At 42.7% G+C, this 55,162-nt stretch carries 69 protein-coding genes and 1 tRNA gene (1 of these 70 running past the window's edge); 8 read left to right on the top strand and 62 right to left on the bottom strand.

The features are described from left to right. From PG418_RS05990 to PG418_RS05960, 7 genes are all read right to left on the bottom strand, one after another. A protein-coding gene (locus tag PG418_RS05990) for a heavy metal translocating P-type ATPase (protein WP_204576046.1) crosses the window boundary here: on the bottom strand, positions 1–1,537 show its 5' portion. Its footprint begins 344 nt before the window's first position; the window shows 1,537 of its 1,881 coding nt (coding positions 1–1,537); the start codon lies at positions 1,535–1,537; the stop codon falls past the left edge of the window. 33 nt (positions 1,538–1,570) lie between these two features. Beyond that, on the bottom strand, positions 1,571–1,789 hold the full coding sequence (locus tag PG418_RS05985; protein WP_055156100.1) for a cation transporter: 219 nt from the start codon (positions 1,787–1,789) through the stop codon (positions 1,571–1,573). Positions 1,790–2,043: 254 nt separating this feature from the next. Continuing rightward, positions 2,044–2,607: a TetR family transcriptional regulator gene (locus tag PG418_RS05980; protein WP_498837206.1), complete on the bottom strand. Its 564-nt coding sequence runs from the start codon at positions 2,605–2,607 to the stop codon at positions 2,044–2,046. An 88-nt stretch (positions 2,608–2,695) separates the two neighbouring features. Continuing rightward, the gene (locus PG418_RS05975; protein ID WP_498837205.1) at positions 2,696–4,105 is read right to left on the bottom strand and encodes a radical SAM/SPASM domain-containing protein; all 1,410 of its coding nucleotides are present in this window, start codon (positions 4,103–4,105) and stop codon (positions 2,696–2,698) included. Positions 4,106–4,125: 20 nt separating this feature from the next. Continuing rightward, positions 4,126–4,716 carry a manganese efflux pump MntP gene (locus PG418_RS05970; protein ID WP_055156099.1) on the bottom strand — a complete coding sequence of 197 codons (591 nt, stop codon included), beginning with the start codon at positions 4,714–4,716 and terminating at the stop codon, positions 4,126–4,128. Between the two features lie 255 nt (positions 4,717–4,971). Further along, on the bottom strand, positions 4,972–6,150 hold the full coding sequence (locus tag PG418_RS05965) for a phosphoribosylaminoimidazolecarboxamide formyltransferase (protein ID WP_498837204.1): 1,179 nt from the start codon (positions 6,148–6,150) through the stop codon (positions 4,972–4,974). A gap of 29 nt (positions 6,151–6,179) precedes the next feature. Continuing rightward, positions 6,180–6,893: an IMP cyclohydrolase gene (locus tag PG418_RS05960; RefSeq protein WP_008373293.1), complete on the bottom strand. Its 714-nt coding sequence runs from the start codon at positions 6,891–6,893 to the stop codon at positions 6,180–6,182. 213 nt (positions 6,894–7,106) lie between these two features. Between PG418_RS05960 and PG418_RS05955 the strand changes: the two genes are divergently transcribed. The 5 genes from PG418_RS05955 (at position 7,107) to PG418_RS05935 (ending at position 11,606) form a co-directional block, all read left to right on the top strand. Further along, positions 7,107–7,853, top strand: a complete 747-nt coding sequence (locus tag PG418_RS05955; protein WP_498837203.1) for an AzlC family ABC transporter permease — start codon at positions 7,107–7,109, stop codon at positions 7,851–7,853. Beyond that, positions 7,843–8,154, top strand: coding sequence for an AzlD domain-containing protein (locus tag PG418_RS05950; RefSeq protein ID WP_022220771.1), 312 nt, complete (start codon positions 7,843–7,845; stop codon positions 8,152–8,154). Before PG418_RS05955 ends, PG418_RS05950 begins: the two co-directional genes overlap by 11 nt. A 38-nt stretch (positions 8,155–8,192) precedes the next feature. After that, the gene (locus tag PG418_RS05945) at positions 8,193–9,455 is read left to right on the top strand and encodes a sensor histidine kinase (protein ID WP_252198797.1); all 1,263 of its coding nucleotides are present in this window, start codon (positions 8,193–8,195) and stop codon (positions 9,453–9,455) included. Then, entirely contained in the window at positions 9,456–10,313 is an 858-nt protein-coding gene (locus PG418_RS05940) for a response regulator (RefSeq protein ID WP_498837202.1), read from the top strand. It abuts the gene before it with no gap. Positions 10,314–10,541: 228 nt separating this feature from the next. After that, positions 10,542–11,606 carry a PTS sugar transporter subunit IIC gene (locus tag PG418_RS05935; protein WP_008373277.1) on the top strand — a complete coding sequence of 355 codons (1,065 nt, stop codon included), beginning with the start codon at positions 10,542–10,544 and terminating at the stop codon, positions 11,604–11,606. A 97-nt stretch (positions 11,607–11,703) separates the two neighbouring features. Here the strand turns inward: PG418_RS05935 and PG418_RS05930 are convergent, their stop codons facing one another. Further along, positions 11,704–12,165: an Lrp/AsnC family transcriptional regulator gene (locus PG418_RS05930; RefSeq protein WP_055247741.1), complete on the bottom strand. Its 462-nt coding sequence runs from the start codon at positions 12,163–12,165 to the stop codon at positions 11,704–11,706. Positions 12,166–12,573: 408 nt separating this feature from the next. On the opposite strand from PG418_RS05930, the gene PG418_RS05925 reads away from it, so the two are divergent. Continuing rightward, positions 12,574–12,777, top strand: a complete 204-nt coding sequence (locus PG418_RS05925; protein ID WP_008373270.1) for a cold-shock protein — start codon at positions 12,574–12,576, stop codon at positions 12,775–12,777. Between the two features lie 88 nt (positions 12,778–12,865). Here PG418_RS05925 and PG418_RS05920 read toward each other — a convergent pair whose 3' ends face one another. The 53 genes from PG418_RS05920 to PG418_RS05660 form a co-directional block, all read right to left on the bottom strand. After that, positions 12,866–13,867, bottom strand: coding sequence for a dipeptidase (locus PG418_RS05920; protein WP_498837201.1), 1,002 nt, complete (start codon positions 13,865–13,867; stop codon positions 12,866–12,868). Positions 13,868–13,870: 3 nt separating this feature from the next. After that, a complete protein-coding gene (locus PG418_RS05915) occupies positions 13,871–14,665 on the bottom strand; it encodes a class I SAM-dependent methyltransferase (RefSeq protein WP_173692565.1) in 795 nt (264 codons plus the stop codon). A 22-nt stretch (positions 14,666–14,687) separates the two neighbouring features. Beyond that, on the bottom strand, positions 14,688–15,920 hold the full coding sequence (locus PG418_RS05910; RefSeq protein WP_055247702.1) for an MFS transporter: 1,233 nt from the start codon (positions 15,918–15,920) through the stop codon (positions 14,688–14,690). Beyond that, entirely contained in the window at positions 15,874–16,740 is an 867-nt protein-coding gene (locus PG418_RS05905) for a zinc dependent phospholipase C family protein (RefSeq protein WP_175305773.1), read from the bottom strand. The genes PG418_RS05910 and PG418_RS05905 overlap by 47 nt, the downstream gene beginning before the upstream one ends. Before the next feature lie 326 nt (positions 16,741–17,066). Next, on the bottom strand, positions 17,067–18,623 hold the full coding sequence (locus PG418_RS05900; RefSeq protein WP_498837200.1) for an ABC-F family ATP-binding cassette domain-containing protein: 1,557 nt from the start codon (positions 18,621–18,623) through the stop codon (positions 17,067–17,069). A 282-nt stretch (positions 18,624–18,905) separates the two neighbouring features. Further along, complete coding sequence (locus PG418_RS05895) at positions 18,906–19,622, bottom strand: glucosaminidase domain-containing protein (protein WP_498837199.1); 717 nt, start codon at positions 19,620–19,622, stop codon at positions 18,906–18,908. A gap of 13 nt (positions 19,623–19,635) precedes the next feature. After that, the gene (locus PG418_RS05890; protein ID WP_498837198.1) at positions 19,636–20,418 is read right to left on the bottom strand and encodes an N-acetylmuramoyl-L-alanine amidase; all 783 of its coding nucleotides are present in this window, start codon (positions 20,416–20,418) and stop codon (positions 19,636–19,638) included. A gap of 4 nt (positions 20,419–20,422) precedes the next feature. Next, complete coding sequence (locus PG418_RS05885; RefSeq protein ID WP_118046752.1) at positions 20,423–20,839, bottom strand: hypothetical protein; 417 nt, start codon at positions 20,837–20,839, stop codon at positions 20,423–20,425. A gap of 12 nt (positions 20,840–20,851) precedes the next feature. Beyond that, on the bottom strand, positions 20,852–21,214 hold the full coding sequence (locus tag PG418_RS05880) for a hypothetical protein (RefSeq protein WP_117528044.1): 363 nt from the start codon (positions 21,212–21,214) through the stop codon (positions 20,852–20,854). Then, complete coding sequence (locus tag PG418_RS05875) at positions 21,195–21,446, bottom strand: hypothetical protein (protein WP_118046753.1); 252 nt, start codon at positions 21,444–21,446, stop codon at positions 21,195–21,197. The genes PG418_RS05880 and PG418_RS05875 overlap by 20 nt, the downstream gene beginning before the upstream one ends. Positions 21,447–21,460: 14 nt before the next feature. Next, on the bottom strand, positions 21,461–21,652 hold the full coding sequence (locus tag PG418_RS05870) for a hypothetical protein (protein WP_117528040.1): 192 nt from the start codon (positions 21,650–21,652) through the stop codon (positions 21,461–21,463). Beyond that, a complete protein-coding gene (locus PG418_RS05865; protein WP_158575758.1) occupies positions 21,645–21,791 on the bottom strand; it encodes a hypothetical protein in 147 nt (48 codons plus the stop codon). The genes PG418_RS05870 and PG418_RS05865 overlap by 8 nt, the downstream gene beginning before the upstream one ends. Next, complete coding sequence (locus PG418_RS05860) at positions 21,791–22,174, bottom strand: hypothetical protein (RefSeq protein WP_144368974.1); 384 nt, start codon at positions 22,172–22,174, stop codon at positions 21,791–21,793. The genes PG418_RS05865 and PG418_RS05860 overlap by 1 nt, the downstream gene beginning before the upstream one ends. Then, a complete protein-coding gene (locus PG418_RS05855; protein WP_498837197.1) occupies positions 22,071–23,342 on the bottom strand; it encodes an RNA-directed DNA polymerase in 1,272 nt (423 codons plus the stop codon). The genes PG418_RS05860 and PG418_RS05855 overlap by 104 nt, the downstream gene beginning before the upstream one ends. Before the next feature lie 509 nt (positions 23,343–23,851). Continuing rightward, entirely contained in the window at positions 23,852–26,044 is a 2,193-nt protein-coding gene (locus PG418_RS05850) for a BppU family phage baseplate upper protein (RefSeq protein ID WP_498837196.1), read from the bottom strand. Continuing rightward, positions 26,037–26,372 (bottom strand): hypothetical protein, encoded by a 336-nt coding sequence (locus PG418_RS05845; RefSeq protein ID WP_270475476.1) that lies wholly within the window; start codon positions 26,370–26,372, stop codon positions 26,037–26,039. The genes PG418_RS05850 and PG418_RS05845 overlap by 8 nt, the downstream gene beginning before the upstream one ends. After that, positions 26,369–26,512 (bottom strand): hypothetical protein, encoded by a 144-nt coding sequence (locus tag PG418_RS05840; RefSeq protein WP_498837195.1) that lies wholly within the window; start codon positions 26,510–26,512, stop codon positions 26,369–26,371. The genes PG418_RS05845 and PG418_RS05840 overlap by 4 nt, the downstream gene beginning before the upstream one ends. An 8-nt stretch (positions 26,513–26,520) precedes the next feature. Further along, complete coding sequence (locus tag PG418_RS05835; RefSeq protein ID WP_498837194.1) at positions 26,521–29,826, bottom strand: phage tail spike protein; 3,306 nt, start codon at positions 29,824–29,826, stop codon at positions 26,521–26,523. Continuing rightward, positions 29,827–30,537, bottom strand: a complete 711-nt coding sequence (locus PG418_RS05830; protein ID WP_118046760.1) for a distal tail protein Dit — start codon at positions 30,535–30,537, stop codon at positions 29,827–29,829. Beyond that, positions 30,537–34,265 (bottom strand): phage tail tape measure protein, encoded by a 3,729-nt coding sequence (locus PG418_RS05825; protein WP_498837193.1) that lies wholly within the window; start codon positions 34,263–34,265, stop codon positions 30,537–30,539. The genes PG418_RS05830 and PG418_RS05825 overlap by 1 nt, the downstream gene beginning before the upstream one ends. An 18-nt stretch (positions 34,266–34,283) precedes the next feature. Further along, entirely contained in the window at positions 34,284–34,724 is a 441-nt protein-coding gene (locus tag PG418_RS05820) for a hypothetical protein (protein WP_101874971.1), read from the bottom strand. 83 nt (positions 34,725–34,807) lie between these two features. Then, the gene (gene gpG / locus PG418_RS05815) at positions 34,808–35,428 is read right to left on the bottom strand and encodes a phage tail assembly chaperone G (RefSeq protein ID WP_118315643.1); all 621 of its coding nucleotides are present in this window, start codon (positions 35,426–35,428) and stop codon (positions 34,808–34,810) included. Positions 35,429–35,482: 54 nt separating this feature from the next. Then, positions 35,483–36,127 (bottom strand): major tail protein, encoded by a 645-nt coding sequence (locus PG418_RS05810; RefSeq protein ID WP_117528022.1) that lies wholly within the window; start codon positions 36,125–36,127, stop codon positions 35,483–35,485. 4 nt (positions 36,128–36,131) lie between these two features. Next, the gene (locus tag PG418_RS05805) at positions 36,132–36,548 is read right to left on the bottom strand and encodes a hypothetical protein (protein ID WP_117528020.1); all 417 of its coding nucleotides are present in this window, start codon (positions 36,546–36,548) and stop codon (positions 36,132–36,134) included. 1 nt (position 36,549) lies between these two features. Then, positions 36,550–37,005, bottom strand: coding sequence for an HK97-gp10 family putative phage morphogenesis protein (locus PG418_RS05800; RefSeq protein ID WP_118046763.1), 456 nt, complete (start codon positions 37,003–37,005; stop codon positions 36,550–36,552). Continuing rightward, a complete protein-coding gene (locus tag PG418_RS05795; protein WP_101874966.1) occupies positions 37,002–37,307 on the bottom strand; it encodes a phage head closure protein in 306 nt (101 codons plus the stop codon). Before PG418_RS05795 ends, PG418_RS05800 begins: the two co-directional genes overlap by 4 nt. Before the next feature lie 5 nt (positions 37,308–37,312). Then, positions 37,313–37,618, bottom strand: coding sequence for a head-tail connector protein (locus PG418_RS05790; RefSeq protein ID WP_180208250.1), 306 nt, complete (start codon positions 37,616–37,618; stop codon positions 37,313–37,315). Positions 37,619–37,627: 9 nt separating this feature from the next. After that, the gene (locus tag PG418_RS05785; protein WP_117528016.1) at positions 37,628–38,731 is read right to left on the bottom strand and encodes a phage major capsid protein; all 1,104 of its coding nucleotides are present in this window, start codon (positions 38,729–38,731) and stop codon (positions 37,628–37,630) included. A gap of 4 nt (positions 38,732–38,735) precedes the next feature. Then, positions 38,736–39,419, bottom strand: a complete 684-nt coding sequence (locus PG418_RS05780) for an HK97 family phage prohead protease (protein WP_498837192.1) — start codon at positions 39,417–39,419, stop codon at positions 38,736–38,738. Continuing rightward, complete coding sequence (locus tag PG418_RS05775; RefSeq protein ID WP_118046766.1) at positions 39,406–40,638, bottom strand: phage portal protein; 1,233 nt, start codon at positions 40,636–40,638, stop codon at positions 39,406–39,408. The genes PG418_RS05780 and PG418_RS05775 overlap by 14 nt, the downstream gene beginning before the upstream one ends. Further along, positions 40,638–40,817 (bottom strand): hypothetical protein, encoded by a 180-nt coding sequence (locus PG418_RS05770; protein ID WP_117528010.1) that lies wholly within the window; start codon positions 40,815–40,817, stop codon positions 40,638–40,640. The genes PG418_RS05775 and PG418_RS05770 overlap by 1 nt, the downstream gene beginning before the upstream one ends. A 12-nt stretch (positions 40,818–40,829) precedes the next feature. Then, positions 40,830–42,449 carry a terminase large subunit gene (locus tag PG418_RS05765; RefSeq protein ID WP_118315640.1) on the bottom strand — a complete coding sequence of 540 codons (1,620 nt, stop codon included), beginning with the start codon at positions 42,447–42,449 and terminating at the stop codon, positions 40,830–40,832. After that, on the bottom strand, positions 42,442–42,855 hold the full coding sequence (locus PG418_RS05760) for a phage terminase small subunit P27 family (RefSeq protein WP_118046769.1): 414 nt from the start codon (positions 42,853–42,855) through the stop codon (positions 42,442–42,444). Before PG418_RS05760 ends, PG418_RS05765 begins: the two co-directional genes overlap by 8 nt. A 96-nt stretch (positions 42,856–42,951) precedes the next feature. Continuing rightward, complete coding sequence (locus tag PG418_RS05755; RefSeq protein ID WP_118046771.1) at positions 42,952–43,416, bottom strand: DUF8602 domain-containing protein; 465 nt, start codon at positions 43,414–43,416, stop codon at positions 42,952–42,954. 167 nt (positions 43,417–43,583) lie between these two features. Then, positions 43,584–43,952, bottom strand: a complete 369-nt coding sequence (locus PG418_RS05750; RefSeq protein WP_118315639.1) for a hypothetical protein — start codon at positions 43,950–43,952, stop codon at positions 43,584–43,586. Next, positions 43,949–44,227, bottom strand: a complete 279-nt coding sequence (locus PG418_RS05745; RefSeq protein ID WP_498837191.1) for a hypothetical protein — start codon at positions 44,225–44,227, stop codon at positions 43,949–43,951. Before PG418_RS05745 ends, PG418_RS05750 begins: the two co-directional genes overlap by 4 nt. Beyond that, complete coding sequence (locus tag PG418_RS05740; protein WP_225084366.1) at positions 44,224–44,451, bottom strand: hypothetical protein; 228 nt, start codon at positions 44,449–44,451, stop codon at positions 44,224–44,226. Before PG418_RS05740 ends, PG418_RS05745 begins: the two co-directional genes overlap by 4 nt. Before the next feature lie 6 nt (positions 44,452–44,457). Next, on the bottom strand, positions 44,458–45,696 hold the full coding sequence (locus PG418_RS05735; protein ID WP_498837190.1) for a ParB/RepB/Spo0J family partition protein: 1,239 nt from the start codon (positions 45,694–45,696) through the stop codon (positions 44,458–44,460). 26 nt (positions 45,697–45,722) lie between these two features. Next, positions 45,723–46,031, bottom strand: a complete 309-nt coding sequence (locus PG418_RS05730; RefSeq protein WP_498837189.1) for a hypothetical protein — start codon at positions 46,029–46,031, stop codon at positions 45,723–45,725. A 2-nt stretch (positions 46,032–46,033) separates the two neighbouring features. Further along, a complete protein-coding gene (locus PG418_RS05725) occupies positions 46,034–46,798 on the bottom strand; it encodes a ParA family protein (protein ID WP_118046779.1) in 765 nt (254 codons plus the stop codon). Positions 46,799–46,818: 20 nt separating this feature from the next. Further along, a complete protein-coding gene (locus PG418_RS05720) occupies positions 46,819–47,139 on the bottom strand; it encodes a DUF3850 domain-containing protein (RefSeq protein WP_182440384.1) in 321 nt (106 codons plus the stop codon). Positions 47,140–47,284: 145 nt separating this feature from the next. Further along, complete coding sequence (locus tag PG418_RS05715; protein WP_498837188.1) at positions 47,285–47,830, bottom strand: VRR-NUC domain-containing protein; 546 nt, start codon at positions 47,828–47,830, stop codon at positions 47,285–47,287. After that, positions 47,827–48,090: a hypothetical protein gene (locus PG418_RS05710; protein ID WP_147364211.1), complete on the bottom strand. Its 264-nt coding sequence runs from the start codon at positions 48,088–48,090 to the stop codon at positions 47,827–47,829. The genes PG418_RS05715 and PG418_RS05710 overlap by 4 nt, the downstream gene beginning before the upstream one ends. Continuing rightward, positions 48,083–48,394: a hypothetical protein gene (locus PG418_RS05705; protein ID WP_498837187.1), complete on the bottom strand. Its 312-nt coding sequence runs from the start codon at positions 48,392–48,394 to the stop codon at positions 48,083–48,085. Before PG418_RS05705 ends, PG418_RS05710 begins: the two co-directional genes overlap by 8 nt. Beyond that, entirely contained in the window at positions 48,379–49,170 is a 792-nt protein-coding gene (locus PG418_RS05700) for a rolling circle replication-associated protein (protein ID WP_270475491.1), read from the bottom strand. Before PG418_RS05700 ends, PG418_RS05705 begins: the two co-directional genes overlap by 16 nt. A gap of 218 nt (positions 49,171–49,388) precedes the next feature. Beyond that, positions 49,389–50,114 (bottom strand): single-stranded DNA-binding protein, encoded by a 726-nt coding sequence (locus PG418_RS05695; RefSeq protein ID WP_195487942.1) that lies wholly within the window; start codon positions 50,112–50,114, stop codon positions 49,389–49,391. Continuing rightward, positions 50,107–50,553 (bottom strand): hypothetical protein, encoded by a 447-nt coding sequence (locus PG418_RS05690; RefSeq protein WP_118427225.1) that lies wholly within the window; start codon positions 50,551–50,553, stop codon positions 50,107–50,109. Before PG418_RS05690 ends, PG418_RS05695 begins: the two co-directional genes overlap by 8 nt. 7 nt (positions 50,554–50,560) lie before the next feature. Further along, positions 50,561–50,857 carry a hypothetical protein gene (locus PG418_RS05685; RefSeq protein ID WP_278417047.1) on the bottom strand — a complete coding sequence of 99 codons (297 nt, stop codon included), beginning with the start codon at positions 50,855–50,857 and terminating at the stop codon, positions 50,561–50,563. Continuing rightward, on the bottom strand, positions 50,854–51,021 hold the full coding sequence (locus PG418_RS05680) for a hypothetical protein (RefSeq protein WP_171029245.1): 168 nt from the start codon (positions 51,019–51,021) through the stop codon (positions 50,854–50,856). The genes PG418_RS05685 and PG418_RS05680 overlap by 4 nt, the downstream gene beginning before the upstream one ends. Beyond that, a complete protein-coding gene (locus tag PG418_RS05675; RefSeq protein WP_118315627.1) occupies positions 50,996–51,271 on the bottom strand; it encodes a hypothetical protein in 276 nt (91 codons plus the stop codon). Before PG418_RS05675 ends, PG418_RS05680 begins: the two co-directional genes overlap by 26 nt. A 627-nt stretch (positions 51,272–51,898) precedes the next feature. Then, positions 51,899–51,972 (bottom strand) — tRNA-Ile (locus PG418_RS05670). 69 nt (positions 51,973–52,041) lie between these two features. Then, the gene (locus PG418_RS05665) at positions 52,042–52,923 is read right to left on the bottom strand and encodes a phosphoadenosine phosphosulfate reductase family protein (RefSeq protein WP_498837186.1); all 882 of its coding nucleotides are present in this window, start codon (positions 52,921–52,923) and stop codon (positions 52,042–52,044) included. Next, positions 52,884–53,162 carry a hypothetical protein gene (locus PG418_RS05660; RefSeq protein ID WP_498837185.1) on the bottom strand — a complete coding sequence of 93 codons (279 nt, stop codon included), beginning with the start codon at positions 53,160–53,162 and terminating at the stop codon, positions 52,884–52,886. Before PG418_RS05660 ends, PG418_RS05665 begins: the two co-directional genes overlap by 40 nt. A 262-nt stretch (positions 53,163–53,424) precedes the next feature. Between PG418_RS05660 and PG418_RS05655 the strand changes: the two genes are divergently transcribed. Continuing rightward, on the top strand, positions 53,425–53,778 hold the full coding sequence (locus PG418_RS05655) for a helix-turn-helix domain-containing protein (protein WP_173879114.1): 354 nt from the start codon (positions 53,425–53,427) through the stop codon (positions 53,776–53,778). Positions 53,779–54,025: 247 nt separating this feature from the next. On the opposite strand, the gene PG418_RS05650 is transcribed toward PG418_RS05655, so the two are convergent. Next, the gene (locus PG418_RS05650) at positions 54,026–54,226 is read right to left on the bottom strand and encodes a helix-turn-helix domain-containing protein (RefSeq protein WP_054338080.1); all 201 of its coding nucleotides are present in this window, start codon (positions 54,224–54,226) and stop codon (positions 54,026–54,028) included. A gap of 69 nt (positions 54,227–54,295) precedes the next feature. Here PG418_RS05650 and PG418_RS05645 point away from each other — a divergent pair, with 69 nt between their 5' ends. Beyond that, complete coding sequence (locus PG418_RS05645) at positions 54,296–55,060, top strand: DUF4428 domain-containing protein (RefSeq protein WP_225084381.1); 765 nt, start codon at positions 54,296–54,298, stop codon at positions 55,058–55,060. The last annotated feature ends 102 nt before the right edge of the window (positions 55,061–55,162 follow it).

The raw sequence follows: 55,162 nt of genomic DNA, 5'->3' as shown, positions 1-55,162 counted from the left end.
TCTCACCGAGTTCTCCGAGAAGTGCTTCAACCTTATCTACCTTATCCCCCGGAAGGAGATCTGTGTAGACTTCATCGATTCCAAGGCTTTCTGCTACTGCTTCACCGACATCTTTTCTGTCACCGGTAAGCATAACTGTCTTTTTGACACCGCTTTGTTTGAGCTGCGCGATCGCACGTTTGGCTTCCGGTTTGACCGTATCAGAAATTACAATGGTCCCGAGGAATTCTTTTTCAGCCGCCAGATATACGACCGTACCAGGGACTGTGCATGACTCATATTCCACGCCTTTTTCTTCCATCAGCTTTGCATTTCCGGCATAGACAACTCTTCCGTCGATCTTTGCCTTGATTCCGTGTCCGGCGATTTCTTCAGCCTGTTCCACCCTGTCCATGGACAACTCACCAAGCTCCGCTTCTTCGTACGCTTTCTTGAGTGCTGCTGAGATTGGATGATCGGAATAGCCTTCCGCAAGGGCTGCCACTTCAAGAAGTCCTTCTTTTTCCCATCCGTTCGGAATAACTTCTGATACAACGAATTCACCTTTTGTCAGTGTACCAGTCTTATCAAATACAATCGTTTTCATCTCAGAGAGTGCTTCCAGATAATTGCTTCCCTTTACCAGAACGCCCTGTTTGGATGCTGCTCCGATTCCTCCAAAAAAACCAAGTGGAACAGAGATCACCAGTGCACATGGGCAGGAGATTACAAGGAAAATACATGCTCTCTGAATCCATTCTGCAAATCCACCGCCAAGAATGATTGGTGGAAGGAATGCAAGTACAACTGCCGCACAAACCACGATCGGCGTATAGTATTTTGCAAACTTTGTAATGAAGTTTTCTACATGTGCCTTTTTGCTGCTGGCATTTTCAACCAGTTCCAGAATCTTCGCAACTGTAGAATCATCAAACTCTTTCGTTGTGCGCACCTTAAGAAGTCCGCTTCCATTTACACAACCGCTGATAATCTCGGAACCTTCTGTTACTTCTCGCGGAACCGACTCTCCGGTCAGTGCAGAAGTATCTACAAAGGATGTTCCCGATACAACCACACCATCGAGAGGAACTCTCTCTCCTGCTTTGATGACGATCTCTGTACCAATCTCTACATCATCCGGATCAACCTGTTTGAGCTTTCCGTCTTCTTCAATATTCGCATATTCCGGACAGATATCCATCATTGCACTGATTGACTGGCGGGAACGGTTGACTGCATAACTCTGGAATAACTCCCCGATCTGATAGAACAACATAACCGCTACCGCTTCCGAATATTCCTTTACTCCAAGTGCACCAAACGTTGCTATACACATCAGAAAGTTCTCATCAAATACCTGACCATGACTGATATTGCGCACAGCCCGGTAAATGATGTCCCATCCCACGATCAGATAAGGTATCATAAATAACAAAAACTGCACCGGAATTTCGGACTGAAATTCCAGTTTTCCCATATGTTCCAGTACAAAAAGAGGAACATAAATAACTGCCGCTGCGATAATACGGTACAGCATTATTTTCTGTTTTTTCATCATAGAAGCCTCTCCCCTTTCATACCTTTTCCGGTTTTACAGCTGAATCTGGCAATCCGGCTCTACCTTCTTGCATACAGCAACGACTTCCTGCATGATCTCATCAAATCTTGCATCATCTGCATCAATCGTAAGCTTCTGCATCATAAAACTTACCGTTGCATCATTTACACCATCAATTTTTTTGATTGCATCTTCCATTTTTGCTGCACAGTTTGCGCAATCAAGGTCTACCATTTTAAATTTTTTCTTCATCTTTCTTTCCTCCTGAAAAATTTTCTCTCACTGAACATATGAGCAACTGTTCATATGTTCATAATAACTCTGTAATAGAAATCCGTCAAGCAGTTTAGATAACATTTTTTATTTTCTACAATTTCAAAAGAATATACCTCTCCAGAACGTATTCCCTTTTATTTATCAGAACGCTCTATCAGAATTTTCTGACAGAAAAACAAAAAGAAGAACCCGGATTTTCCCAGATTCTTCTCAAATTTATATTTTGTTCTTTACTTTTCAAGCAGCTCCAAAATAGGATGCGACATTAGGAACAGATAATACTCCATCGCTTCATCCGCCGACAGATGAATATCCCGGCTGGTCAGCCAGTATTTGAGTCCGGTTACAACGGTGATCGTATGGAACTCCAGAAAAATTTTTTTGTCTTTGATTCCCTGAAGCTTCTCAAGCTTGATCTTATGTCTGCCCACCATCTCTTCGATCAGCTGACAGATCTTCTTTTCAAGAATTTCCTCAAACCCATTCTGACCGGTCGCTTCAAATGCTTTCTGATAATAAACCCGGTCTTTCTCCATCTTTCGGAACAACAGATAAATGGCTTCTCTTTCCATCCCGTCTTCAGTCATCTCACGGATATGCTGAAAAACCTCCGTCTCCAGAAGCCATTCCATCACTTCATACTTATCCTGAAAGTAATTATAAAAAGTCGGTCTGATGACTCCCGCCTGATCTGTGATCATTTTAATCGTTATCTTATCAAAAGATCCTTTTATCAGTAGTTCCTTAAAGCTTTCCGCAAGCAGGATTTTTGTTAATTCTCTTTTTCTTTCCATATGTTGTCCTCTTTTTCCTGCCCATTTCTCTTGACGAATATTTTATCACAAACAAAACGTTTTTTCAAACCGCTTTTTTTCTGTTTTTTTACTGCTTTTCCACGCATTTTTTGTAATTTGTGTAACCCTTCTGCTGATGCGGATGCTCTTTCCATAGTTGATCTGCTGTTTTTTTCCACTCACAGGCATAAGCTTTGCACTTACTGCACAAATGTTCCGCACTTTCCGGTGACTGCAGATCGGTCGATTTTGCACCGGTCTCTTTGATCATTTCTTGAAGAATCTCCGGATTTTCAAGCATCGGGCAAGGACGCAAATGATTGCTATTAAAAGGCTGCCGGTCTCTGTATGCCATAAAGAGTGGCTGTTTCAGAGCTTCCAGCAGAGTGACTTCCCGAATATTTGCAGAAGAGTAGTGAATAAATACACATGGTTCTACATCTCCATTCGCATTGATATGGCAGTAGTTTCTTCCACCTGCGATACAGCCTCCGACAAATTCTCCGTCATTCTGGAAATCCATTGCATAAATCGGCTTTCCACCTGTTGCACCGCGGATTTCTCTTACCCGGTGATACATATATTCTCTCTGTTCCTTTGTCGGGAGCAGATCCGGTGCTGCATCATTTCCAACCGGCATATAATGGAAATACCAGGTGAAACGACATCCCTTTCCGATGATCATATCCAGGAATTCATCCGATGTAACCGTTTCAATGTTCTTTCTGGTATAACAGATTGACGTACCGAAGATCAGTCCATATTTCTTTAACCGATCCATAGCTGCCATAACCTTGTCGAATACACCCTCTCCACGGCGCATGTCATTGACCTCTTCAAATCCTTCCAGACTAATTGAAAGGGACAGGTTGCCGACTCTTCTCATCTCTTCGCAAAATTCATCATCCACCAGTGTTCCATTTGTAAATGCATGGAATTCGCAGTCATAATGCTTTTCACAAAGTCTGATAATATCTTTTTTTCTTACTAACGGTTCCCCGCCTGTATACATATAGAAATAAATCCCCAGTTCTTTTCCCTGCGTAATGATGCTGTCCATCTCTTCATATGTAAGATTCAGTTTATGCCCATATTCTGCCGCCCAGCATCCGGTACAATGAAGATTACATGCACTTGTCGGATCCATCAGGATCAGCCACGGAATATTGCACTGATGTACCTCTCTCATACTGCGGATTGTCTTCGTTCCATGGAACGCCGCTTCAAATCCAAGGTTTAATGCTGTCTGTTTAATAACATGCGGGTCAATTTCATCTAATGCACGATTCACATAACTCATCCACTTCGAATCCGGATCCTGTATCATCTTTCTTGCGCCTTCATAGGAGCTCTTCTGGAAATTGTCTCCCATGAAACGCTCGGTCAGATCAACAAGATCAAGCAGACCTTTTTCTCTGTCTTTATCCATTTTTCGCATTGCCAAATCAATTGCTCCGCCAAATGCTGCCCTTGCTGCTTTATGTGTCAATTCGCCCATACTCTTTTCCTCCTGCTATTTTAAAATAAAAAATGCGTAACCACCATATCTGCCCCGGCGATCAGGAATAATATCCCACCGATCCAGTAAGCTTTGCAGTTATATTCACAGCCCAATCTATATCCGACCTCCACACCAAGAAAGCACTGAATGATCGTAACCGGAAGCAATACCATTCCCTGTTCCAGGATCTCCACACTCCAGAATCCGATACCCATTCCGGCAAAATACGCATCTACGCTGGTAAGTACTGCCAGTTTTCTAAGCCGTTTCCAGTTTATTTCATCGTTTCTCCGCTCAAAGATCTGCTTATTATTTCTTGCTTTACAGATCATATAAATGCCAAGTCCGATAAATATCAGCACCGACAAAAGCTCCCATCCACTTGCTGCTGTTGAAATCGTCTCATTCATTTTTCTGTCCGGCTTCAGAATATCTGCAACAACATTTCCCAGGATCAGTGCAAAGAGCTGCATTCCTCCAAAAATCAGACTGGATAAAAGTGTGTCTTTTCCATGCTTCCTCGAAAATCCTGCTCCAACACAGATATGTACAACAAATACATCAAATGAAAGCCCGATTGAAATTAAAAGGATTTCAATAATACCCATAGATTCGCCTCCTCCTGCTGGCTGTTACATATATATTATGTAATCCCTTACTAAATAATAAATCTTCAGATTATCGGTTCTGTTTATTTTTTAACGACATTTTTCCACATTTGTCGCATATCTGTTTATTTTTTCAACAGATTATTCTTCCGGAATCTTTTTTATACAATAGAAAGCTCCATTTTCTGTTAAAAATAAAAAATTCCCGCAAAGGTAGATCTTCTACCTCTGCAGGAACTTTGCTTCTTTATTATCTTAGTGATGGAATAAACGGATTCCGGTAAATGCCATCGCCATGTTGTATTTGTTGCAGGTATCGATTACATTGTCATCACGGATTGATCCACCCGGTTCTGCAATATATGTAACACCGCTCTTATGTGCACGTTCGATGTTATCTCCAAACGGAAAGAATGCGTCTGATCCAAGTGCCACACCCGTCAGCTTATCAAGCCATGCTCTCTTTTCTTCTCTGGTAAATACTTCCGGTTTTTCAGTGAAAATATTTTCCCAGGTTCCGTCAGCCAGTACGTCCATATATTCTTCACCAATATACAGATCAATTGCATTATCCCGGTCTGCACGCTTGATTCCTTCTTTAAATGGAAGAGCAAGTACTTTCGGGCATTGTCTCAGCCACCAGTTATCTGCCTTCTGTCCTGCAAGACGGGTACAGTGGATACGGGACTGCTGTCCGGCTCCGATTCCGATTGCCTGTCCGTCTTTTACATAGCATACAGAATTTGACTGTGTATATTTTAAAGTAATCATGGAAATTGCAAGATCTCTCTTTGCGTAATCCGGAATTTCTTTGTTCTCAGTCACTATATTTGAGAAGAAATCATCATCGATCTTCAGTTCATTTCTTCCCTGCTCAAAGGTAATACCAAATACATCCTTGTGTTCTGTAGGTGCCGGAACATAATTCGGATCGATCTGGATCACATTGTAATTACCTTTCTTTTTCTGTGCAAGAATCTCCAGTGCTTCCGGTTCATATCCAGGTGCGATCACTCCATCCGACACTTCTCTCTTGATCAGTCTTGCCGTATCAACATCGCAGACATCAGAAAGCGCAATAAAATCACCGAATGAAGACATACGGTCTGCGCCTCTTGCACGTGCATAAGCACTTGCAAGCGGAGAAAGTTCTCCAAGATCATCTACCCAGTAAATTTTTGCAAGAGTTTCATCCAGTGGCAGTCCGACTGCAGCACCTGCCGGTGACACATGCTTAAAGGAAGTTGCTGCCGGAAGTCCGGTTGCTTTTTTTAATTCCGATACCAGCTGCCATCCGTTAAATGCATCCAGAAAGTTGATATATCCCGGACGGCCCATCAGAACTTTGATCGGGAGATCACTTCCGTCTTTCATATAGATACGTGACGGCTTCTGATTTGGGTTACATCCATATTTGAGTTCTAATTCATTCATGATTCCTGCTCCTTCTTCACCTTTGTATACTATTTATTCTTATTGATGATCTTGCTTTCGTATGTTCCTGTCTCAATATCAATATATCTTACAAACAGAGATACTTTATTATCTGCATTCAGACTGTTCCAGAGTGTGTCTGCAAATGTGTCCATATCATCCGGAATTGCAACAAGCTTTGGTTCTCCTTCAAAACTCGGAAGCGGATTTCCATCACACTTGTATGTGTGGATAAAATGTCCTTCTCCGGCTACCGGATTCTCATATGCAAAGGTGTAACGGTTGCATGCATCCGGATTTCCGTTATTGCTCTTCAAAATGGACATTGCATAGTTATATTTTCCGTTCTCAATGTGCATGATACCGGAAATACGTGGTGTGTAGTTTGGTCCATCCGGTTCAAATTCACGGCTTCTAAGGGACTGTTCAAACGTCATCTGTCTGTCCATACCTTCATAAATTGTATCAGTCTGATCTCCGTTTGTAACGATCGTCTTATTGCCGAGTACACGCACCGGTGCGTAGATAATTAAGCTTGGGTCTGTCAGCTTTGACTCGTCAAATGCCTGTGTGCGGATTCCCTCTCCCTCTTCTACAAAGACACGATTACGGCTGTTCTCACTTCTTCCCATGATAAAATAAGCTGTTACCGCTTTGCTTCCGTCGGCAGACTTTCCGATGATGATCCCTCTTCCGGGATAAGAATTGCTCTGCAGTTCTTTTTCAATAGATAACATTTCCATGCTTCAATCTCCTTTTATAACTTGTACTTATGTTTGCACATTCATTTATCACTATTTATTATAACTCATAATACCACTATATTTCCAGTCTTTCTGCAAAATTTTTTCAACTTCTTTTAAAACATCATTTTCAAGACCACTGTTCCATGGTAAAATGTTAGTAAAATAACAATTCAAATTTGGGGATTATTTACAAAAGAGAGGTTTTACTTCATGAGTAGAAACAGAAAAATGGATTTTGCAGCCGGGATACAGGATGGCATTCCCATCTGTCTCGGTTATATTGCGGTATCATTTACCTTTGGTATCATGGCAAAAAATGCAGGACTTTCCACTTGGGAAGCTGTTCTGATTTCCCTTACAAACCTGACCAGCGCCGGGCAATTTGCTGGTCTTTCACTGATTACGGCATCCGCATCCTATTTTGAAATGGCATTCACCCAGCTCATCATCAATCTCAGATATTCGCTGATGTCCTGTGCCCTTTCACAGAAAATTGATAACCACTATCCTTTTTTCCACCGTTTTCTTATCGCATACGGTGTAACGGATGAAGTCTTCGGCGTATCCGTATCCCGCCCCGGAAGGATTACTCCATGGTGTTCTTACGGTGTGATGGCACTTGCCGCACCTGGCTGGACACTTGGTACTTTCCTCGGAGTAGTATCAGGAAATATCCTGCCTGACCGGATCGTCAGCGCACTGAGCGTTGCATTATATGGAATGTTTATCGCAATCATTATTCCTCCGGCACGTGATAACAAGATCATCGGAACCATTGTCGTGATTTCCATGGCAGCAAGCTTCCTTTTCACAAAAGCTCCTGTGCTATGCCAGATTTCTTCTGGCTTCCGAATCATTATCCTTACGATTCTGATTGCCGGAATCGCAGCGTATTTCTTCCCTATAAAAGAAGAAACAAATCCAGAAGATAAGGAGGATTCTTCCGTTGAAGCATAATCTATATATGTATATCTTTGTCATGGCAGCCGTCACTTATCTGATCCGTATGCTGCCACTGACGCTGATCAGGAAAGAGATCAAAAATACTTTTATAAAATCTTTTTTATATTATGTACCTTATGTAACTCTAGCTGTTATGACCTTTCCGGCCATTCTGACAGCCACCGCCAATATCTGGTCTGCCGCCATTGGTTTTGCAATCGCACTGATCCTTGCATGGAACAGAAAAAGTCTGATCTGTGTTTCCCTGTTTTCATGTGCCGGCGTATTTCTGGTTGAATTATTAACCGGACTGTAGACTGTAAGAGAGATGATCTGAATAAAGGAGGCTTTCTTATGTGGACCAAAAGTTTTTCACGTTATACCCGCATTTTGCTGGTCAGTGCTGCTGTTATCATTGGCGCCCAGATCAGCATCTCACTTTTCGAAAGCGATTTTCGTGTTTCCATCGGAATTTTTGGCATTTTCATGTCTCTGATCCTTTTTGGAAAATATCCGATTCTTCCGGTTACGGTGATAAGTGCCCTCTGTGTTTTCTTTTCCCGTACGCTGATGCACTGGCTTCGCTTTGGCAGCTGGAATCCACAGAGCTATTTTCCAGAAATGTTTTTCTATCTGGTCTACGGAGTCCTTTTTTTCCTCTACTGCCGTAAAAATGACTATGAACTTTCGATGTATTCTCTGCCCTGGATGTTTCTTTTTGACTATCTGGCAAATATAACAGAACTGCTGACCCGTAGGGGTATGGACGCTTTTTCTTTTCAGTCCCAGGCAGGCGTCCTTCTGGTTGCGCTTCTGCGTACTGCACTTGCGGGTCTTTTCCTGTTCTGTCTCAGCCATTACAAGTTCAGTCTCCTGAGTGCTGAACATGCACGGAGATACCAGAACCTTCTTCTTTTGATTTCTGAGCTTAACGGCGAAGTTGTTCTGATGCAGAAAGGCACACATATGATAGAAGACACCATGAGCACCGCATACCGGCTTTACCACGATATGAGTGAACGGAATATAGACGAATCCCTCACCCGCACTGCACTTCAGATCGCACGGGATGTCCACGAGATCAAAAAAGACTACAATCTGATCGTAAGAGGACTTTCCTCTTCAATGGAATTAAATTCTGAAAATGACGGAATGAGCCTGGATGATATCCTCACCATTCTGAAAAGCAGCCTGGATGCATCACTTCCAAAAGGGAAACGACTTTTTTTTAATATACAACTGGAGGAAAATCTATATACACAGAACCATTATCTTCTGCTCTCAATCTTCCGCAATCTTTTCAACAATGCGATTGAAGCAGCAGACGGAAATCCGGTCGAGCTTTCTGTCCGTCAATCCTCCACGGATTCTTCTTATGTTATTGAAGTTGAAGATCATGGACCCGGAATTGATCCGGAGGATATGGAACAAATTTTTGAACCGGGTTTTTCCACAAAGATCAATTACGAAACCGGCGAGGTCAATCGGGGACTTGGACTTAGCCTGGTAAAGGATTTTATCGAACTCCGCCTGGGCGGAACCATCCGGGTAACTTCCGTTCCCGGAAAAACAGTTTTCACACTTACTATACCAAAAGAGAAATGGAGCGGTTTATAAATGAAATTCTATCTCATTGATGATGATAAAAATGTACTGCATATATTAAAACGTATTATACGGGACCGTGGACTTGGAGAGATTGCCGGGACTGCCGAAAACGGTGTGGATGCACTCACGGATCTTCCTCTTATAAATCCAGACATCGTAATTGTTGATCTTCTGATGCCCGAAATAGACGGAATCACTTTCGTGAAACGCGCCCGCTCTTATGCACCGAATCTTACTTTTATTATGCTTTCCCAGGTTGCATCCAAAGATATGATCGCAGATGCCTATTCTGCAGGCATTGAATTTTATATTCATAAGCCAATCAACAGTATCGAAGTAGAATCCATACTCCGGAAGGTCAGTGAATCCCTGACTGCCCGCCGGACATTGCAGCAGGTACAGACGATTTTCCAGACCCAGCAGAATTTTGTACAGCCACAGGGATTTATAAATGATACAGTTGAAAAACCTTATATTATCCGGTTAAAAGGAATTCTCCAAAAGCTTGGCATTACCGGTGAACGTGGCAGCAAGGATATCATTTCCCTTGTCGATTATCTGATCCAACATAACCAGAAAGTTGACAATGTCACTTTATGCGAACTTTGCAGCCGGTTCAGCGACAATCCAAAATCCATGGAACAAAGGATCCGTCGGACAGCCAACATGGGAATGGTCAACCTTGCCAACCTTGGTCTTGAAGATTACGCCAATGACACGTTTACAACCTACTCCAACTCCCTGTATAACTTTGAACAGGTCCGAAGGGAAATGGATTTCATCCGTGGAAAAAGTGTACGGCACGGCAATGTGAAAATTAAAAATTTCCTGAATGCACTGATTCAGGAATGCACCGAGAGAGCCTGATTTTCAGGTTCTCTCCTGCTTCTTATTTCATCTCTTTATATATTTTCTCTATAATTCATTATCGCTTATAGTTATCGTCATTATATACAATAAATCTATCCTGTATTTGTAGTTTTTTCCAAAAATAAATTTCATTTTGATACTTTTTGTATCTTTTTGTAACTTCCATTTTATTATGTTATCACGATAACTGATGCGAATAAGTATAAATTTTAAGGAGGATGTCATATGTTAACAATCGTAAAAGGTATTGGTTTACTGCTTCTCACTTTAGCCTGTTTCTCTGTATTCAGCCTGAAGTTTCCAAAAGGATCAGAAGCAATGTCCGGAATGGCTAATGCAGCCGTTGCTTCGTTCCTGGTAGAAGCTGTTCACCATTACATCACAGGTGATTTATTAGGAATTGCATTTTTCTCAGAACTCGGAACCGTATCCGGCAGCTTCGGGGGAATCGCTGCAGCTACTTTAGTTCCGATCAGTATGGGATGTAATCCGGTACTTGCAGTCGTTGCAGGTGTCGCAGTCGGAGGATACGGAATTCTTCCTGGTTTTGTAGCAGGTTATATTGTAGGTTTTGTAGCTCCGTTCCTGGAAAAGAAACTTCCAGAGGGTCTGAATCTGATCGTTGGTGCTCTTGCAATCGCACCGCTTGCAAGAATTATTGCCATCGCAGTTGATCCGGTCGTTAATTCAACACTGCTCAACATCGGACGTATGATTTCTGCAGCTGCTGAACAGTCTCCACTTATCATGGGATTCCTGCTCGGTGGTATTATGAAGATGATCTGCACCTCACCACTTAGTTCTATGGCTCTGACTGCTATGCTCGGACTTGATGGACTTGCAATGGGTATTGCAGCAATTGCATGTGTTGGTGGTTCTTTCACAAACGGTATCATTTTCGACCGTTTAAAACTTGGCGAGCGCAGTAATGTTATGGCGGTAATGCTTGAACCTCTTACACAGGCCGATATTATTACACAGAATCCGATTCCGATTTACGGATCAAACTTCTTTGGCGGCGGACTTGCCGGACTCGCAGCAGCTATGCTCGGTATTATCAATAACGCCCCTGGAACAGCATCTCCGATTCCTGGACTTTTAGCTCCATTCGGATTTAACCCACCACTTAAGGTTGTAGCTGCAATCGTACTTGCTGCGATCGGCGGATCTTTAGCTGGATTTGTTGGTTCTATCGTGTTTAAAGGTTTTGCAAAAACACCTGCAGATATCAAAGCATCTGAAAAAGCTACTGAAACAATTGTTCCGGAAGTTGCTATCGCTGCTGAATAATCAAAATGACTATTTCAAACTGCTTGTTTATATAGCCCTTAAAGAAGAAAAAGACTCGAAAACTTTTGTTTCCGGGTCTTTTTCAATTTACGGGAAATTATATTTCTCTCTCCAGTGTTTCTTCTATATCTGCATTGATTCCTCTGTGTTCAACCGAAGTTGAAAATACGATCAGTGTCTTTGTTCTTCCAAATCGCTGCAATTCTCCAATAAATTTATCCAGCTCTGTTGTGCTGGGAAACAGTACTTCCAACACCATAGAATATTCTCCGGTCACACAGTTGCATTCGATCACATTTGAACACTTTCTCACAAACGGATAAAACACATTTTTTTCCTCCGGCGAAACCTCCAGATTGATCAGTGCCTTGATATGATATCCAAGTGCTTCCGGATTCACCTGTGCCTGATAACCGAGAATATATCCTTCTTTTTCCATCTTTTCAATCCGCGCTGATACAGCCGGTGTAGACAGATACACCTTCTCTGCAATCTCTTTCAATGGACATTTGGCATTTCTCTGTAAAATATTCAAAATTGTACGATCCACTGCATCCAGTTCATGATTTTTCATCTGCACTACCTCTTTCTGACATCCCATTTATACTTTTGACCCCTTTGATACCAGATTGCTACGTGCTTTGCACTCCTGCAAGTCAAAAAAAAGATACTCTCTGCGTTCTTCTCCGCAGTAAAGTACCTCTTTGTACAAATATTTTCACTCTTTAAATATGTTAAAAATAATAGCATTCCTTTTTCTTCCTGTCAATAAAAAGACATTTATTTTTTCCTATTTTTCCTATTTTGATTTGACATTTGTCCTACCACGTGATATTCTGAAATTGTGTTTTAGATAAGATTTAGATTTCACATATTTTTGTAAATCATTAACATCTGTCTGATGACTTACAAAAATATGTGATTTTTATTTTTATCGGCATCATCAATTTTTTAGGAGGTACTACTAATGAACAAGGGTACAGTTAAGTGGTTCAACGCACAGAAAGGCTACGGATTCATCACAAACGAAAGCACCGGAGAAGATGTATTCGTACATTTTTCAGGAATCGCGGGAGAAGGATACAAATCTCTTGAAGAAGGACAGAACGTTACTTTCGATATCACAGAAGGAAACCGCGGACTTCAGGCTGTTAATGTAACAGTTGCGTAATCGCTGCAAAAGATGCTAGAGTAAAAAACCCGGCTTGTGTATTACTCCACAGCCGGGTTTTCTATGTTATAAATATGCTTTGCCGGAATTACCCAAGCAGTTCTCTATATATTCGCATTACATTCTTACAGAAGATTTTCTCAATCTCGCTCTCTGTAAATCCATTCTTTTTAAATACATCTTCCAGCTTTGTCATATCTACAGGGGATGCGATCTCCAGTTCTCCATTCATACCATCAAAGTCTGAACCAAGTCCTAAAGCCTCTATTCCCGCCATATCACGGATATATTTTGCATGTGCCACAATATCCTCCGCTCTGCTCACAACCGTCTCTCCGTCTTTCCAGTCGCGCAGGAAATATGCATAATAATTCAGCCCGATCACACCGCCTCTTTCCCCGATCGCTTTCAGAAGTTCATCATTCAGGTTTCTCGGATGACTGCACAAATGTCTCGCGTTGGAATGGCTCGCTACAAAAGGCTTCTTTGTGAACTTTAACACATCCCGGATTCCTGCATCGTTTAAATGTGCCACATCGATGATCATTCCCAGGTTCTCCATCTCTTCCAGAAATTCAATCCCATGCGCTGTAAGCCCATATCCGGCTTCTGAAAAGGCTTTTCCGGCAAATTCTCCGCCAGTCGCTTTTGCCGGATATCCAAGCTGATTCGGATAGTTCCAGGTCAGAGTCATCATCCTTGCCCCCATCCGGTAAAAGTCTCTTAAAAGGGCAGGATCGCCCTCGCAGATTTCTCCTTCTTCCAATGTCAGCAACGCTGACATCCTTCCATTCTTCCGGTTTTCTTCAATCTCGTCATACTTTGTGACCGGCCGGATCCAGTCTTTATTTTTCTCCATTTCCCGATAAAATACATCCGCCATTTTCATTGCATAACGGAATGGACTCCCTGCAAGCATCGGATCCTCCAGATCCAGAAAAATGGCAAAATTTTGAATCAGATAATCCCCCTTTTTCATCCGTTCAAGATCCACATTTAAATTATTTTTCCGAAGTGAAATCTCTTTTCCCTGTTCCCTTCCTCTCTGAATCGCTAAAATTGTATCACAATGCATATCTGCTACTTTCATTTTCTATTCCCCCATCTTTTTCTTTCTTATAATATCTACCGTATGTGATCCCGCACCAACCAGTTCCGGGCGTTCACACGTAGTCAGATGATAGTCAATAAACGTCTGGAAAGTCTTTTCATCCATCGTATTTAACACCTGACGCATATAATCGGATGGTCCATCCGCCGAAATAATCTGGATCCGTTCCATTCCTGCTGCTTCATTGTAGCTGTCAATATCCTCCAGACGCACATAATCATACAAATCTTCCGGTGAAGGACATACCCGGTAATTCGCATCCAGTTTGCCATTTTCCAGGCATTCCTGTATATGGTTCTCCCGGAATCCATACACCAGAACACTGTACTCATTCATTGTATAAGCCACCAGGATCGTGCCCTCATCTTTCAGAACACGCTTCGCCTCCATCAGCGCCTTTACCTTATCTTCCTTTGTATAAAGGTGATACATCGGTCCAAACAGGATGATCAGGTCAAATTCCTTATCCGGAAAACGTGACAGCTTCAGCGCATTTCCCTGATATGCTTTCACAGAGCTGTTCTTCTTTTTCAGAATTCCCAGATTGTATTTCACCAGCTCTACCGCCGTCACATCGTACCCTTCTTCGGCAAGCGCAACACTGTAGCGCCCGGTTCCGGCTCCTACATCCAGAATCTTTACCTGTCCATGCTCCCGCTTAGGAAGATATTTGTGAATGTACTTCATTGAGGTGATAAATTCTACCTGTCCGTGGCGGCTCTTAAGCCGCTTCTCTTCGTTAAATTTGTTATAATATTTTTCAAGCTCTGTCATCATAAATCAATTGTATCCTTTATTTTTATTCTAGCGCTGCCGCTCTCCGGAATAAAATAATTCCGATCACGAACAAGACAGCGATCATCCCCACACCAATATTGATATTGCCGGTAAGCTGCGAGATCAGGCTCACGATCGTTGTTCCCATAAAGGACGCGCCTTTTCCGCAAATATCCATTAAGCCGAAAAATTCACCTGACTGGTTCGCCGGTATAATTTTCGTAAAGTAAGATCTTGAAAGCGCCTGCACACCTCCCTGGAACATGCCTACCCAGACAGCAAGAACCCAGAACTGCCACTGGTAATGCAGAAAAATCGCAAAAATTGCCACTCCAAGGTATGCCACGATACATACTGTGATCAGCTTTTCTGCAGAATATTTCTTCGCAAGTCTTCCGAAAATAATCGCAAATGGGAAAGCTACAATCTGCGTAAGCAACAATGCAAGAAGAAGTCCTGTACTGCTAAGTCCAAGTGCTGATCCATATGCAGTTGCCATATCAATAATCGTATAAACCCCGTCAATATAAAAGAAAAACGCCAGAAGAAACAGAAAAACCTTCTTCTCCTTCTTTACATTTTTCAGAGTAATGCCGATTCTTTTGAAGCTTTCTGAAAAAGCATGCTGCTTCTTTTCTACATAATACTTCTGGTGATAAGTTTTCAGAAGTGGTAATGTCATAATTACCCACCATACCGTGATGATCACAAAGGAAACCATCATTGCTATCTCCATTGTAATCCCAATCTTCCCTGCATTTAACACAACCAGAAGACAGATTACAAACGGTACACAGCTTCCGATATATCCCCACGCATAGCCCTGGGAAGAGACTTCATCCATCCGGTCTTCCAATGTCACATCGACAAGCATGGAATCATAAAATACCAGCGTCACGGAATATCCGACCTTTGCAATGACAAAAACTACCAGAAAGGCCAGCCAGTACTTTGCAAATCCCAGTGCGACTGAAGCAATTGCCCCGATTCCAAGTGCAATTGTAAAAACTGGTTTTTTATAGCCTTTTGTATCTGCAACGGTTCCAAATACCGGTCCTGCAAGTGCTGTAAGTAAGGTTGCAATGGATACTGCATATCCCCAGTATGCCAGATACTGTACATCCGAAAGTCCCTGCTTTCCTGCGATATAGTTGAAATAAATCGGTAAAATGGTTGCTGCCAGAAGTGTAAATGCAGAATTTCCGACATCATAAAGTATCCAGTTTTTCTCCTGTTTTGTCAATTTTATTTTCATTTAACGTATCCTCCTTGCCAGGAAACTGAGAACCAAATGTATAGGCATATACAGAATCTAATGTGGCGTTTCCTTCCAGAAACGGTTTGTATTCGCAGATCAGTTTGTCTGCCAGTGGAACTGCTTTTTCATAAAGATGAAGCAGTTTTCTTATCTGTTCCCTGCAGGATTCATTCTCATGATACTTGATAATAAACCCATGAAAATCATAATAAAGCCCTGCCACTTTAAGTGCTGCATAAAGTGCCATCCGCTTTAATTTAGATGGACAGACAAGAATCCTGTCATAAAATACCATTCCATTCAGTGCTTTTTTGACTTCCTTTGCTGTAATTCCGCGATAAAAATCTTTTATAATTATCGCATTTTTCATAGAAGGAACAATATGTCCGGTCAGTCTCCTGCTCACTGGATTTTCTCCGTTCATAATCATCAGCTTACGATCCAGCTCGCCCTCCACTGCAATATGTGCAAGACCAGTCTCTTTTACTGCCTGTTCCACGTAACCATGACAGATTTCATCCAACGCGAAGTGGCAGAGCACTCCATATACATAAGCCAGATGCTTCTCATACTGGTCGTGTGTATGTAAAGCCTTCGCTGCATGAACGAAGAACTTTGCCCCGCTCTCGTTATGTATACGGCTTCCCAACTGATTGACCTTGTTCTTGCCAAGCGGTCTGTAATAAAAAAGAATATCCGGTCCATGAAGTCCAATATTAAAAAGCTCCGGATATTTATCAATAACTTTTCTCTCATATCCGCTTAATCTGCCCCTGATCTGCTGTCCAAAAATGTAATGTGCATAAGTTGACGGCATATTATCCCATCCTTTCTTTTCTGAAACACGTTTTATTATAGACGTTGCGCTTTGCAGGCTCTATCTTACTTCTGTAAAGCTTATATAACGGCTTTGTAAAAAAGAATGTGCCTTGGCACATTCTCGCGCCGAGCGCAGTCGCTTGCGACATTCTTCATCTTCGTGCGAGTGCGCATCTCCGGCACGTAGTGCCTTTTATTTCATAGGAAGTTCCTTCGGAATTTCCTATAAAATAAAAAGTAATGACTAAAATGATACGTTCTAAATAAATAGTAACACAAAAAGGCCTTTCAGGATAGTCCCGAAAGGTCTTCTGCACGACACTTTTAAAATACTTTCATCGTCCACTTGCTCATATCCCACACCTCATTTACCACATCCTGATAGAATTCCGGCTCATGGCAAATCAGAAGAATACTTCCTTTGTATTCCTGAAGCGCTTTTTTCAGAGAATCCTTTGCATCCACGTCTAGATGATTGGTCGGCTCATCCAGGATCAGCAGATTCGTGTCCTTGTTGACCAGCTTACAGAGTCTTACCTTTGCCTGTTCACCACCACTCAGTACCCTTACCTGGCTCTCAATATGCTTCGTAGTGAGTCCGCATTTTGCAAGGGCAGAACGCACCTCATACTGGGTAAATGACGGAAATTCCTGCCACAGCTCTTCAATACAGGTTGTCTTGTTTTCTCCTTTAACTTCCTGTTCAAAATAGCCGATCTGAAGATTTTCCCCAAGCTCACACTCGCCGGAAATTGCCGGGATCAGACCAAGTACACTCTTCAAAAATGTAGTCTTTCCGATACCATTTGTTCCGACAATCGCAATCTTGTGTCCTCTTTCCATCTGGAAATTCAGCGGCTTGGAAAGTGGTTCATCATAACCGATTACAAGATCTTTTGTTTCGAATAACATTTTCCCCGGAGTCCGTCCGTAACGGAACTTAAATTCCGGTTTCGGCTTTTCCACTGCCAGCTCAATTACATCCATTTTATCCAGCTTTTTCTGTCTGGACATCGCCATATTTCTTGTAGAAACACGGGCTTTATTTCTTGCCACAAAATCCTTCAGTTCACTGATTTCCTGCTGCTGTCTGCGGTATGCTGCCTCAAGCTGTGCTTTCTTAACTGCATAGACCTCCTGAAAATGATCATAGTCTCCCACATAACGATTCAGTTCCTGGTTCTCCATATGATAGATGATATTTACCACTTCATTCAGGAACGGAATATCATGGGAAATCAGAATGAATGCATTCTCATAATCCTGCAGATACCGCTTCAGCCACGTAATATGCTCTTCATCCAGATAGTTTGTCGGTTCATCCAGAAGCAGGATGTCCGGCTTCTCAAGCAGAAGCTTTGCCAGAAGAACCTTCGTTCTCTGACCTCCGCTTAGATCTGTAACATCACGGTCAAGTCCCAGATCCAGAAGTCCCAGTGCCCTTGCCACTTCCTCTACCTTTGCATCGATCGTGTAAAAATCATGCAGTGTCAACTCATCCTGGATCGTTCCAAGCTCTTCCATCAGAAGATTCATCTCATCCTCGTCTACTTCACCGAGTTTCTCACAGATCTCGTTCATTCGCTGCTCCTTCTGCAAAAGCGGATCAAACGCACTTTTCAGTGCGTCCTGGATCGTCATACCGCTCTGAAGGACTGCATGTTGGTCCAGATAGCCTGCTCGTACATTCTTCGCCCATTCCACCTTTCCCTCGTCCGGCGTAAGTTTCCCGGTAACGATACTCATAAAGGTAGATTTACCCTCTCCGTTTGCTCCTACAAGACCGATGTGCTCCCCTTTTAAAAGACGGAACGATACATCATCAAAAATGGCACGGTCACCAAAACCGTGTGTCAGATGTTCTACATTTAATATACTCATATTTTATTATTCTCCCTGATTCATTTCTTTACACATTGTCTTTTATTATATGTGGAAATTGGTGTTCTTTCAATATAAACAGACAAAAAACCCCAGAAACACAAGGTTTCTGAGGTTTGTATTTTTGAAAATGAACTCGAAAAAACTTCGTCTTTCCCGCAGCCACATTGCTCCAAATTAACGTTTTGATAACTCCGAACGCCTATTTTTCGGCTTTTTTGATGCATTTGTAAGTTACGCGGCAGTTACCGCTACTTTCTTTCCCGTTTCCTTAATACTACATCATGCACATACAATAAAGCAACTAATTCCGGCAGCTTTTAATTTTTTCTCTGTCTTCTCTGCGTTTTTGCGATCTGTATAAGCTCCCGCCTGTACTTTGTAAAGCCCGTTAATCATTCTTACAAATACGTCCTTATGCCCGGTCTTTTTGATTTTCTCCGCCATAAGGTCAGCTCCTTCTTTTCTCCTATATGCTCCCGCCTGGACTCTGTAATACTTCTTGTCCTCTGCTCCCAGGTCGTCGGTATTTGTATTCTTCGTATCGTAGTTGTACAGTTCGTATGTTTCGATAAGCTCAATAAGTTTCTTTGCGTATTCCGGGTCTGATGCATACCCAGCAGCAGCTACCGCGTTACAAGCTTCTTTGTAATCTGTTTCCCCGATTACCTTCGCATATCTCTTATACTTCTTTAAAAATGCGCTGTGGTCTTTTACGGAATCTTCCCAGGTGTCATAGGCTCTAAACTCTGCTTCTACCTGTACTTTCTTTCCATCTTCGTATTCCGTTGTTTTTCTTGTTAAAGTCTTACCCTTCCAGTCCTTTGTAGCCTTAATTCCAAAAAGTGCATTACCTGTCTTTGTCAGCTCTGATTTTCCCCAGGCGCTTTCTAAAATTGCCTGTGCTGTCGTTAAGCTTGCCGCTACTCCGCTGTTCTTCATATCGGCGGACGCAATAGCGCCCACCACTTCAATAAAATTCTTCTGTTCTGCGTTCATGTTCCTTATCCCCCTACACTGCCTGTAAGCTCGATACAGCTACCCAGCTTGTAATATCTTTAAGTCGTGCTTCCTGTACTCCGTTATTTACCTGGATTTTATCTACTGTATGTTTCTTTCCGCCGCGCTGAGCTGCCGGAACTGTTTTACCGCGTGCCGATGATAAGCCGCCGTATACCGCGCCGTCTTTAATTGTTACGGTACTTCCTACTGTAATACCTTTGCTTCCCTGGTTTCCGCTGTTCCCGCTTTTCTTAAGCCCGAACTGTTCCGCGATTGCTGTAGCCACTGCTGCCGCGATCTGGTCTTTTTTCGCTGTATAAATCTGCATATCGTCTTTGTCGTCGATAAAGCATACTTCCAGCAGTGCCGAAGACGTACCGCTTGCTTTTGCTCTCGCGATCACGCGCCAATTTGTCCGCTTTACGCCCCTGTTCTTAAGTCCCAGCGCTGCGATTTTCTCTACGATCTTCATTTCTACGCCTACGGTCTTCTCTGCTGTTGTTACATAGATTTCCGTACCTGTAGTCTTCCCATTCCCGGCAAGGTCATTTACACAAGAATTAAAATGTACTTCCAGTACATAGTCATAATCTCCAAATTTTACCTGGCAGCAACCTTTACCCAGGTCTTTAAAAGCGTTCCTGTTCGTCGGGTATAAGTCAACCTGTGCATAGTTCCCCAGTGTTTCCTTAATCTTCTGTACCATTACTACGGTTTCTGTTGCTTCTACTCCAAATTTTGAGCTTGCGCCCGGGTCGCCGTCCCCGTGTCCGCTGATAAGTAAAATCTTCATACAATTACGCCCCCGTTACAATCTTTCTCATAATATCGTTTTCCGTGTCCTCTTCCGTAACTGTTACTGTATTGTAAACGTAATCATACAAACTTGTATTACTTTCCAGCATTTTTCTAAAGTCTTCTAACGCCTGGTCTAATAATTTGTCGTACTGTTCTTCCGTGATAAAAAGCGTAACAATCGGGAATCTTTCTACCAGCCATTCCCATACCATAGATCGCTTAATGCGTCCTGTTTTGCTTTTTAATTCCTTTTCTGCTTCTGTTACCATGTAAAGCAGTGCTACTTTTACTTTTTCAAGCTGCTGCTTCGGTGTCAGCTTCATAAATCTAAGGATTGCATACACGGTAAGCAGCCCCAGGATAAGAAGGATAAAAAAGTATACCCAGTTTTCAAGAATCATTTTTACAGTTTCCATAGTTTCGTACCTCTAAAAATTTTGTATTTCTGTCGGTTCTAACGCTTCGTCTATAATTGTATCTGTTTTATCTTTCATCTTCTGTATGATTCTCTCTTTTGTTTCTTCCGCCTGGTTCTCTTCCCCCAGGTCGATAAGTTTTTTAATCATTCCAAGCTGTATCTTAATTCCATTTTCAAGCTGTACCGCTTTCAGATACCACACTACAGCGGCAGCGAATACGCCGCCAGCCGTCGGAATGATATAGGTAAACACATCTGTAGGCTTTTCGTTCCAGGCGAACACTAAAGCCACTAAGCAGGCGCATACAAATAGTACACCAGTCCCCATTACAACCTTTTTCTTAAATTCCCGTTTACTCTTTCCTCTGCTCATACGTCTGCCACTCTTCCAGGTCTTTTATACGGTTATTCTCTACTGATATTTTTTCAAGTATTTTACTTGAATCTGCTTCTAATTTGTATACCCTTTCTGCTACGTTGTTGTGTTTATCTAATTTCTTTTCGATATAGTCTAATCTTGTACGCATTACGCCGTAAATCACGCCGATAGACACGCCATAGACTACAAGCTGTATTAACAGCCCTATCCAAAATTCGTTACTCAAAAATACTAACCTTCCTATACAGAAGACATTTTTATTAAGTCTTCCTTTCCTTCTTCTATGTCTTGCATCATCGTTAGTATAATATTGTCTTCTTCCTCTATCGCCCGGTATTGTTCCAGCTCTAACAGAAGTCTTTTATTTACCTCTGTCAAATCTGTAATTACACTGGCTTGTACTTCAATCATTTGTAAAAGATAATCACTCATTTACTTTATCCCTTATCTGCTGTTTCTCTTCTTCCGTAAGGTTTTCGTAGCTCTCTAAAATCTCTTCCAGGTCTTCGCCACGCTGCACCTTAATTTTTACACCGCGTACAATAATTTTAAGTTTCGCACCCGTCAGCATTAAATAGCACCCCCTAATATATCCGCCATAGTTTCTACAAGCTCGTCCGTTGTTTCTACCAGTCCGTCGGTTGTCTCTTTGAGATCGTCGTACTTCTCTTCTGCTGTCTTCTCTCCCGCTTTCTCTGCTGCAATTCTCCGGGCTTCCTCAATCCATTTAGCCAGGCTTCCGTTAATACGGGCTTCCAGCTTTGCAGTTTCACGGGTGCAAAACTCAATCAGTGTAAAACGGTAGTGTTTCGGTTTTTCTTCCGTCTCTTCTACTGTCTCTACGTCTGTCTTAAGCTGTACGCGCACACGCCCTGCCTGTCTCCCAACGATAGCCGCCCCGGTCAGTACTTCCTCTTCTGTCTCTACGCCTTCTCTGATTCTTACCGCTTCCATTGCTTATTTTCTCCTTTGCGCTTTTTACGGTATCATCAAAATACTTTACTTTCAGTCCCCAGGAATCCGTATTTTTTATCCAGCCGTAATAGCTTATTACGCTTCTTGCATCGTGTCCGTTAAGTATCTGCTTCTTTCGTACCTTCCGTATTCTCCGTGTTATTCTTAAGCATATACTGGAACGTAAGGTAGTACAGTCCCGGTAGAATCTATAGCCTATAAAGTCTATTGGTCTGTTCCCTAACTTCCCTTTATCATTGGTTGCGTGTACCTGTAATTTACTCTTTATGTGTAAGCCTATTCGTGATAGTGCATCACGGATACAGGCTACATACTGTCGTAACTTCTTTTTATTACTACTAAATAATAACATATCGTCCATGTACCTAAAATAGTATTTTATCTTGAAAATATGTTTTATTACAAAGTCTACTGGTGTCAGCATGATATTAGCGAACCAGTGACCGAAGGGCGTACCTATTGGTATTCCTCTTTTCCCGGCTGCTGTCTCTTTTACCCAGTAAATATCTATACACATAAACAGTAATTCAAGTAACCTTTTGTCTTTAAACATTTTGATAAGTCGGAACTTCAAAAAGCAATGTAAAATATTGTCGTAGCATTTCTTAATATCCAGGGCTTCCCAGTACTTTGTATGTTTTACATTCTTATACGTCTTTCCTTTCCTGTTCTTCCTGGCTATCGCTCTTTCAATCTTCCTTTTGCAATACGTCCCGCCTTTTCCCTTTATACTTGCGCACGAATACATATACATCCTTCTTGTCAGAATAGGCTCAATGATCTGTAATACTGCCCGTTGTACAATCTTATCAATCATACAGGGCTTAGCGATCATTCGTTTTTTATGCCGCACACCGTCGTATATTTCTTTTCTTCTCAGCTTCCGTGGCTTATATCTGCCTTCTATCAGAAGTGCCTGTATTATTTTCGTGTATTTGTCGATATCCCCTAAATACTTTTCTTTCTGTTGCTTTGCATTTGTCTTTTCGTTTTTCTTTGATTTTGTTGCGTTTGGGCTACTGCATACTGCCTTAATCGCCTTTTTAATGTTTTCATATTCGTAGATTTTTTCGTAGATTCCACCAACTCTTTTAGGTAGTATCTCTTGTTTCTTTAACTTTGGTTTCTTATTTACTGGCTTATCCATATACTACCCTTTCTTAAATGCTTATTCGGAATACGCCCGAAGGCATACCGCCCTGTAAATAGCGGCTTCCGGGTCTTCCCCTAATAGTTCCTTGCCAGTCGCTTATTTTTACCAGTCCTTCGCCGTGTCGGTTACTCTGGTAAGGTCACAGCTTGCGCCGTGTTTAGATAGTGTGCAATAATTCATATTTTCCATTGTAAGCATTAAGAAGCACCCCGCCGATGTTCCAGTTCGCGTTACCGCTGCCGTTGTTCGCGTTCACGTAAGGCAAGCCCGCGTTAGCTCCGTTGTTCGCGTTACCGAAGACATACAAGACGTACCAGGCGGCTTACACACTAAATCCCTTTTATGTATTTTCTCTATCCTTTCATGTTCTATCTCCTTCCCGCCGTTTCTTTTGGGTAGTATATCATTTCATTTTGCAAATTCAATACTTTCCCCCTTTCCTTCCATTTTCCTGGAAATCTTTAGGTATTAGGGGGCTGCCCGCCCCCGTTACACCCCCGGTCTTACTGGCGCTTTTTAAGAAGCACCCCGCCGATGCTCCAGCTCGCGCTACCGCTGCCGTCGCCCGCGTTCACGCAAGGCAAGCCCGCGTCAGCCCCGCTGCCCGCGTTACCGAAGACATACAAGACGTACCAGGCGGCATTGTTATTACTCCATAAGTACGCCCCGTTTCCTTTTCCAACAGAAGAACCGCCCAGCTTTTCGCACCACATTTCTAACGGGTGTTCCGGGTCAAATCCTTCCAAAAGCTGCCAGCCGGACGTTGTAGGAAATGCAAAGCTTAATGCTTTATAATTCGGGTCTGTATCTCCTACATTATCTTTCGTCGCTGTGTTGTCGTAGCATACATATAGCGTCCCCTGGTATCGGTTCACATTATCTACAAAAGCATACTGCCCGTTATGCTCATGCCCTAAAAGTAACATAGCGTGCTTACCGTCATTCACTAAGCAGCCGTCCCTCATTCCCAGGCTATCGGTTGTTCCCGATATATTAGCGCAATGACTAATAATATTACCTACTGCAATATTTACCGGGTCGCCGTCAAAATAGATCGCTTTCCCTGTTACGCTTCCGTTGCTGTAGTCTTCCACTCTTGTAATTAGTCTCTGCTTCGCTACCTGTGCTCCGCCCAGGCTTGTCCCGATTTCCACAGCATTTCCTACCAGGTATTCGTTGGCTGCTGTCGCAAGTGCGATAACAATACGGTTTGTACTCTGTTCCGCTACTAAAGCCTTGTCCTGGTCTGTGTATCTCAAATAGTAATAGCCCTTGCATACTTTTTCTTGAGTATTAAGACTCGCGTATTTCACAAGAACCAGCATACTATACGCCCAGTAGCTTGTACTATCCATGCTGTAGTATCCTTCTCCGGCTGCTTTTGATCGCGCACGTACCGTAGCTCTATTTATTCTACAATCCGGGTGCTTTCCGCTCATGGATACGTGCTTACTTCCCATAAGCGAAGACGGGTAGCGTCCCCACTCCCACGGCTCTATATATACCGCTCCGTCAAATGCTCCGGCGGAAATCTGTACATATTCGTATGTATCGTCTCGCCAGCGTTTGAGATAATATCCCGGATACTCTGTAAGTACCATGTACTTCGTTGGGTCGTACCCCGGTTCTCCGATATACGCTATTGTTTCCCCTGTATCCAGGTCACAGCATTTAGATACAATCCCCGCCCACGGCATTACATAAGAAAAGTCGTCTTTCCCTACTTTTGTCCCTATGGTCGGGTTTGCTTCCATGCCTACGCTTGCGTCTGTACGTTCCCAGGTATCGCTTACGCTTTCCGTGTTCCATACTCTTTTAACCCCGTAGATCGGCGCGCCTACCTGGGTATGAATCCCAGCAGCTCTTAAGAGTGCGTTTGTTTCTTCCTTCGTGTATCCCTTAATATTTTGTGTGGCTTCTACTCCGGCAGCTTCTATTTGCGCGATTGCTTCCGCTTTTGTATCTGCAATCCCTTTTACTACGTCTTCTGCCTTCGTCTTTGCCGCTTCTGCTGCTTTTACTGAGTTTGCCGCTGCTGTTTTACTTTCTGCTGCCGCGCTTGCTGAATTTGCCGCTGCTGTTGCGGACTTTCCGGCGGCTGCCTTAGAATCTGCTGCCGCGCTCGCTGAATTTGCCGCTGCTGTTTTATTTTCTTCCGCTTTGCTCGCCGCTGTCTCTGCCCTGGAAGTATAACCCGGTATCTGTTTCATAGCTGATTCTGCTGTTTTAACTGCTTCATTAGCTGTATTTAATGCAGTATTCGCTACTTCCTTTGCAAGTCCCACCGTTCTTAATGCATCTGTAAGGCTTTCGTATTCGTTGCTGCTTTTAATATCGTCTTCGTTTACCGCCCCGTCGTCTACATTCAAATAGAATTTAGCTGTACTTAATACGCCGCCGTCAGTTCCGTACAGTACTACGTCTACAATAGCTGTACCCTTGCAAGTTGTCATTTGCCCGCTTATGTCAATTACGATTGTATTGTTATCTTTCGTAGCATTTTTAGTAACCTGTTTTCCATCTGCCTTTCTACAGCGAACTTCTACAGTATTTACCCCAGCAAGGCTATAGTCCTCTCCGTTGTCTTTAATTTCCGCAATTACCCGGCGTTCTGTATCGCCCATCTTTGCGAATACAACTTTATAGGAATCTCTTAAGCCTACATCTAACGTAAGTCGTGTGATCTGTTTATTCATTCTTCAACAGTTCCCCTTTGTATTGTTCAAATTCCATAGCTGCTACTGTAGCATTTCCCGCGCGTACATTTGCTAAGACACTTTCAAGAATCAGCACCGTAATACTTGAATGTAAGCCGTAATTTCTTTCCGCCATAATAACCGCTGTATTTATATCTTTTTTCGCTTTTTCAATAGTAACGCTAAGCGGCTCGGCTACTCTCTTAACTGCTTCTTCTTTTGTCTCTACGTGGTTTTCTTCCTCAACCTCTACTATTTTTCTCATGTTCTTAATTGCTTCTTCTTTTGTTTCTGTGTGTCTTTCTGTCTTTACTTCTTCTTTGCTCATACTACTTCTTTTTCCTCTTCTATTTTCATTTCGCCCGCTTCTGTATTGAAAAGTCTTACCGTGGTTTTTTCTATTACCGGGCTTTCTTCTTCTTTTGGCTTTTCCGCTTCATTAACCTTTAAGTATCTATCTTCTTCCATATTTTCTCCTAACTTCTCGGGGCGCTTGTTATGCCGCCATTTCTTACAGTTATTGATGAACTCCACCACGTAATAGTGCCATCACTATTCGCCTGTATCTTTGTTATTATCGGAATTTCCCCCGTCCAACTGCTATAGCCGTCGTATGACGTGTTTCTTAGATCGGCGTTATACAGATTCCAACCATGTGCGTACACATTACAACCAAAATGTAAGCCCTTTTCTGTATAAATGCTATTCGCTCTCGAATAGCATAAAATCGTATCGTAACTTGTCGCGCTGCTACTTTCTTCTTGCGCCCACGCCATATATTTCCCCTGGTATTCCAAATCAAACGTAAGCCCTTTATGCGCACTATTACTCTTCCACTCATTTGTACCTATTCGCCCTACAAAATAATCATCCCTATAGAATGAATTTCCCGACTGGTTAAATACTGCTCGTTTGCCTTTTGTTGTTACTTCTCCATTGTAAATAGCGATCTGTCCGGCTGAAATTTGCACATACTTAGAACTATTATTAAATGCAACTAGCACATTATTGTAATATTGCGTCACATAACTTCCCATATCCCCTTTTTCTACTTTGCTCGTTATGTTATTTGCATTTACTTTTATAGCACTTCTAAGTTCGTCTTCTATGCCTTCCGCTCTTTTTACCTCTGCTTCGATAGCGCCATTTGCTACTGTAAATTGTGCTTCTGCATGATCTTCGTATTTACCCAGTACTTCCACATCTTTAATATAAACCGTCGTGTTATCCACATAGTTATACACATAAAGGTACTTTGTCCCCGCTGCGCTTATAGTTATCTCCGTTTCGTACTGCTTAAATACTTCGTCGTCCAGCTCTCCGGCTTTTGTATAATAACTTGTTCCACCAAGCGAAACTCTAATTCTTGCTTTGCTTATGCTTCTTAAGTTCGCCCCAGCTTTGAACCTTACCGTATATGTTCCAGCTTTCAATTTCCAGCTTTGGCGCATGTAAATGTTAGACGTTCCCCTTGTAATACTTGCTACATTCCCTAAGTATTCATCGTTTATAGCTTTAATATTATTACTATCACTTAAGTCCCATCCGTCTAAGTTTCCACTTTCAAAAGTTCCATTTTCTACATAGTTATGTTTCAGTTCGTTTACTGCTTTTTTTGCATATGTTTTTACTGATTCTGCTGACTGATCTATAGCCGTATTCATGCTAACCTGTGTTACATATTTCTTAAGCTTTTCGTCCGTGTCGGCTTTTGCATCTGTCAAAGCCTTGTTTGCCTTTGTGTCCGCGTAGTTTTTCGCATTTGTTCCCACTGTATCAGCGTAGCTGTTCGCCCCTGTGCCTACCTTATCTGCATACCCTTTTGCGTTTGTTTCTGCTTCGCTTGCCAGGTTTCCCGCCGTTTCATCTACATACTGAAAACTGGTATAAGTTTTACTCGCTTCTGTCTTGATCTGTTCCGCCGTCTGACTTATTGCCGTATTCATTTCTGTAGTAGTAACATATTTCTTAAGCTTTTCGTCTGTATAACTCTTTGCTCCTGCTCCTACAGTATCCGCATACCCTTTTGCGTTTGTTTCTGCTACTCCGGCGGAATCATCTACATACTTATACGTTGTATACTTCTTGCTCGCTTCGGTCTTAATCTCTTCTGCTGTCTGGTTTATTGATGTCCCCATTTCGACCGTAGTAACATACTTCTTAAGTTTTTCTTCCGTATAGCTGTTCGCGTTGCTTTCTGCTTCATTTGCCAGGTTTCCCGCTGTTTCGTCTACATACTGAAAAGTAGTGTAGGTTTTCTTGAAATCGCTTTTAAGCCCGTCGATATCATTTTTATAGTTTCTCTCTACAGTGTTTACCGCTTCGCTTATATGGGATTCCACCGACTTTTTATAGTTGATGCTGATAGATTCCGCTTGTATGCTATCTGCTTTTATAAGCGCTCCGTCTAACTGCCCGACACATATATAATCAGCGTAAAATCCTCTGCCAGTTCCGAAGGTCTTCCAGTCCCAATCTTTCCCGTCCGCTGTACGTTCTGATGCAATACAGAAGCCCATTGTGCCGATAGACATAGCCCCGTAGGTCGGGCTTCCTTCTACCAGGTCTTCAAATATTACCGCCCTTACTTCTGAAGGTTGCGATATGTCTCGCTGGGCTTTTAATTGTGCCTTTACAGCGTCGATTTTACCGTATACTTCTTCCGCCTTAAGTGTCCCGTCTTCCCTGGTTACTTTCTGTATAATATCTGCCGCGCTGGTTGTCTTGTCAAAATAATTTTCTATAAAGTTCCCTAGCTCAACTTCTGCGTTTTCTTCCTCTATGCAGTCGTACACAAGCCTTATACATCTTGCCGTTACATTTATCTTAAGCTTTCTGTCCTTTGTTAATACGTCGTCGCCTATTCCTACTGTTGTTAATTTCTTGTAGTCTTTATAGTCTTCCGTATTCGCAACTTCTACCAGGTCTACTTTATAATTTACTTTCGGCTTATCAAGCCCGTTTTCATACTCTTTCGTGCACCGTCTTTTAAGTTCTTCCCTTAAAAGTTCCAGCGTACTAAATCCTTCTTCCCCTTCCTGGCAATCTTCCAGCAACTTAACATCTTCAAATTTAATAACTGCTGTCCTGGGGTTTGCATAGCTTCCAATGAGCGGGCTATCTATCCACGGTTCTTCCCCTTCCAGGGTGTGCCCGTTGTATGATACCGGGATAATTCGCGTTACTACATCGTCTATACTTATGTCCGCTTCTATCCCTGTCATATTCCGCCCAAACTCTGCGCACGCTCCATAGTCCCCGCCCAGGCGGTCATTTATGATAACGGTAAAATTATCATACATTCTTTCGCCGCCCCAGCGATTTATAAAGCTGTTTTCGTCGTCCCCGCCGATTGCTTCCATGATATTTTTACGGATATAGTAAGCCGTGGATCGCGTTTTAATATTTGTCTTCGCCTTGTACTTCGTACCGCTTAAGATTATATCTAACGCTTCTTGCCCGGTCTTGTCCGTCGGTCTTACATCTACCAGCATTTCTCCGGCAGAATCATAGAAAACATGTCTTGCATAAGCCGTTACTTCTGTCTCAGTCTTTGTATAATCATAGATTCTAAAAAGCTGCTTCTTTGAGTATGGCGTAGGTGCTGCTATCACATTATCAGTTACCAGGTATTCCCAACGCCCCAGGTCGTCTATAGGGTGTTCTAAGGTAAGCTCTGCCACTCCTTCTACAGTAAGTTCTACTTCGCACGTAGTCGGCGTTAAGGTCATATCTCCGTTACTTCCGTAGTCCTCATTACCTTTAACGTATACCTCTATCATTTATCTGCACCGCCAGTTAGGTTTTATCTTAACTGTAAATCCAGGGCTTACACTAAATGTATTTTCCCCTTCTTTTAAATACAGGTCTTCATAATACCCGGTAAGCCGTCTGTTTGCCGTTTCCTTCAACGCCGTGTAGCAAAGTTTCAGCCCGGTATCTATAACCAGCTTTCCGCCGATATTCGCCGTAACTTCCGTACCGTTTACAGTAAGTGTACATACGCCGTCCCCCGCGATCTCATACACTGGTTTGCACTCTTCAAAAGCATTATACAGTGTATCGCTTAAGTTCCTGGTTTCTGCTCCTTCTATCAGATACATATAGCCTTCACAAGTAAATGTTACCTGGAATTTCCCGATACGCTTCGCTAAGCGCTCGTTTGTCCCTATATCAATTTTCTTCACTTTGTAATAATAGCCCGGGTCGTCTGAAAACATAAGCATACCTGTACTTTCCTTAAGGAATCGCCGTTTTATGCTTCTGAAATCTTCCGCCCAGTCTTCCGGGTCGTCTGACAGGAAGTTATAAGTAATCTCAATGGGAATATCTTTTAATGTTCCTTTTTTTCTGTATAAATTCCCGTCCCTTCCCGGTACTTTTATCTCGTCGTACTCCTGTTCTGCTGTAGGGATATTAGGGCGGCTCACGGGCTTAACGCCCGCGTCTCTGTCCCTAATATTGTTGTATATCGTGTAATATACACCGTTCATTATGCCGCCCCTTTCGCTTTCTGCTTGCTCTTTTGGTCTTTCGTTACATTCTTAACTACTCGCTTTGTTGTCTTTCGTGCTATCTCTTTTCCGTCAAGCTCAGTAATATTTGTGATTTCTACAATTACTGTCTTTTCGGAATCGTCCGTAAATTCTGTAGTATCTACTCTGTTGTTCAGTGCTACTACTTTCGCACTCTGTTTAACCTCTGTTACTGGTGTTATCTTCGCCACTTTCTTTGTAAGTGTTCCCAGGCTCTTATCTATGTCTTCTTCAACATTACCAAGCTCGTTCGTAAATCCTACGCCCGCTCCTTGTGCCATGTACTTACCTACTTCGTCCTGGAATACCCGGGACGGCGAATGTATACCCAGTGCATTTTTTACACCGTCTACTATTCCGCTAAAGAAGCTCTGCACTTGCCGTCTAAACCAGCCAGCGGCATTACATATACCATTCCATACACCCGTTACGATATTGTAGCCTACGTTTGCCATTTGTGACGGTAAGGAAGCTACGCCATTGATCACAGCGCTTACTAACTGGCTCGCTGCATTTCTTCCCTGTTGCAGTAGTCCGCTTCCCCAGTTTGCTACAGATTGTATAGCGCCCTGTATTGCGTTCCAAACTCTGCCCGGCATCTGTGAAAGTGTTGAATATACATTACTTAAAATATTCGATGCTGCCGCGCTCGCCTGGCTTAACATCTGTTGCCCCCAGTTCGCCATATTTGTAATCGCGCTTACTATTGCGTTCCAAATCTTACCTGGAAGCTGTGATAAAAAGTTTACGACCGTCGTTATAGTATTCTGTATATAATTAGTTGCTTGTGTGTATACCTGCTGTCCCCAGTTCTGTACGTTCGTGATCGCGCTTACTATCGCGTCCCAAATCTTGCCCGGAAGCTCTACCAGGAATCCCACTACGGAAGTTATCGTATTCTGTATATACGTTGTTGCTTCCGTGTATATCTGCTGTCCCCAGTTCTGTACGTTCGTGATCGCGCTTACTATCGCGTCCCAAATCTTGCCCGGAAGCTCTACCAGGAATGTTATTACCGTGTTAATAAAATTCGGTATTTCTGTAGTCGCCCATGTTACCAGGTCAATACCGAACTGTACTACATTCCCGATTGCTTGACCGATTACATAGCCGATTTTATACGGCAATTCCTGGAAAAATGCTATTGCATTTGTTACAAATTCAGTAGCAGCCTGTACAACTGCTGCCTTCATATTTTCGCCCCAGGTCGTTACTGTCGTAACTGCTCCCAGTATTGCGTCCCAAATTTTCCCCGGTAATTCCTGGAAAAATGTTACAACGCTCGTTATCGCGTTACTTGCCGCCTGGGTCGCCGCTGTCTTTACATTTTCGCCCCAGGTTGTTATCTTCTCGACCGCTCCCAGTATTGCGTCCCAAATCTTGCCCGGTAACTCCCGGAAAAATGAAGCGATATTATCTACAATATTTCGGAAAGTTTCACAATGTTCGTACAGCAGTTTAGCCGCACCCGCGAACGGATTCGCCAGGAATAATAGAATATCTTGCCAGTTATCTTTTACAAAATCTACAACCTTGCTTAGTGCGTTTGGTATTGTTTCTGTAAAGAATTTTGCAATTTCTCCTACTACTTTTCCTACCGTATCTTTTACGATGTTCCAGGCATTTACTACCGCCGCTCTTGCATCTTCATTTGTGGCGACAAATCCGACTATAGCCGCTACCAGTGTAGCAACCAACGTTATAATTAACATCATCGGATTAGCAGCCATTGTTATATTAACAAGTTTCTGTATGGCATTTAGCGCCACTTCTGCCGCCGTAAGTCCCTGTATAGCTGTTACTACTCCGTTGATTATCGACGCTACCTTAAATACCGCAAATCCCGCACCTATGGCAGCTAATAAGCTGGCTATCGTGTCGCCGTGGTCTGCAATCCAGCCCAGCCCTTCCAGGATTTTAGGTAATACCGCTACAATAATTTCACTGGCTTTTTCTACCAGGTTTCCGAAACCTGTAGCAACCTTATCAAGCGCGCCGCTCAGCTCCCCGCTCGCTAAATCTGTCTGTAAATCTCCTATTACGTTCGTAATATTCGTTACTGCATTTTTAAGCGGTGTCTCGAACTTTTCATAAGCAGCAATTCCAAGCCCTTCCAGCCCGCTCTTTAATATCGTAATTTTACCCTGTAAGTTATCATTCATCGTTGCCGCCATTTGTTCGGCAGCGCCCGTAGAATTTTCTATGTATCCGCTTAACTCATTGAACCGCTCGCCGCTGTTCGCAAGTAAAGCATTTACGCTCTTAAGGTCAACTTTATTAAAGATTGTGTTTAATACTTCTGTCTGCTCTCCCTGGGTCATATTTCCCAGGATTCCGTTAAGGTCTTGGAAAGTCTCATTCAACGGGCGCATATTCCCGTTTGCGTCGAAGACTTCAAGCCCTAACTCTTGCATTTTTTTCTTTGCGGTATCCGTCGGCGCTGTAAGGCTTAAAATTACGTTTCGTAATGCTGTTCCGCCTTCTGCTCCCTTCGTTCCGCTATCCGCGAATATTCCTAATACGGTATTCGCTTCGGTAACTCCGCCCGCTAAGCTCTTAGCCGTTCCGCCTACGCTAAGCAGCGCTTCGCCCAACTGTTGCACACTGGTATTACTCTTTTGTGAGGTCTTCGCCATTTTGTCTACAAAACTTTCTGTAGTTCCGGCTTTGTCCCCTAGTGCGCTCATGCTGTCCGTTACCATGTCGGAAGCTGTCGCTAAATCCATTCCGCCCGCTGCTGCCAGGTTCAAAACTGTAGGTAATGTCTCTACTGCTTTGTCTGCATCATATCCGGCAAGTGCCATATAGTTAAGGGCTTCTGCTGCCTGGGTAGCGCTAAACTGTGTAGTATTTCCGGCTTCTTTCGCTGCATTTTCCAGCTTTGTATAAGCTTCACTTCCCCCGGCTATTTCCTGGGTAGTCATGCCCATAGTAGCCGCTACCTGGCTCATGCCACTCTCGAAGTCCATACCGACGCTTATCGCGCCCTTCGCAAGTTCCTTTATACCGTTGGCAAGCTCTTTTACTCCGTTGATGATCGCGGAAGAAATAAGATTAGCCTTAATAACGTCGCCCAGGCTTATAGTTTTATTCCCGGCTTCGTCCATGTTGCTTCCCGCCGTCTTTATTTCCTGTCCGAAAACAGTCCATTTCTTTTCGGCGTTCGTTAATTCTTCTTCTGTATTTTTTAATGCTGTATTCTGCTCAGTAAGTGCCGCTTTCGATTCATTCAGCTTAACCGTATTCTTCGCTATTGCGTCTTCCTGTTTCTTTACAGCATTTGTAGCCTTTGCGTGTGCTTCTTTTGCTTCTTCTAGCTGTGCATTTAGTTTTTGGCTTTCCTCGCTGTCTTTTCCAGTCGCCTTAACGCTATCTTCATGGGCTTTCGTAAGCTCTGCTACCTTCTGCTTTGCCTTGTCTTCCTTCTCTATCAGTTCTGTAAGCTTCTGCTTCTGAGCTGTTAAATTGGTCTGCTGTAGCTTAATTGCGTCCGTTTGCAGCTTAATCTTACTTGTAAGCTCTGTCTTCTTAGCCTTAAGTAAATCTGTCTGACTTCCTAATGCTTTCGCTTGTGCCGCTTCTACCTTATATTCGCTGGTAACAAGCTTCATTTGCGTAAGCATTGATTTCATTTGACTGGTAAACTCGCTTGTATTCGCCCCTACTCTGAGACTTGCACCAGCCATTTATTACGCTCCTTATGTCTACTTTTCCCGGTCATATTCGACTTGAAATACAACGTAGTCCAATAAGTCGCTTAAATCTGATTCTAAGCACTCCTTATAGCTGTTTCGCATACTCTTTATACATATCTGTAGGATAGCGTCCAGGTTGTCCCCGTATGATCTCCATATTTCTTCCTGCGTCGTCTCTTCGATATATCCATTTTCCTGGTCGTATTCATCGAACGCGCTACCCTGGTCTTCTTCCGGCACTCCGCCCAAAAGTGTACCAAGATACCGTATTTTTTCATTGACAGAAATATCTATGATTTCTACTATCGCTCCAAACGTATCTATAATGTCTGCTACGTCCAGCCGTTCTATTTCTTCATTCTCTACCCTGTCGTTAAATACAGCCTGTATCACGGCAGCGTATAGCTCTAATAAGTCGTCTTCATCATCAGTACAGCTAATTCTCTCCATAAGCTTTATAAATCTTCGGTAAGCGTATGTCGTGATTCTGTATAGCCTTTTTTCTCCTTCCTCACATTCCAGGCAGTAGTCTATTACACCTGTGAGCTCAAATTTTTTTTTGCGCCCGCGGCTTCGTCCTTAAGCTTCTTAAGGATATTCGCGTTAATCAGTCCGAAGTTAAAAATAATCTCTGAAACATCTTCTAAAGATTCGTTCGCTTCTTCAAAAGTAAACTGATTATCATACACCAGTACAATAGTGTTAATCATTTCATCCAGTTCCGCGTCTGTATAGGTCTGCTTCTCCGGGCGTGTCAGTCTTTCGTATACCTCGCGGAAGGCTTTATATTTCTTTCTTCCAATCTTTCCGCAATCGTATTCTTTGCCGCCGATTGTAATAATATTTGCTTTCCCGGTCTTTGCTGTCTTTTCCGCCTGTAAATTGCTCTTGTTCAGAATTTCCGCATTGATAAGTGAGAAATTAAGCAGAATATCCGGGATTTCGTCCAGCGCGTCGCTGGCTTCATCAAATGTAAACTGATTTCCGTATACCACTACGATAGATTCAATCATTTTATCTAAGTCTTCGTCTGTGAAAACCATAGAAGCAACTTCCTTCTTTAAAAAGCTGTCGAATGTCTCACAAAATGATCTGTATTTTTCTCTTGTAATTTTTCCACTTTCATATTCTTTATCGTTAATTGTTATTTTCATATTCGCACCTTCTTAGCGGTGTCAGAATATGACACCGCCCCTTTTTTTCTCTTTTTACGCTGCTACATCTGCTTTGTATTCCTGTACCGCCCCGAACCATTCCGCAATAGCTTTTTTAGCGTTTGCATGTTCTTCAAGTAATTGTGATTCGTCCACCTTAAGCGCATAGAAGCGTTTTGCTTTTCCGTCTACGGTATCCTCTTTCTTTCTTGCGTAGAAAGTAAATGTAATCTTCTGTGTCTGAGCGGTCTTCTTGTCCTTGATTGTCTCGTAGGACTCTTCCGGGTGTTCTGCTTTTCCGCAATAGTACCATACAAATTCGTACTTCCCGTTGTTCTGCTTTGCCCGGAATCCTAAAGCAACTTCCTTCGCTCTGTCGCTCTCTGATTTTACCAGGTAGCCGGATTTATACAGGGAATCAAACAGTAACGCATAGTCGCCCGGTGTCAGTCTGTTTACTTCCAACTCAATTTCTGCTTTTACAAATGTTTCTGTAGTATCCTCTACTTCGTCGTCACTGTATAAGTACTCTACCTCGAATGTCTCTTTAATAGTTGCCGTGATTGCTTTCGCCAGCCTGGTAGGTGTGTCTGCTGCATAGGTCGTAGCATCGTTTGTAGTAACTTCCGCTACACAGATATCCTTTAAGCCTACTACTCGGCTTCTCTCAATCGTCTGTTTATTTTCCTGGACTTTCATTACCTTAGTCTTCTCCTTCGGTATTTATCAAAAAATAAAATCGCGCTGCTTTATGGTATATTTTCGTATCCTGTTCATAATCATCATTTCCCGCAAAATATGTAAAGCCCGCCTTCTTAAGTAATTTCTTTATTTTCCGTTTCAAAAGAAAACAATCTTCTTCACTCCATATATCTACCTGTATATAGTATTCTTCTGCTTCGTTCTTATCGTCGCTATGGTTCGCGTCGGTATCCGTAATATAGTAAAAAGTAATATGGGTATCGTTTATATCCTGGTTATACCAGCCTTCTTCTACGTGTTTTCCCGTTATACCTATTACGTCTGCTATATACGCCGTTAAATCCAGGTCTTCGTTATTCGGATAATCCGCCATGATCTGCTTAAGCTGCTGCTTTTCTTCTTCACTCAGAAGTGCCATATTATCCCCCTAACTTTTCCTTTAAAACTTTCTCGTATTCTTCTTCTGCTATGCTCTTTAGTGCGCGATATGTCGGGCGCGCTGCTTCCAGCATGAATTTTTTAGGCTTATGCATCGTCGTACCCCATTCATGGAACTTCATGTAGAAAAATGGCGAAGTATCGCTTTTTTCCCAGCCTATGACTTCTCCATAGTTCCCGCTTTGTGTCGTTCCCTTCTCCGGGACATTATCCGCCGCGTGCTGCCCCGTCCTGCTGCCGCGCCGCCCGGATTTCATAGGGTTTTTACTGTATGCTTTCTTCCTTATCTGCCCTTCCGATTCTTCTAAGCCGACTTTCCCGGCTTTCTTTACAATCTTTTTATTTAGGTCTTTCAGTTCCGACGCTGTAGCAAGCCTTTCTATTTCCCGCTGCACTTCGTCCAGTCCCAAAAAATCCATAGTAATATTAAAACTCATACTACTTCTTGCCCTTTAAGTACCACTTTCCGGCGGTCGTATTTGCCGTAATCGGCATTGATAAGCTTAAATATACGTTCGCCCCATACTACCCGGTATTCCTTTGTATTTAAGGCTTCCAGGGCTTTGCAGTATCGCGTTTCAAAGTTCATTACATTTTCTAACTTTGCTTCCAGGGCGGTATACAGTTCTTTCCCGTACAGGCTCTTTACTTCACACCAGCATTTTAAGTAGTCGTCCCACTTTTCTACTGGTCGCCCTTTTTCTACGGTCTTTTGCCGCTTCTGTATCATTACATACATTTTACCTACCCCACATTCGCTAGCTTATCCAGGATAGTTTGTGTTATCTTATCCTGTTTCGTGTTATTGCTTACTGTAGTTCCTCTTACGTCGTACATATCGCTTATTACTTTCTTCTGTAAGAGGGTTGCAAGTCTGCAACCTCTCTTATATTCTTCTTCGCTATTGTATTTATCCTTTTCCCGGTATGCAGTACCCACACAACCGTCTATATAAGCTTCGGATATATCTATAAGCTCCGTGATATAGTCGTTATCATCGTCATAGCCTACCCTTAAATATTCCTTCGCTTCCTGTAATGTGATCGCCATAAGCTACGCCTACGCTGCCGCGAACTCAATTTTAAAGTCTGCTCTGTCGTCCAGTTTCTCACAGTCAAAGCGCTCCTGTACTTTCAGCGCCAGTTCGTCAGATTCAAAGAATACAGACTTATCCGTAGACACTGTATAGCCTTTTCTCTCGAAGAATTTAACCAGGGCATACAAATTTACTACATAGAAAATCATTTTTTCTGTAGTGCTTGCTGTAATATCTTCGTCACTCAGCGTAATAAGCTCTTTACCCTGGAAGTATTCTTTACCGTTTACCTCTTTAACCAGGTCTAAGTTTCTTCCGTTCTTATCTTCCTGTGACTTTAAGTACACGCTGCCGGAAAGGTTTGTAATTACTACCACTCTTCCGCGAAGTGTCGGTAATACTCCGTCGATAATTTTCTTTACATCTCTCCAATCCTTCGCACCTGTAGACTTGTCTACGGCATTGGCTTCTACGATCTGCATAATCTCATCATTTTCAGTATTAACCCCAGCTTCCGCGAAGTCCGGCTTAATAACTTCCTGTACGATATTTACGGCTTCGTCTTCCTGTAAATCGTTTGCAATCGGTACAAGCGAACCGTAATTCTCAATGTCGTACTTGATATCCTCTGTATTTGCCGCTTCTCCTGTAAGCTTCGTGCCAGATTTATACTTTTTCAGCTTTTTACCGCCGATTTTTGCAAACGGCATTTTGCCATGGTTAGAGGTTGCTTTGATTACATGGCAATGGTTTTTAAGGCTTGGGAAACCAGCTCTTAATACCTGGATATCGTTTACGAACTGCTCCGGCAGAATAGCAGCGTTACCGTCGATATTTACGGCAGCTCTTTCTTCGTCTGTCAGTGCTGCCTTTCCATGCAAAGCAAATTTTACGGCAGCTCTCAACTCGCTTACTGCTCCTGTTGATCTGCTTTCTTTCTGTTTCTTCTGTCTTCCCAGGTCTTCCCGCTCTTCGTCGTCCTCTGCTTCTCTTACCGCAAGCAATTTCTGTAATTTTCTCTTTTCTGCTAAAGCTTCCTCCGCCTTGTCCGCGTCTCTGCTTTCCAGGTATCCGTTAATTTCCTCTGTTTTCTGTACAATCTCTTCTCTTAATTCCTGTACTGTCATGTGGTTACTCCTTGTTATTTTCGTCTGCGATTTCCAAAAGTCGCGCTTCTTTTCTCAGCTCTTCCAGCCGTTTCTCTTCTTTGGTATCTGCTTTCATACGTTCAAAGCTTCTACAGTTAATTTGTGAACTGTCATAAGCTGGGAACGTACACGGGCTTACTTCCAACAGCTCCGCTTTTACAACACTTCTTTTGTACATTTCTTCGCCTTCGTGCTGTACTTTGCTCCATTTATCTTCTAAACAGATAAAACCGAAGCTACTACCGTCTACGTCTCCACGCTTCACGCTTTCCCGTACATCGTTTCCCCATGTGTTATTAGGTAAATCAATGTCGTAATTCAGCCCGGTAGTATCCCCCATGTTAAATCTGAGTGTATCCGTCTTCGTGCTTCCAAGTGGTCGGCTTGTGTCGTGATTCCATAACGCTTTTATCTCGCTGCCGTTCTCTTTGCATCTGCTTAAGCTTTCATCGAAGCACCCCGCGGCGATTTCCTCTAAATATTTGTCGCCCCAGCGGTCAGTAATAACTACAGGCGTATTATACTTAACTGCATAACCGCCAATCGTGCGGCTTTCTTCGCCTTCTGCTGCTCTCACTTCAAGCGGTATCCCCTGGCACGCTGCATAATTTCTTCTTTCCTGGATTTCCGCCGCATCTTCTGTACTGTGTGTGTTATTCTCCGGCATTTCCCTTTGTGTCCTTTCCTAAGTCCTTAAGCTTAAGCACACCAGCATTTACTATAAGGTCGTCCCCGTCCTCTGTAGTTTCCCTTCCAAGCTCTAACCTGGCTTCGTTCGGTTTCATGATTCCGCCCGCCACGTAAGCGCATAATATTTTTTGCTGGGTTTCCGGCGAAGAACGCAAAATAACATTTGTGTTATGCTTCGCTTTATATCCTTGTGCCCTGTCGTCTTTTGTTAAGCAGCCCCACGTTACTTCCTGTTCGATAGATTCATACAGGATAAGCAGTGTATCCACCAAAAAGCTTAACTGCTGCTGTTCTAGCGAATTATTATTTGTGTCTTTCAAGTCGTTAAGCTGATACATTTTTATACCAAATAGCGCCGCGATCTGACTTATAGACATTCTTCTTATCTGCTCATACTGTGCGTCTGCCAGGGATAAATTTACGGGTTGTACATTAAATCCCGCCGGAACTGTAAAAATACGTTTTCCTTTGCTGTACAGTTTTCCAAACTTTTCCTGTATCTTTTTAAGCTCTTTTTCGTCCCTTATGTCGCTTGTAAGCTGTATTACCATTTTGTTAGTCAATCCATTATCAAATAACGTGTTAAGGTAATTCTGTGCTTTAATCTGTACGTCTATCGTGCTTTTTACGATAGTCCTTACCGCTTCCGTGTTAATTCCGTCCATAGTAAAGCCTTTGAATATCAGCAAATCCTCATAAAAGGCGCTTTCGTTCATTCCCGTACCTGGTACTTTGAAATCAACTAAAACTTTATGCTTTTTGGTTGATCTGAGTACACCCGCATCGTCTATAGTGATTCCTTCTATCGTGCAAGGGTACAAAGCTTCTATTTTTCCTTTTCTTCCGTACACTTTTACCGCTCCGGCTATTCCTTCGTGTTGCCTGGTGGCTTCTATTGCCTTCCAAAAGTCTACCGCCGTCATATACGGGTTTGGTCTTAAACTCAAAAGCTCATATAACGGGTGTTCTTTTGCCCTTCTTTCGCCTGTTTCCGTGTCCTGGGTAAGATATAGCGGCGTTTTCGCCACTGCTTCCGACAGCTTTTTTATACAGGTAAAGTAGGTTGCTTCCTTCATTGCCGCCGCTGGTTGGTCTTCTTCTATCCCAAAAACCTTTAAAAAAAGCTTTTCTTCGTCCGTAAGTCGCGGCGTATCGTCTACTTCTTCGCTTCTTTTTTCCAAAAAATCCAAAAACATTAACTTTTACCGCTCCTTACTATCATAATCGCGACTGCTGCCAGCTCAGCAGCTAAAACATACATACCGATATGCGGGTTTATGTCGTATGTCGTCCCAAACACTACCGCCATAGCTGCCAATAATAGCCCGTCTGCGATCACTATTTTTTTCTTCATGTTTTTTAACTTCTTAAGCATATTTTTTCCTTCTTACATCGCGTCCAGGTATTCCACCGGGTTATAGTGTTCAATACCATTTTCTTCGATGCACAATAGCAAGCCCATAAGCATGGCTATTACACCGTCGATTTTAAATTTACTTTTCTTCTTACTGTACTTGACTCCTAACATTTCGTCGTAAACTGCTATACAGTTTTTCGCCATAAATCGGAAGCACTCATTTTCTGCAATAACCAGCCTTTCGTCTACTAATAGGTTCTCAAAATCGTTAATAACCTGTGTCATAGTCTTAGTTCCCTGTCCTATTGGGATAACGTCCCAGCGGTCTTCTAATCGGTTTATGATTGTTGTACTTCCCCACTGGTCGAAGCCTATCTGTTCTATCCTGTATTTTTCGTCCAGTTCTACCGCATGGTCTAAGAAGCGTTCAAAATTTACATATTTTCCGTCTAAAGCTATCAAATCGCCTTTTTTTATCCAGTACTCATAAGGGTTATTGTCCTTATGCTGCCTGTAAGCTACCGTTTCTTTCGGCGTATACAGGTACGGCACTACGATAAATCGCCCGGTTGTCTCTTCATAAAACACCAGGACAAAGCCCGTAATATCATTTTTACTTGATAAATCCAGTCCGCCCCAGCACTTCCAGCCTTCTAAGTCTTTCGTGTCTACCTTTTTCGTACACAAGTCCCATAAGTCCATATTTATAGCGCCTTTTTCATGGTCTAACGCTACGTGCTGGTTTAGGAACATACGCCTAAACATATTTTCCTGTAAAGGCATAAGCCGTATACGCTTCGCATAGTTCGCCAGGTCTTCCAGCTTCCTAAATACTCCTAATGCCGGGTTCGATTTATACCATTGTGTTTCGTCCTCAACATTACAATCTTTATCAGCTTCGTAAATCCTATAGTAAAAGCTCGGGTCGTTCACTTCCCCGGCTTCTATTTTCTTTGCCATAGTATAAAGCTGCATTTCCGGGTTTGCCGGGTCTTCTCCGCTGGAAGCCGTTGTAATTGTCATTATTAACGGCTCGTCCCATGCTCCTTGTCCCGTTCTCAGCTTTCCGTACATTTCGTCGTTTTTCGCCTGGTGTATCTCGTCCAGGACGGCTACATAATCGTTAAAGCTGTCGGCGTTGTCTGCATCTGACGACAGTACCATAAGCTTATTACCGTTATCTTTCCGTATAATGGTTTTCGTACTGCTTGTAATCTTGCAGTAGCGGCGTAGCGTCTTATTTGCTTTTATGAAATGTTCTACCGTTCCGTACAGCTCGCCCGCCTGTTTGGTTGTATTTGCCGTTAAAATAAAAAGCGCGCCGAAGATATGCCGTTGACAGAAAAAGAGATATACTACTATAATCGCCGCCAGGAATGACTTACCATTTTTTCGCGGTATATTTATATGTGCTTCTCTATGTTTCCGCTTGCCGTCGCTCCTTCTCTTTACGCATAGGATTTCTGTTATTATTTCAAACTGAAATTCTAATAAATCAAAGTTTCGGCTTGCTCCTCTATCATTGGTCAACTTCGACACGAACTTAAATACTTTCTTTGCTTCCTCTACATCGTAGTAGTATTCTTCCGTATCCCACTTCTTTTGTAACTTCTCCAACCAGGCAGCTAAAAGCAGTTCCGTGTTAATCATGTGCTATCATTCCGTCCAGCTCCGCGTCTATGCCGCCGTCGCCTTGTGCGCTCTCTGCCTTCATTCTCTGCCGCGCCGCTGGCGTTAATCCTAATTCTTTCGCCCAGGCTCTCATTTCCGTCTGTGCTTTATTTGCTATGCTTACTTCTGGTCTTTGCTGTTCGTAACCATTATCGCCCACTTCCATACTGTAACCTTTTTCGTCTATGATCTGTTCGCACTTCTGCCACTTTGCATAGTTCGTACAGTAAGCTTCTAGGGCTTTAAGGTCTTTGTCCGTAAATTCTTTTTCTTCTTCCGCGAAGATTTTCGCAATCCTTCGCCACTCTTTTTTAGCCGCCGCACTTAACCACTTCGGGCAAGGTTTCGGCTTGTTTTTTTCTGTCTTTTTTTCTTCATTCGCCATACTGCCACCTTCTCAGACCCCCCCCCTATACAAAAAATCGGCGTTTTTTTTCAAATCAACTTGAACTCGGGACTTTTAAAAAGAAATAAAAAGTTTTTATATCCCCCCGCTGTCTCCGAACTCGCGCCGGAAGCGCTGTAGCATATCGTAAAGCGTTCGCTGCATCTTCTTTTTTGCCATGTATCCGCGGTCATATTCTTTATGTATGCGCCTGTGGTTTGCTTCGCTCAGCCCTATTACATTGTCTCTATCAAGTCGTCTATGCCATGCTTCCGTAACCTCTTCTATGTGGTGGTACTGCTCCGCTGTTATCACTATTCCCGTTGTGTAGTATTCAAATATATCTACGCCAAGTTGCGCCGCTTCCTGGTTGGCTCTGAACCCTTCCCAGGCTTTGCTATTATAGAACTGCTGCCGCCGGGCTTCCTCTTCGTTCTCCATACGCTTACGCTTGTATTCTCTGTACTTCTCTCTGTCTGTGTTCTTGTGCCTGTCACAATACTTAACCCCAGCTTCTACTACCTTGTGGCAGCCCGGGTAACTGCATAACTTCTTAAGCATCTATCTTTCTTCTTTCATAGTGCCGCCCTGGATTTCATGCGGCACTTGGGAGGTTTAGACAAACAAAAAAAGAAGAACCAGGCAAAGGGTGCTTTCCTTTACCTAATTCTTCTTGCGTTTGTATCTATAGATTATCATAAAGTTTCTTTAGTTTCAATTCTTTTTTGTTATGTTTTCTCTATAGTTTGCTGAGTTTTTCCACGCTTTTTCCTGGTCGTTGGCAGTCCATGTATACGCTTCCAGTTATTGTTCTTGTCCTGGTTCTCACGTAACAACTGCTGCCGCCTTCGGCTTCGTATGATCTGCTTTTGTCTGTCTCGTATTTCCCGCTGTCTTAATTCCTTCTTTGCTTTCTTGTTTCCGAAGCTCGCCCGTATTATCAATAACATTTCCTGTAGGCTCATCATTATTACATTGCCTATCTTCGCTATACGCTCTCCTGTAGCTGCTGCATATATGTAACCGTTCCGTACTTCCGTCACGCTGTTAAGTGTGCTTCGTAGTGTCTTCCCGTTCTTTCTACCGTATACTATCATTTCTTCTTTTCTCCTACTACTTCCAGGTTAATAGGTTCTATCATATCGTCCAGCATAGCATAGTAAGGCTTCTTATTCCCTGGTGCTGCTTTCAGATTCACATAACGGAAGTGTATAAAATAGGCGTACATATCGTCCGTGTTCGGCAGCTTCCGTATTTCCTTTACTGTACCTATCTTCCCCAGGATATGCTTAATATGTTTCTGCCTTACGCCTACTTCCTTAAGCCTGGCTTCGTTGCATATTACTTTTATTCTTTGCCCTTTTCTAATCATAAGCCTTCCCTTTTCATTGTTATTTTTACACCCTTGCTACAAACGCCTTCTACTATCTCTACTTCATCATCAAGTATATCTTTGCTCAGATATTTCTTTGCGCTTTCACATTCAATATTTACAATGAATCTCTTTCCTTCATCACAAGCTTTATAAAGTGCTATGTTTTCCTTCTCTCCTGTTACTGTTAATAAATCTCTTAGCGTTATTTTTCTTGTTTCCATGTTCTCTTATTCCTTCCCCGTGTCAGATTCTGACACCTTTACGCCTATAATGCAAAAGCCTTCTGTTAGTCCTCTATGCTCATTCACTACATAAGCTATTTCCGCCTTAAATGTTCTTCCCGTGTTGCGTCCGTCTTTAAACTCCATATACTCTATAATGTCGCCTTCCTTGTATCCGGCATCTTTACAGATTTCAAAACTTTTCTTTCCGCTTACAACGTCGTCATAATTCATAGCCGCAAGCCGTATAATATGTGTCTTCGGTTCTGCTGTCGTCGCTTCGCTCGGTAATGTCTCCATTTTCTTATCATCGGACTGCTGCCGTAGCTTCGCTTTTGTATCCCGATCTATTGCTGCTTGTTCTTCATCGTACCGCTGTTCCTCTGTTTTCTCTGCTTCTGCCTTATTTGTGTACTTATCGCACTTTTCGCAAGTTCCCGTTTTTACGTTGCACTCACTGTAGTATTGGCAAGAATAGCATAGGCTCGTAATGCTTTCCGGGTGTGCTGGCTCGTAATCGTCGCCCGGCTTCTTTTCCGCTTCTTTCTTCTCTCGTTCTTCTTTTACCATTTCCCGAACGTCTTTACTTAACAGCTCTCCATTTTCAATAACTTCATGCTGTTTTTCTTCCGGCAGCCTGGAAGTTTCATACGCTGTAGAAAAGTTTATTTTTCCGTCTTTAAATGCTTCCTTGCCTTCTTCGCACAAATTGTTATTGATACTGTTGATCTGATTTATCTTACCCGTAGACTTCCCGGTAACATTTGCTATATAGTCTCTCATTTTCCCCTCTATAGTCAGTTCCCCGGATTCCCTGGCTTTTACCAGGTACTTTGTAAACTCAGCTACGCCGTTCGTTAATTCCCAGTCGCTAAGCTGTCGGTTAAAGATATTTGCACTATGCAGTGTCAGCATAAACAGGCTTTCGCTCATTTCTTTTATTTTGCAGTCCACAAGCTTAAATTCGTCGTGTCCACGCTCGATATTAAGGACTGCTGCCGCTGTACGTCTATGTCCTACTATTATTCTGTCTTGCCCGTCTACACGCCCTACTATGATTTCCTGTAGCTGTCCGACTAAAAGCATATTGTCCGCCAGTTCTTCTATATTGTCCTGGCTATACTTGTTATGCTCCGACGGAATCAATGTACGCGGGTCTAAGCGTACCTTTCTGTAGTCCTTTGCAAAAATAATATTTTTCTTGCTGTTGGCGTTAAGTCTGTCGCCTATGCCAATCTTTCCCATTGCTGTATCTCCTTTCTACTGTTCCCCTATTTTTCTCCTGGGCTTAACCGTCTTATCCCTTTTCTTTCGTCTTCGCTTCCTTCTTTGTATCCGACTTCGTACCCAGTTTCGTATCCGTCAACAAAGCCACCCGCTTTTATTCCGCCTTCATGCCCTTCCCGGTATCCATCAGTCTTACCAGCTCTGTACCCGTCGGTAAAACCGCCCGCTTTTGTTCCGTCTGTATATCCTTCCGTATATCCGTCAGCCTTCCCGGTTTCGTATCCGTCTATAAAGCCGATGCTATACTTTGCCAGCAAAACCCTTCTTAATGTTTCCTTGAATTCTTCAAGCATCTTTACACCCGCTTTCCCATATACTCTAATACCAGGTTCTTATAATCTCTTGTCGCTGCGCTTCTCGGTGTTGTCTCTAACAGGCTTTGCCCGTTCTCATACGTCCACGCTGTTACTTTCTTGCTATGTCTGATATGCGTATTAAATACGTCGTATTTGCTATTTCTTAAAGCTTCCTCGCCTTTGATTACATCAATATCCTTTGTGTACATCGTTACCAGGCAGCGCACGCTTTCCAGCTTTTCGTTATACGGTCTGATTTCCTGTATAATGTCGTCTAACTCTTCCATACCGTCTAAAGCGTTCTTATCTGCCTTAATCGGTATAATAATGTCTTCTGCTGCTGCCAGGGCGTTAAGCACCTCTATTCCTACTCCCGGGTGGCAGTCAATAATACAATAATCGTAATCTTCTTCCACCTGGTTAAGTACGTGTCTGATTCTTCCCATTTGGTCGCCGTCCTTATCTGTTATAAGGTCGTCTGCTGCCGCTACCAGGTTCATATTAGACGGGATAATATCCAGCCCCCAGCGTCCGCTCGGTACAATTACATCTTGCGCGAACAAAATCGGATTTCTAAGTACCTCTTCCATGCTCAGCGCGTCATAGCTGTGCTTTTCAAAGAATTTTGTAACTGCTGCCTGGAAATCATTGTCAATCAATAATACTTTCTTCCCGTGTACCTGGCTCATAATCAAAGCCATGTTGATAGCTGTTGTACTCTTCCCTACGCCACCTTTTAAATTTACTACTGCTGCTGTTCTCATTCGTTCTACCTCACTTTCTTTTATTTCACTTTCCACGCTGCTAAGCCCATATTTTCGACCATTAAGACACAATAGCCATCTAACAAGCCTTCTATTTCTCTTTCTGTGCTGTATACCTGTACTGTAAGCTTCTTTCCTGTAAACTTCCCGTTATCTTCTTCCAGTAATATTAAAACATCGTCCGGCTCATATCCTCGGTCTTTCAATATCATGTATGTAGAGTAAGACGCTTCCAGCTCTGTAGCTGTGTTCTTATCGCATTTCTCATAATATTTCTTTCCTATCTTTCTTTCGTCCGGCTCAATATGTAGTTTTCCTTTTAACCATTCAATCGCGTTCATTTGCCTAAACTTCCCTTTCTGCGGCGGCAGCAGAAAAGCCCCGCCGCTGGTGCTTCGTTGTCGTGTTACGTGTGTGATATACATTTCCTTGCTTTTTGCCATAACCATAAGCAGTTACAAGCGCTTTTCTCTTTCGTACTATTCTTTATGTTGCTGGCAGTAACCCAGGGCTTAATACGTCGTCTACCGTCCGCCCCTGGCAGCCTTTGTTATCGCATTTCCGGCAGTCTATGCCGCAAAATCCAATAAAACGTTTTTTGTTTACCCGCTCTGTAATCTTTGCTTTTTCCTTCGGGTATGTGTCACTTACTATTTCCAGGTCGTCTATCGTTCCTTCCAGGTATGCAGTTATAAGCTCTATTGCTGCTTCGCTTCCGTAGACTACAACCGCTTTCCCGCCAATGCTGTTTATCATATCCACAAACTTAAGCTGATTATCTGAAGCTTTGCCATTTCCTACTTTCAGCTCTACATACAGGTTGTTATACTTCCCGGAAGCATACGGTAAGCAGATATCGCTTACGCCTGGCTTCATGCCCTGGCGTTTCAATTCTGCCCCAGCTCTCGCACTTCGCTTCCCTTCATTCGCTGCATGGTACATAGCCTTAAGCTGTGGGTATTTGCCCTGCTGCCAGCGCGCCCAGTCAAATATAAGGCGCTGTGCCTGGTCTTCTGATTCTGTTATATTCATTCTCCTAAGTCGTCTCCTGTAATCGTCAATATTGTTACTCCGATGCTTGCCACTACCACAAGCCACCACATAAGCCCTACGGTTAATGCAGTCCCAACTTGCGCCCATACAAGCGCCGCCTTCTCTTTCCCGTGTGGCTTCTCCCGGTAGTAGCCCCGTTCCTCTTCCCGCATTTCTTCCCGCATCTCGTCAACGTCCAGCCATAACAGGGCGAAGCAGAACGCTACAATAGTCCCGGTAAGATAGATTGCTTTAAACATTTTCTTCCTTCCCTTCGTCCTTGTCTTTCTCTGCTGCCTGCTCCGGCACTTTTGCAATATATGTACCTACTGCCTTTTTGATCTCGTCCACCTTCTCAGCCGGAAACGTGCCTTTAATTACTTCTTCCTTAAGGATTTCGTCCATAGCCTGTCCCGCCAGTGCGATACCTTCTACTAAGCCCTGTTCGTAACCGTTGTTATAGCTCTTGTCGGTTACTCTCGTTAAATAGCCGTCCAGCTCCTTACGGCTCATTCTCTTAATTTTTCTTGCTAAGTCTCTGTCAATTCCTAAAGTTTGTCCCATTCTAGTTCTGTCTCCTTCCAGGTTTGGTTAATTTTTACAAATGTGTAGGTAAAGAACGTATAACCCGTCTTTTCGTGTATTCCTTCCTGTACGCTGTCGCCGTCCAGGTAATAGGACTGCTCCAACTTCTTCGGAAGCCTTGCGATACGGTTATACCAGCCTTTGTCTTTTACTGGCTCTTTCCTCAATACCTTCGGTTTCCTTAAGTTCCGTGAACTATTCCAGCGCTTTCCTTGCAGTGCGTCCGGGCTTCTTAACATTCCGTCGCTTTGCTTTATCAGATACGACGCTAATTTAGCGTACTGTCCTGTATCGTCTAGCGGGTTGTGGTGTGTCCTTCCTCTTCCCTTCCAGCACCGTACTATAGCTTGCTGGCTTATCTCTTCGGGTGTATTTATGACTAAGTGATGATGCAGCGCCCCTTTCTTCCCGATCTCCATTACATGAATGTACTTGAACGGAATACCATGACGCTTATACAGCTTTCGCATTTCCCTTAAGAAGTCGTCTGCGTCTTCCCGCATCTGTACTCTTTCGGCTGGTCTTCTCTCCTTTCTGTAGTCTAATACCAGGTGTGTATCTCCTTCCTGGAAGTTCTCATTTATCAGCCTTCTCAACTTCTTCTCTGCTGCTCTCTTATTCACTTTAATCTGTTCTTCTTTGGTAAGTGCCTTCCTCTCCCCTCTCTTTATTCCCTTCTTCCCGTATCTGCTGCTATAGTATTTCATTACCTCTACAGTTCTACCCGCTTGTACTACCTCTATGATGTATGGCATATATCCTAACTCCTGTTCCTAAAGTTAATACTTTTATCAAGCCTTAAAACTGGTAAAACCCCTTGAATTTAAAGGCTTTCCAGTTGCTTTTTCGCCGGATATTTGCTATACTATCTTTGTGAGTTGAAGTACAGCTTTGTACGGCAAAGCCGCTAAGTTATTTCCCGATAACCTAGCGGCTTTTCTTTTTGTCTTTCTCTGTTTTCGGGTGTATGTGCTTACGCTTCTTTCTTTAACTCCGCTGGTGCTGCTACCTGGTATTCCTCAATACTCAGCTCGTAACACGTTCTAACCTCGGTTTCCCCGTGTTCCAGCTCTTTTGTATACTCCCGGCTCTGTAAACGTCCGCGTACTTCGATACAGTCCCCTACATTAAGGTTATCTGCTGCCCTTGCCGCTGTTCCGTTCCATGTGATCGCCGGGATATAATCGCTTACGTTGCTTTCGTCGTCTTCGCGCCAGCACGCTAAAATCATATCCGTAATACGGATACCGCGCGGCGTAGTCCGCATATCGCCCTTTTTACATACGAACCCGGTTAAAACTACCCCGTTCGTATCTCCTTCGTATTCCTGGTCTGTAATCTCCTGGGCGCGCACTGAAATATATAACTTGCTATGTTCTTTCTCTGCTGCCTGGTTCTTCTTGTCGTGTTCTTTCTCTTTGGTTCTGCTGCCGTCGGTGTCCTTCCGTTTGATATTTCTTGTACGGATTCTTCCAGTAACCAGCAGCTTACAGTCTAACAGGTCTTTTACCTGGTCGATTGCTGTTAAGCTCTCAAAAGCTGGCGTACCTTCTTCTACGATTACCTGGGTAATATCCTTAATGCCGCTTACCCTTTCTGTTGCCATGTTGAACCCGTAGTAAGCTACTCCGCGCTTATCTACGCTTACCTGGTGCGGATACTCTAACGGTTCTCCGTACAATGTTATATAGTTATTCATCGGTTTTACTCTCCTTCTCATTGCTTTTCGCTTCCCAGTACTTTCCTTCGCTTTCATAGTACAGTTTGTACATTCCTGGCGACCACTCGCCCGTCTCTATTGCACTTTCCATACTTACGCATAATCCCATATACTCTGTAGTCTCATACGGGTACGTGCCGGAAATATGTATACAGCCCTGGTATTCTCTCGTAACCCCGGTATCGTCTGTAACGGTAATCGTTCCCCAGGCGTTTTGTTCTGTCTGAATCTTCCCGGATTCCGGCGCTACTTCTGTTACTTTCGGCTGGTTCTCTTTGGCAACGATCGCGGTAAGCAGTACAATACAACATATTGCGATAGCCCCCGCGATAGATTTACTACATTTAGTTCTTGCCCCGATGATTCCTAATAACATCAACGCAATCATTACACCTAAAAATATTTTCAGTCCTAACACTTAGTCTTTACCTTCCCCATTTACTACGGAATATAGCCAGGCTCTTTTTAAATTCGTCCTGGTTTTTCTTCTTTTGTACTACTTCCGGGTCGTCCGGGTTCTTTGGTTCGGTTCGGTGTCTTAAGTCCGGGCGTTCTGCTGCTGTAAGTACCAGGGTAGTACCGTAGATATCTACAAAATGCTTCTGCCCACAAAAGCTACATTCGTGTTCGGTGTTGTCCTTAAGCCCTACCAGCACACGCCCGCACTGTAAACAGTGCTTATGTTTCTTATTTTTCAAGCTTCCAACTCTTTTAAGTGTCATTTCTTCGGTTTTCCTTTCTCTTCCGGCGTTTCCTTCGCCGCCAGAAACATTTTAGTAGCAATATAAACGGCTTTCTGCATCGAAGTATCAAGCTGTCCTACAAGTTCCAGCGCTTCGTCTGCTCTTGCCTTCTGTTTATCAATGCTCATAACTGCCGCTGCCATATTTTCGCCCCTTTCTTCTTGCCCCGTATCCGAAGCCATAACCGAAAGTATAGCCACCGTAGCCGCGTTCCTCTTCTTCGTCGCGCTGCCCGCTTACTTTCACGTTCTGCCCGGTATATGGAACACATGATAATACTGTGTCTCCTTCGTTCTTGCAGTTGCTTATCGCTGTACATTTGTTTCTTGCTGGTACTAACCTGGTTTCTACTCTCCCGCTTTCCTTCTCAATCTCAACAACCCATTTTTTCACTGCTTCGTTCTCCTTTTCTTTGTTACTTTTTCGCGATTTTACCTATAAACAAGGGCTTTACGACTGCTGCCACAGTCTTTTATCTTTGGTTCGTGCTTCTGATTCTTTTAATCTCTTCCGCTACGTTCTTAGAAGTCCGCTGCTGTAATAAATTGTCACTGATCTGATATGTGTACTCACTTGAACCAGGAAGCTTTATGGCTATTCCTATAGGAAGTTGCCCCATTTGCATAGCAACCCGGATAAATTGCGGCGAAACGCCCAATATTTCCGCTGCTTCCGCTGGTTTTATGTTGTTTTCCCTCAATCTATCCCGCCTTTCTATGTAATATCCGCCCTCTGCATTTTCCCAGGCTTGGGACTGGCTACCGCGGTAGGCTGCATTACGGATTTAGGCATTTCCCCTACCAGGTGGCGCGCGTGAATGATTCTTTTTCATTTTTGTGCTTCTCCGTTCCGGCTTTATTTACTGTGTAGTCGCTTTTTCCCATTAAAAAAGCTGTAGAAAAACCTGTTATACATCCGCACACTCTCTAGCTGGTGTACCCGCTGCTATTTTTATCACAGTATCCAGCTTAAGCTATTCGCTTGCTGTCGCTGCTGCAAGGTAGCCAACCTTGCTACTAATGCGCCGCGTGGGACTCGAACCCACGCCCGCCCGGTTATGAGCCGGGTGCTCTGACCAACTGAGCTAACGGCACTTGCGGCTATTGCCGCTTATGTATATTCCTCATAAATATTTCCGTACAAGTCAAATGCTAACTGACCGTCTAAATTTTCGTCTTCCATCCACCATTTAAAGACTTTTTCCCAGTACTCCACATATCCATTACTTTTAATTTTCTTCTTGTCCGTTCTATAATCATTCTGTCGAACGCTCTTATATATGCATCTCTGTATTTGGGGTATCTTTCAAATTCCTTCCACCTGTGTTTACCAGCTAACGGGCAGCCTATACAGCCTACCCTATTCCAGCCGCAGCCGTAGAGTTCATTTAACTCGATGTCCTCTTTTCTTATGTACCAATATAAAAAATCATCGTCCCACTCTATCAGCGGATTTATCAACGTTTTTTGCGTCCTGTAGCAATTTTCTACGGTTCTCCTTGTCTCTGAATTATCTAAATTTAGAACAACCACCCCCCCCTTGTCTGTTAATCGAAAATTTTCATTTTCTTCTATTTTGCTTAAAAGTTCCTTTCGGGGATTCGTTATTGTAACTATCCCCTGGTTCTCTTTTCTGTTCCTGCTTTCCGCTTTTCTTACTCCGGTTACTAATTTTTCTCCTATCCCGGTATTCTCTTTCAAATCTTTACAGCAATATCTCATTTTTCGCGTTGGCGGTGTTCCATGTCTTACGATCAACTGCCACATTGTTTCTGCCGGGTAAAATATCTCGTATGGTATTCCCATAGCTTCATATTTTTGTTTTTCTTTTCTAATGAAATACACCGTTTCCGGCGCGTCTACCGTCGTATGGTTATGTCTTATCTTGTATTCCAACCCATACATATTTTTTGTCTTTAATGCTATGTGTTTTAATACGCTACTATCCTTTCCGCCACTATCCGATATTACGCACCCGTTATTACCGCACATCATGTGCAATATTTCTATTGCTTGTTTTTCTTGTTTTTCCATATCCTTTTCCATTCTGCTAAGCAGCTTCCGCCGCTTCTTACTTTTTTCTCTGCCAAAAGTGTAGTAAAATGTCTATCAAGTTCCCCGGTTGTCAGCCCTGTAGTTTCTGCCAGCTTTTCTATAAAGTCGCAATAATCTTTATGTGCTTCTTCAAAGCCTTCCTTTGCTAATATTGCTTTCTCAATGTTTTCCAGCTTTTCTAAGCCTTTGGCTTCTACTTGTTTCCAAATTTTAATTTGTTCTTCGCTCATTGCTCTGCTGTCCTTCCAATCCTAAAATATAGAAATATACTTTTCTTTGCAGCTTGTAGTCCATTCTGTCAATGAGACTATGTAGCGCTCTTTTTATTCTGTTTTTTTTCATTTCTTGCTCCTTTCGTCTTTTGTTCATCGTTGATTACATTTACATTATAGTGTACTAGATTTACCTTGTCAACATATTTTTAATCTTTTTGTTGATTAAGTTTACTTTTTATGCTATCGTATAATTAAATTACAGAAAGGGGGATTTATTTTGAACGAACGTTTAAAAGAGTTACGTAATTATCTCGGACTTAGCCAGGAAGCTTTTGGGGAAACTGTTGGAGTTACAAAAGCTGCTATCAGTCGCATAGAAAGCGGTATCAATTCCTTATCTGATAGAATGATTCTATCTATAGTTACTCAGCATAACGTAAGTGAAGAATGGCTCAGAACTGGTAACGGCTCTATGTTTAACGCAATGTCCGAAGATGAAGAACTGGACTTATATGTAGGTCGTATCTCCGGCGGCTCTGATGAATTTAAGAAGAACTTAATTAAAACTCTTTGTAAATTGTCAGAAGACGAATGGGACGTACTTAAGAAAATCATTTCAGAAATGAAATAAGGGATAGACGCTATTAACGTCTACCCCTTCAAGCCCAGGATATAAAAATATATCTTTCTTAATAGTTTTTCTTCCTGGATAGTGTCTATAAGGTTGTGTAGCTTCTCACGCATTATAGTTAAGCCCCCTTCCTTTGACAATATCCATTATATTCCTATTTTTTCTGCTCGTCCCGGATTTTAAAAACATTTCCAGGATTGTGGAAATATTTACAAGAATACCAGGTAAAAAGCTGTGTTATGATATACTACTTATATTCTGAATCGTACAGATCGCTTATACGGCATCCTAAGCCTTTGGCTATTTTTTCCAGGTTTGCCAGTGTTGGCGAAGTTTTACCATTTTCAATATTATTTAGCGTGGACTTGCTTACACCAGTCATTACGGCTACAGCTTCCAGCTTTAAGCCTTTGGCTGTACGCACTTCCCACAAATTTACTTTTAACATTATCCTACCTTCCTTTCTGCGCGATAGGATAAGGATAATGTTAGTATTGCTTTTGAAAGGAACTTATTTATGGGATTATTTAGTAAAGAAAGCTGTATTGTTTGCGGCGGTAAAGTTAATGCATTGACAAAAGCTAAAACTGCCGAAGGTTCGGTTTGTTCTTCTTGTCTTAGTCTTTGTAGCCCGAACTTTGTAAGCAATATAAAGAATAAGAATGTATCAGAAATTAAAATGCATATAGAATACATAAAAGGAAACCAGGAATTATACAAAAACTTCCAGGCTACAGATACAGTAGGTAAGCTATTCTTCGTAGATAAGAGTAAAAGACTTTTCCACGTTCCAGCCCCGGCAGTATCTATATATAACAAAACGCCTATTGTATATTCCTTCGACAACATTGTAGATTATGAACTTGTCGTAGACGGTGAAACATATACAAAAGGCGGCGTAAGCATCGGGCGCGCCCTGGTCGGTGGTGCTGTGTTTGGTGGTGTTGGTGCTGTAATCGGCGGAACTACCGGAAAGAAATCGCAAAAAGAAATGATTAAGAAAATGTATATCAAAATTACCCTTAATCATACATACGATACCTATACAGAAATTCCTCTTATTTCTGCCGATACTAAAAAAGGAAGTTTCCTGTATAACACTATGACAGATTGCGCGAATAAAATACTTGCTTTGCTTGATTCTATTACGGCAGAATCAAGTGCCCCGTCTTTTTCCGGGTCTGCTGCCGATGAAATATTAAAGTATAAGCAGTTATTAGATTGCGGCGCTATAACCGAAGAAGAATTTAATAAAAAGAAATCTGAATTATTGAACCTTTAAGATAATTTAAAAAGCCGTCCCGGGCTGCCACCCGAAACGGCTACGCGATACCTATAAACAAGGGCTTATAGATAAATCAAAACGCAATATGATTATACCATA

The sequence above is a fragment of the Bariatricus sp. TF06-38A genome, from assembly GCF_027690675.1.
GTDB lineage: Bacteria > Bacillota > Clostridia > Lachnospirales > Lachnospiraceae > Allocoprococcus > Allocoprococcus comes.
This window is presented reverse-complemented; position numbering and strand designations above follow the sequence as displayed.

Coding starts and splice junctions, on each gene's coding strand:
- PG418_RS05855 (WP_498837197.1), bottom strand. CDS start 23,342: ATGGATAAGCCAGTAAATAAGAAACCAAAGTTAAAGAAACAAGAGATA.
- PG418_RS05860 (WP_144368974.1), bottom strand. CDS start 22,174: ATGGAAGCGGTAAGAATCAGAGAAGGCGTAGAGACAGAAGAGGAAGTA.
- PG418_RS05940 (WP_498837202.1), top strand. CDS start 9,456: ATGAAATTCTATCTCATTGATGATGATAAAAATGTACTGCATATATTA.
- PG418_RS05645 (WP_225084381.1), top strand. CDS start 54,296: ATGGGATTATTTAGTAAAGAAAGCTGTATTGTTTGCGGCGGTAAAGTT.
- PG418_RS05750 (WP_118315639.1), bottom strand. CDS start 43,952: ATGATAGTATACGGTAGAAAGAACGGGAAGACACTACGAAGCACACTT.
- PG418_RS05935 (WP_008373277.1), top strand. CDS start 10,542: ATGTTAACAATCGTAAAAGGTATTGGTTTACTGCTTCTCACTTTAGCC.
- PG418_RS05810 (WP_117528022.1), bottom strand. CDS start 36,127: ATGAAAGTCCAGGAAAATAAACAGACGATTGAGAGAAGCCGAGTAGTA.
- PG418_RS05695 (WP_195487942.1), bottom strand. CDS start 50,114: ATGAATAACTATATAACATTGTACGGAGAACCGTTAGAGTATCCGCAC.
- PG418_RS05965 (WP_498837204.1), bottom strand. CDS start 6,150: ATGAATGAATTAGAACTCAAATATGGATGTAACCCAAATCAGAAGCCG.
- PG418_RS05740 (WP_225084366.1), bottom strand. CDS start 44,451: ATGGAAACAAGAAAAATAACGCTAAGAGATTTATTAACAGTAACAGGA.
- PG418_RS05825 (WP_498837193.1), bottom strand. CDS start 34,265: ATGGCTGGTGCAAGTCTCAGAGTAGGGGCGAATACAAGCGAGTTTACC.
- PG418_RS05730 (WP_498837189.1), bottom strand. CDS start 46,031: ATGCTTGAAGAATTCAAGGAAACATTAAGAAGGGTTTTGCTGGCAAAG.
- PG418_RS05735 (WP_498837190.1), bottom strand. CDS start 45,696: ATGGGAAAGATTGGCATAGGCGACAGACTTAACGCCAACAGCAAGAAA.
- PG418_RS05905 (WP_175305773.1), bottom strand. CDS start 16,740: ATGCCGTCAACTTATGCACATTACATTTTTGGACAGCAGATCAGGGGC.
- PG418_RS05760 (WP_118046769.1), bottom strand. CDS start 42,855: ATGGCGAATGAAGAAAAAAAGACAGAAAAAAACAAGCCGAAACCTTGC.
- PG418_RS05870 (WP_117528040.1), bottom strand. CDS start 21,652: ATGAGTGATTATCTTTTACAAATGATTGAAGTACAAGCCAGTGTAATT.
- PG418_RS05770 (WP_117528010.1), bottom strand. CDS start 40,817: ATGCTTAAGAAGTTAAAAAACATGAAGAAAAAAATAGTGATCGCAGAC.
- PG418_RS05915 (WP_173692565.1), bottom strand. CDS start 14,665: ATGATGACAGAGCTTGAAAAATATTATAACAAATTTAACGAAGAGAAG.
- PG418_RS05880 (WP_117528044.1), bottom strand. CDS start 21,214: ATGAGCAGAGGAAAGAGTAAACGGGAATTTAAGAAAAAGGTTGTAATG.
- PG418_RS05805 (WP_117528020.1), bottom strand. CDS start 36,548: ATGGCACTTCTGAGTGAAGAAGAAAAGCAGCAGCTTAAGCAGATCATG.
- PG418_RS05800 (WP_118046763.1), bottom strand. CDS start 37,005: ATGAGTTTTAATATTACTATGGATTTTTTGGGACTGGACGAAGTGCAG.
- PG418_RS05985 (WP_055156100.1), bottom strand. CDS start 1,789: ATGAAGAAAAAATTTAAAATGGTAGACCTTGATTGCGCAAACTGTGCA.
- gpG (WP_118315643.1), bottom strand. CDS start 35,428: ATGAAAATAACAATTAACGATAAAGAATATGAAAGTGGAAAAATTACA.
- PG418_RS05785 (WP_117528016.1), bottom strand. CDS start 38,731: ATGACAGTACAGGAATTAAGAGAAGAGATTGTACAGAAAACAGAGGAA.
- PG418_RS05900 (WP_498837200.1), bottom strand. CDS start 18,623: ATGAGTATATTAAATGTAGAACATCTGACACACGGTTTTGGTGACCGT.
- PG418_RS05955 (WP_498837203.1), top strand. CDS start 7,107: ATGAGTAGAAACAGAAAAATGGATTTTGCAGCCGGGATACAGGATGGC.
- PG418_RS05755 (WP_118046771.1), bottom strand. CDS start 43,416: ATGCTTAAGAAGTTATGCAGTTACCCGGGCTGCCACAAGGTAGTAGAA.
- PG418_RS05720 (WP_182440384.1), bottom strand. CDS start 47,139: ATGAACGCGATTGAATGGTTAAAAGGAAAACTACATATTGAGCCGGAC.
- PG418_RS05840 (WP_498837195.1), bottom strand. CDS start 26,512: ATGGAAGAAGATAGATACTTAAAGGTTAATGAAGCGGAAAAGCCAAAA.
- PG418_RS05680 (WP_171029245.1), bottom strand. CDS start 51,021: ATGGCAGCGGCAGTTATGAGCATTGATAAACAGAAGGCAAGAGCAGAC.
- PG418_RS05710 (WP_147364211.1), bottom strand. CDS start 48,090: ATGTTTAAAGCAATCTATCTTACCGGGACTATTGTAGCGTTCTGCTTC.
- PG418_RS05845 (WP_270475476.1), bottom strand. CDS start 26,372: ATGAGCAAAGAAGAAGTAAAGACAGAAAGACACACAGAAACAAAAGAA.
- PG418_RS05715 (WP_498837188.1), bottom strand. CDS start 47,830: ATGAATATAACAGAATCAGAAGACCAGGCACAGCGCCTTATATTTGAC.
- PG418_RS05885 (WP_118046752.1), bottom strand. CDS start 20,839: ATGGAAACTGTAAAAATGATTCTTGAAAACTGGGTATACTTTTTTATC.
- PG418_RS05660 (WP_498837185.1), bottom strand. CDS start 53,162: ATGAGCGAAGAACAAATTAAAATTTGGAAACAAGTAGAAGCCAAAGGC.
- PG418_RS05835 (WP_498837194.1), bottom strand. CDS start 29,826: ATGATAGAGGTATACGTTAAAGGTAATGAGGACTACGGAAGTAACGGA.
- PG418_RS05970 (WP_055156099.1), bottom strand. CDS start 4,716: ATGGGTATTATTGAAATCCTTTTAATTTCAATCGGGCTTTCATTTGAT.
- PG418_RS05665 (WP_498837186.1), bottom strand. CDS start 52,923: ATGGAAAAGGATATGGAAAAACAAGAAAAACAAGCAATAGAAATATTG.
- PG418_RS05830 (WP_118046760.1), bottom strand. CDS start 30,537: ATGAACGGTGTATATTACACGATATACAACAATATTAGGGACAGAGAC.
- PG418_RS05765 (WP_118315640.1), bottom strand. CDS start 42,449: ATGATTAACACGGAACTGCTTTTAGCTGCCTGGTTGGAGAAGTTACAA.
- PG418_RS05865 (WP_158575758.1), bottom strand. CDS start 21,791: ATGCTGACGGGTGCGAAACTTAAAATTATTGTACGCGGTGTAAAAATT.
- PG418_RS05745 (WP_498837191.1), bottom strand. CDS start 44,227: ATGATTAGAAAAGGGCAAAGAATAAAAGTAATATGCAACGAAGCCAGG.
- PG418_RS05945 (WP_252198797.1), top strand. CDS start 8,193: ATGTGGACCAAAAGTTTTTCACGTTATACCCGCATTTTGCTGGTCAGT.
- PG418_RS05925 (WP_008373270.1), top strand. CDS start 12,574: ATGAACAAGGGTACAGTTAAGTGGTTCAACGCACAGAAAGGCTACGGA.
- PG418_RS05795 (WP_101874966.1), bottom strand. CDS start 37,307: ATGTATGTAATGATACAGAAGCGGCAAAAGACCGTAGAAAAAGGGCGA.
- PG418_RS05890 (WP_498837198.1), bottom strand. CDS start 20,418: ATGAAGATTTTACTTATCAGCGGACACGGGGACGGCGACCCGGGCGCA.
- PG418_RS05980 (WP_498837206.1), bottom strand. CDS start 2,607: ATGGAAAGAAAAAGAGAATTAACAAAAATCCTGCTTGCGGAAAGCTTT.
- PG418_RS05705 (WP_498837187.1), bottom strand. CDS start 48,394: ATGGGACAAACTTTAGGAATTGACAGAGACTTAGCAAGAAAAATTAAG.
- PG418_RS05725 (WP_118046779.1), bottom strand. CDS start 46,798: ATGAGAACAGCAGCAGTAGTAAATTTAAAAGGTGGCGTAGGGAAGAGT.
- PG418_RS05960 (WP_008373293.1), bottom strand. CDS start 6,893: ATGGAAATGTTATCTATTGAAAAAGAACTGCAGAGCAATTCTTATCCC.
- PG418_RS05975 (WP_498837205.1), bottom strand. CDS start 4,105: ATGGGCGAATTGACACATAAAGCAGCAAGGGCAGCATTTGGCGGAGCA.
- PG418_RS05820 (WP_101874971.1), bottom strand. CDS start 34,724: ATGGAGAGAATTAGCTGTACTGATGATGAAGACGACTTATTAGAGCTA.
- PG418_RS05850 (WP_498837196.1), bottom strand. CDS start 26,044: ATGAATAAACAGATCACACGACTTACGTTAGATGTAGGCTTAAGAGAT.
- PG418_RS05780 (WP_498837192.1), bottom strand. CDS start 39,419: ATGCCGGAGAATAACACACACAGTACAGAAGATGCGGCGGAAATCCAG.
- PG418_RS05700 (WP_270475491.1), bottom strand. CDS start 49,170: ATGCCATACATCATAGAGGTAGTACAAGCGGGTAGAACTGTAGAGGTA.
- PG418_RS05790 (WP_180208250.1), bottom strand. CDS start 37,618: ATGGCGATCACATTACAGGAAGCGAAGGAATATTTAAGGGTAGGCTAT.
- PG418_RS05775 (WP_118046766.1), bottom strand. CDS start 40,638: ATGTTTTTGGATTTTTTGGAAAAAAGAAGCGAAGAAGTAGACGATACG.
- PG418_RS05895 (WP_498837199.1), bottom strand. CDS start 19,622: ATGAACGCAGAACAGAAGAATTTTATTGAAGTGGTGGGCGCTATTGCG.
- PG418_RS05910 (WP_055247702.1), bottom strand. CDS start 15,920: ATGAAAATAAAATTGACAAAACAGGAGAAAAACTGGATACTTTATGAT.
- PG418_RS05685 (WP_278417047.1), bottom strand. CDS start 50,857: ATGACACTTAAAAGAGTTGGAAGCTTGAAAAATAAGAAACATAAGCAC.
- PG418_RS05650 (WP_054338080.1), bottom strand. CDS start 54,226: ATGTTAAAAGTAAATTTGTGGGAAGTGCGTACAGCCAAAGGCTTAAAG.
- PG418_RS05920 (WP_498837201.1), bottom strand. CDS start 13,867: ATGAAAGTAGCAGATATGCATTGTGATACAATTTTAGCGATTCAGAGA.